Genomic DNA, 57671 nt, shown 5'->3' on the forward strand with positions numbered 1-57671 from the left:
AATTTGATTAAATGGTAGCGGATTAAATATTAATTATTTATAAAAAAAACAGGCTAATTCATTATTAAGCTGTTTGACTTTACTAAACTATTCAGTTAATACCCGTTAGCGGGAGAATCATTTTTTCCGTTGGATAGTTGAAATCGAACGTCTCATCACTGGAAACAAATCCTAATTTTAACAACCGTTTGCGATGTCCGATATCCAATTTATCAAACGCTCTAAAGGTCGTCGTCCTGAGCATGCGGGGGTGTTTATCCAAAATCAATTTCATCAACAGTTTTTTTTCGATCGCTAAATCCCAACAAAAGGGCAAGGCTGTGAGGTTTTCAATCGTTTGCTTTTGAGAATCGAAAAGGAGCAAACCGACGATCCGCCCTTTTGCCCAAGCAAGATAGCAGTTTTCTTCCTTGATAACTATTTTAAGTGATCGTAAGTAATCCTTCTTTTCTAAGTAAGGCAAAGCCCCCCGCATCAAGTGCGCAAAATGGAGGATTTTCTCTTGGTCTCTAGGCATCCCTCGTTGAATAATCACCTCCCGTTCCTCTGCCCACACTAAGCAGTCCGAAACAGCATAAGGTTCTTCAATAAAAAATTCTTTATTCTGTGATCGATAGCCATTAGGAGGAAGCTTAAAAAGCTCCTCGAAAGCTTTTGTAAAGGCTTGCTGGCTTTGATAGCCTATTTGAAAGGCCACCTCAATAATTCTTTGATCTGAATAGAGCAAAGCCTTGGCCGCTTCGTTTAAGCGCCGCCGTTTGATGTAATTGTAGAGTGATTGTTGTGTCGTTTCTTTAAATTCATGCAGTAAGTAATATTTTGAATAATTGAGCTGACTGGCCAGCTCCTCCAACGTTATCTTCTCCTGCAGGTGTTCTTCAATGTACTCTGTGATACTTGCGACCAATCGGAAATTATTCATGCTTTTCACTTCCTTTGGAGAAAATAGAGGGCGTGCATCGCTCGTGTCGCGGCAACAAATAACTGCTGCCTTCCTAATAGGCCAGGGTAATTTTCTTCATCAGCATCCACAATGATCACCGCATCAAACTCCAATCCCTTCGACTGTACAAGCGGACAAATGGACAGATGCTCCTGCAAGCTCGCTGCTTCATCCGTTAATACTTCGCAAATCATGCCTTGCTTTTCTAGTAAATCCAGCCATTCATTTGCTTGAGACAAGGTTTTCGTTATCAACGCAATCGTTGACAGTCCTTTTTCTCTTAACTGATTTACTATCTCTATTATACTTGAAATTTTCTCTGCTTGAGAAGGAACGATCCGTTTTTCAGGTTCCATTCCATGGCGCAAAACAGGTTCAATCGTCTGATCGTTAATTATTTTTTTCGCACAAGAAATGATTTCATAGGTTGACCGATAGCTCTTCGTAAGAAAAATCGACTGTGCTTTGGGATAGTAAGTCTGTAACTCCCCTAGCGTCATTTCATTGAGTGTGGTCAGAGATTGAGTAAAATCTCCTATTAATAATATCGGACAAGAAAATAATTTTTTGACTACCTCATATTGAATCGGTGTATAATCCTGCATCTCGTCGATGATCAGGTAGCGAATTTTCGAAAACTCATCAATGCCCTCAATAAATAAGCGAATATAGATAATAGGAAACAGATCAGAATAACTAGAAGCTTTTTTTGCTGAAAAATTATGTTCCGTTAAAAAATTATGATACAGCTTGGTACCAGTCGTATAGTGGAACTGCTTCTTCAAACGACTAAACAGCTGATTTTTCGTCGGCTTCCGTTTTGGTTGAAAAGGCCGAGTGCGCAGATCTTCCAGTATATCTTCCGCGATAAGCCGGAAACGTTCGAAAATTGGTTTCTTATGGTATGCCTTGTACCGCTTTAAAATGTATTCTGCATCATAAGCGTACTCGCCAATCGTTATCGTTTGCGGGGAAAATTTTTCAACTTCTTGGAGATAGTTTTGCAAGTCTTCTACCAACTGTTTCGTTGAGAGATAACTGATCCGTTCACTTAGCTGCGGCTGATCATTCAAATACAAAGATTCGATCTCTTGAAAACGCGAAGGTGCGTTTGTCTTTCCCGCAAGCTTCTGACCAAAGGCATCGATCGTCCATTCCGTTACGGGTTCTTCTCCCAACTCTGGCAGCACCTGTGCAATAAACTGGCTAAAGGTACGATTTGGTGAAAGGATCATTACCTGATCAGACGTGATCTGCTCGCGAAAATGATAAAGTAGAAAAGCAATACGATGCAAAGCAATCGACGTTTTACCTGATCCAGCAACACCCTGAATAATCATATCCTTTGAATGACTGTCGCGAATCACCTGATTTTGTTCTTTTTGGATCGTACTGATGATGGTAGACATTTGCCCGCCCTTTTGCTGATGCAGCTCCTTTTGCAGAACCTCATCGAAAACAGTCGTATCAGATTCTACAACATAATCGATCGTTCCATCCTTAAATTTGATTTGGCGTTTTCGCTTGATCTCACCAGAAGCCGTTCCTGCTGGTGTCTGAAAATGTGCTTCTCCCAAATCATAATCATAGAAAACACTTGCAATAGGCGCACGCCAATCATAAATCAATAAGCCTTGATCCTTCGTTGAAAAAGAAAAGGAACCTACATAGATTTTTTCTACTACATGCTCGCCTTCATAGACAAAATCAACGCGAGTAAAATAAGGATTTTTCTTTTGCTTTTCCAAACGAACCAATTGTTTCCCGCTGACTGATTCCGCCAATTGCTGCTGATCCAACAGCCGAGAATTGATAAACATTTCATGGGGATCGATCTCACCTTTATAATCGATCAAATATTGGTGAAATTGCTTTGATTCCTTCGTAAAATGAATCAGCTCCTCTTCAAGACCAGCCTCCTTCTTTTCAATCTCCCCGCGAATCGCCCGCCATTCTTTTTGTTCTTGCGCTAACACATCCATCAATGATCACCTCTCACAAACTTGGTCAAATAACTAGTATAAATGAGCGGCGAAAAAAATTTTTCATCAATGTTGCGGTCATTTACGAAAAAAAACGCTGGAGCACAGAGCTGCTCTAGCGTTTGATTCTCTCCTAATCTTTTAACTGGTAATGAAGTGCAGTCGCTCCCGCAAGCCCAATAATACCTAACGTGAACATAGCTTTACTAGATAGCAAGACACCACCTGCTAACAATCCCACACCTACCACAGCATTGCTTTTTGCACTAGCTTGAAGGCTTCTTTTGGTTGGTCTAGGAATCTTGATAGTCACGTTCATATCTTCCGCCATTTTTTCAAAATATTTTGCTGAATGATCAAACATTTCTCTTCCTCCATTTCTTTTATTCCTCAATAAATAATCGATCACTGATTGTTTCTAGCATAAAAGTAAACACTTCTTCTTGGTCATAGACTGTATTGGTCAGCGTTACTGTGTAAAGTAAACTGCTGAGCACACCAAATGCCTTTTCCTCTGGCACTGTTAATTTAAGCCTCGTACACTTTAGGACATATTCAAAAAAGGATAAGGAGCCGTTTGTAAATTCCTTACGCTCATCCTCACTCAATCGATTCAGCAAAGCAAAAAAATCTGGATTTGAAAAATCATATAGAAATGGTGAGGCCTGGTATTCACGATACAAAGCAGCCATCGCATGGATAAACCCTTCCCTATTAGGCCTTTTTTCCAAAATTCCCATCCAATCATTTCTTAAACGTTCCTGAACCGAAAGGAAGGTCTCAAGAAATAACTCTTCTTTATTCTCAAATAAAAGATAAAACGAGCCCGTAGCAATCCCCGTCTCTTTTGTAAGTTCACCGATCGTCGTTTTTCGATATCCGAATTTGGACCAGCTTTTCTCACAAGCCATACATAGTTTATTCCTCAAATTCTCTTTTTCTTCCTCAGAGAATCCTTTACTTCTTTTCACGAAATCCCACTCCCATCACCATGAATATATCCTTTTGCATATTCATGATACATTAAAAAGAAAGCAGGTACAAGATTGTACCTAAAAAAGCACAGGAAAACGATTCTTTCCTGTGCTCATATTTATTCTTCCACCCGCTTATCGATGATAGCTTTTAATGTTTTTTCTCTGATTTCTAAGCTCTTTGAAGCATGGTGTTCATTTTCATAAATATCAACTATCAATCCAGATATATACATTTGACTCATTCTGCCAGGTACTGGCGAACTAAAAAACTCATCATAAGAACTCTGAATGACCACATCGCTCAATTTCGCGATTGGTGAAAGTAAATAATTCGTTATTCCTACAACTACCACGTTATTTTCTTTAGCGATGTTGATTGTATCAATTAAATTTGCCGTTCGGCCAGACAATGAAAAGACAATAAGCAAATCATCGTGAGTCAGTACATTTGCAGCATTTACTTGAAAATCTGAATCTAATAAAGCCGTTGACTGCACACCATTTCTTAACAGTAATTTTTCCAAATCTATGGCGGCTAATCCACTTTGCCCTTTACCTAAGATATAAATATGGCGCTTTTCTTCAATTAGATCCACAACTTTTCTATAGTCATTTTCATCAATAAGGTCATGTGTCCGATCTAAAGTCTCTTTGATTTTATTCAATAAAGAGGTGTTGCTAAAATTGTCTTGTTCAATACGCACATTATTTTTAGCAATTGCGATTTTCAGTTCAGTAAATCCTGAGAACCCTACCTTCTTACATAGTCGATTGATCGTGGCATCCCCAACATTTAGTAATTGTTTCAAATCACTTATTGTATTGTGTACGACCTTATCCTTATTTGAGACTATATAATCCGCAACTTTTCGTTCTGATTTAGTCAATTGATCGTAATTATTACTTATCGTATCTATAGCATTCATTGAGTTCTGTCCTTTAGTATTAGTGAGTCAATCAAATATTCAACGTTTGATTCAAATTCATGATACCATCTTTTCCTACACTAATCATATCATTAAAATCAACATTTTCTGACCTTAATTGACTATATTCCAAAATTAACGGCAAGTTCATACCAGTAATGATTTGAAGCCTCTCCTTATACTGCGTATCTGTTAATAGCTTTGCTGCAATATTAGCAGGAGTACCAAAAGCTAAATCACAGAAAATGACTACCCCGTCTCCTGTATCAATCAAATCAACTTTGTCAGATAACGCAGCTCTAAAGTCCATGATATCTTCACCCGCTGATAGCGTCAGGGTATCAAGCTGCTCCAGCTGACCTGAAAAAAGCTCCAGCGTATCCCGCATTCCCTCTGCCAAATTCCCATGGCTGACAAGTAAAATTCCCTTCATGTTAATCTTTCCCTTTCCTTTTAAACGATTCCAAAGAATGATAAAGCGACTGATACGAGGATCGTACCGAAGATCACTTTTGAAATACTAACTTTTTTCTTTCCAATTAAATAATAGAACAAAAACAAAACTAATATTGAGAAAAGCCCCGGAATCAAATTGTCAAAATTATCTTGAATCTTCATTTTTGTTTCGCCGAATGTGACAGCCAGTGGTGTGACCAACGTTACCATAGATGCTGTCAAAGCCCCCATCATCATCATTCCTAAAATATTGGCACCCTCTAAAACATCGGTCATTAGTCTAGAAGATAAGACATCCTTTATCGCTTCGCGACCTTTTATATAAGTGAGATTCGTTGTCAAAACCAATTCGCACATCAAAATAAAATTCCCTAAAAAGAGCATTAACAAACCGAAGAACGAGCCGCCTGCAGCCAGAGTGCTGGCGGCTAGTATGCATAAAGTCTGCAATGTACCCGCGCTAAATGAATCTCCGAACGCCGCAACCGGCCCCATCAACCCTGTTTTAATACCAATAATTGCTTCGTCTGAAATCGTTCCTTCATTCGCTTTTTCTTCTTCCATAGCTAGTACCGTACCTAAAATCAAACCGCCAGCCGTACAGTTTGTATTATATAGTTCGAGATGCCGCTTTAAAGCCAGCTTCAAATCATCCGTCGTGTCGTATAGTTTTTCTAGCACAGGCATCAATGAATAAGTAAAAGAAATTGATTGCATTCTTTCATAGTTTAAAGATATTTCAGTGGAAAAATACCATCTGAACATCGTTTTATTGATATCTGAACGCGTCAGTTTTTTTTCATTTTTTTCCATTTTATTACCCTCCCATCGATTCAGAAAGCTGCTTGCGATTTAACACAGTAATGAAGGCGATCGAAATTGCAATGATCCCTGTAACTAAAGAGTTCATTCCCAATACTGAGACACAAACAAACCCAATGATAATATAGGGAATCAGCCTAGGTTTTCCAATAGAATTGATGATCAGGGCAAAACCAACCGCAGGTAAAACACCACCAGCAACTTCTAAGCCATGCATAATCCATTCTGGCACAATTTTTAAAAGATTCAGCATGACGTCCTGTCCAAATAGTACAACGATAAATACTGGTAAAAACAATAATAGAAAAGAAGTTGCCGCAGGATACCAGATAGCTGTTCGGGCAATTCCTTTAGTATCCGCTTTTTCAGCATATTCATCTGCCTTATGCACTAAAGGAACATTAATAATCTTACGTAAATTCAATAATTGCGCTCCTAAAAGCCCCAATGGAACAGCAAATGCGATTGCCTGCTCTACTGATAATCCCGTATTTAGAGCAATCGGTATCATCGTTGCCGCTGCCATTCCCTGATCAGTTGGCAAGTTTCCACCAGGAGCGATGATCCCAGCAAATACAGCAGCTATCCCTCCTCCAATCATTAGGCCAGACACCACATCCCCATAAATCAAACCGGAGATAATCCCTATAAAAATCGGATTTCCAATAAAAAATAAGGCAAAATATCCTCCGATCATTCCACGACTTAGCCAATACACCAATGCCATTGCGACAGCCATCATTACACTATTATCCATAGTATTTCCCCCTGACTATTTGATTTTATTAGCAATACTTTCTAACGTGATCTTCTCATTTTCAGGAATTGGTTGGATATAGACATTTAGTCCCTGAGTATCCAACTGCTTCAATGTTTCAAATTCTTCCATCGTCAATGCAACACCGGATGTCACAAATTGACTAGCTTTACCAGTTTGAACAGCCCCAACATTCAACTCAACTAGCTCCACACCATTCTCCAATGCCCGCTGAGCATTTCTAATATCTTTAAAAATAATCATGACATCATCATTTTTTTTATTCAGCGTTTCCTCCAGCTCTGCCACAGAAACAATCTCCACTTCGTTTCCCGGAGCGGCAAGCTTATAGATGTCACACATGAAATCATCATTTTTCAGCTCATCGTCTGCCACAATGATGCGATTCACTGGATGGTATTTGATCCATTTCGCAACAACTTGCCCATGTATCAATCTGTAATCCACTCTGACAATTCTTTGCTTTGCCATATTTGATTCCTCCCATTATTTGTTTTATTGAAGCTTAACCCGTTCTCCTGTTCTTAAACTTTCATGAATCGCATCGGTAACTTTAGCTGCTTGTAAGCCATCATATACATCTGCCACAAAATCAGAACCATCGATTAGACTATCGATAAAACTGTTAATCGGATCTGCCCCGAAGCCGACCACTTTATTATTGAAATCATTAAAGAAGAAGACATTTGGAGTGTGTGTTTTTTCTTTGTCTGCCATCTCAACACCACGATCTTGATTATTGATCCTAATGTACTTTTCTGAGGTCAGAACTGCCGTGCGACTGTCATTTACTTTGGCGAAGCCTGATGGTAAAATCCAAGAATTTTCCAACGTCCATGCGCAATCGTTTTCAAAAGTAATAATCGATTGGACACTGTCGTAAGTATCTACGCCCAGACTAGGCAGCAGCTTCTTTGAACCTACTGAATAGACCTCAGTGACTTCACAGTTCATATACCAGCGCATTAAATCGACGCAGTGTACTCCTAGAAAATCGATTGGATCAGAGGCATTTCCCCACTTGAACCACTTAGTAGGAACATCGATTGTGTCATCCATATTCATGTAGCCGCGAATTGGGTAGCCGTTCTCAGATTCTTTTAACTGATTGTAGGTGTAAATAGCCGCTGGGTCCCATCGCTTATGAAAATCAACCGCAACTCTGACCTGATTCTTTTCTGCAGCATCCAAAATAATTTGACAATCTCTCACCGTCGTAGCTAACGGTTTTTCTATCAATACATCAAGACCATGATTGATACAGGCAACAGCTGGCTCTACGTGTAAATGATCTGGCGTGGCAATAGAAACCGCATTCAATTTCTCATTAGCGAGCATTTCCTCCACCGTAGCATAAGTATTTACCTTGTACTTTTTTTCTATTCCCCCCCTAATTTCTGCATTGAAATCGCATACAGCCACCAACTCAACAAATGGATTTTGCTTATAGACATCGACATGATGGATGCCATAAATACCCGCACCAACAACAGCAACTTTCAAATTCTCCATAAAAATTATCCTCCATTATTACTATTTTGGGATATTTTATCCACAAACTCAGTTTATCAGGTTTTCTATCCTTGTCAATAGAATTCTGAAAATAAAATTAGATTTGTTGTCTATGTTTCACAGAATATTTTTAGTGAAACAACGTAAAAAGGCCATCAAAATTTCTTATCGTATTGAAAAGTTCAATCACTCCATACGATAAGAAACTTCGATGACACACTTAGTATATATTGAAAACCACTCCATGTTTAAAATCGGACGTATTACTTATGCTCAGTTAATTCCGCTGTAAACCGCGCCGTAATCTCTTTTGGTCGGGTAATCGCGCCGCCAACAACGATTCCGCATACTCCCATTGCTTGGATTTTTTTCGCTTGTTCAGGTGTATGAATCTGTCCTTCCGCAATAACAGGCAAACCAGCAGCAACTAACTTTTCAATCAATTCAAAATCTGGTCCTTGCCCTTTGCGATCGGCTGTTTCCGCAGTATAACCGCTTAAAGTCGTACCCACAAAATCAACACCTGCTTGATAAGCATTCACTCCTTCTTCAAAAGTGGCAATATCTGCCATCAATAATTGTTTAGGATATTTCTCTTTGATTTGTTGAATAAATTGATAGACCGTCCGTCCATCATGACGTTTACGCATCGTACAATCCAGTGCAATAACCTCTATTCCTGTTGCCGCCAACTCATCCACTTCCTGCATACTAGCAGTAATAAATGGCTCCTCCGGCGGATATTGTTTTTTGATCAAACCGATCATAGGCAGATCCACTGCCGCTTTAATTTCTTGAATATCCCTCACAGAATTGGCGCGAATTGCTGCGGCGCCGCCTTCTTTTGCAGCTGCTGCGAGCAATGGCATTATTCCTCCATTCTCAGTATATAAAGGTTCGCCAGGCAAGGCCTGACAAGAAACAATCAAGCCGCCTTTTATCTGGTTTAAAAATTCTTCCTTCGTCATTTGCTCCGCTCCATTTCACTCACTAAGTCTCATTCTAATGAAAGAGTAACACGTCATAAAAAATCTGTATAGACGACTGATTTATGTAGCGAAATGGGCATTAAAAAAAACTTGCCTAAAATATTAAGACAAGTTTCGATCTTCTTCTATTGAGACCAAGCTCCGCTTCAGACTCTCCACCTTTTCGGTATAAGTACCTGGTTTGGTATTGAAGAGTGCAGATGTTCCAACAACATAGATGGTCGCACCGATCTTACTAATGGCAGCTGCTGTTTTAGAATTGATGTTGCCATCAACTTCAATCAGAGGCCTTGTTTTTTGTGCTTCAAGCTGACGGTTCAAGCACTCAAGCTTATCTAAAACCGACCATTGAAATTTTTGACCGGCAAAGCCAGGATTAACCGTCATCACGAGGACTAATTCTATTGAAGCTAAATAAGGAAAGAGTGATTCAATTGGTGTTTCAGGATTTATTGCAATTCCTGCCTTCAGACCGTGGTCATGGATCTTTTTCACTAGTTCATCTGGCGCTTTGGTCGCTTCGAGATGAAAAGTCAAATAATCTGGAGCCAATGGCGCAAACATCTCGATGTATTTTTCTGGGTCCACACAAGCCAAATGAATATCAGTAGTAAATTTTCCGGTTCCAATAACTGGTTCCAGCACATAAGGCGCCATCGCCAAGTTATTTACATAGACACCGTCCATTACGTCACAATGCAGCCAATCAATCCCCGCCTCACACAGATCTTCCAATTCCTGTCCCAACGCCAATTGATCTCCACACATGATTGATGCCGCAATCTTCTCCATCTTTTCTCCTCCATCAAATTGACTTAATATGAATGGATCAAGGATTTTTAAAAATCTCCATCGCTGCTTTTACATTGCTCTTCATAGCCGCTGTTGCTTTGAGTGACAGCTCATCGAAGAACACTGAGCCTTCTGAAAAATTCTCCAACTCCTCCTGCATAGCTTTGCCGGCTGCTTTGTTCATATAGGTATAATAGTTGATCTTGCAAATGCCATTTTTTATTGCGGTTCGATAATTTTCTTCTGATACGCCTGAACCGCCATGCATTACAAAAGGCACATCGATTTTCTCTTTGATTTGAAGAATTCGATTTAGGTCAAGCTTTGGTTCTTTCAAATAAACGCCGTGGACGGTACCAAAACCGATTGCTAAACAATCAACGCCGGTTTCCTCCACGAATGACTTGGCCAAATCAGGATCTGTGTATACATCATCCAAATCTTCATAATCCTCGCTGGAATCTGACCCTCTTCCTTCTCCACCGCCTACTGCTGACGTAAAGATATGTCCTAATTCAGCCTCAACACTTACTCCCGCGGCATGAGCGATTTTTACGATCTCTTTGGATTCTGCCAAATTGACCTCATATTCCTTGCTGGACGCATCGTACATCACAGAAGTAAAGCCTAATCGAATCGCTTTGACACACATATCAAAAGACGCTCCATGATCCAAATGGACCGCAACAGGAACTTTCGCTGCTTTAGCATACTGAAGCATGATCGGTCCGATTTCCTCTAGTGGAATCAGATTTTCATGTACTTCTGCATGCTGTAAAATCACGGGTGAATCCAGTTCTTCCGCCGCTTGAATAACGGCTCGTATTGCTTCGAGATTGGGTACGTTAAATGCCCCAACTGCGTATTTCTTTTCTTTCGCATCCTTCAAAAGTTCACTTAATGTTACTAACATGAATCTTCCCCCTCGTTTTATTTACTAAAACGATATTCAAGATTTGTTGAAAATACATCCGTATAGACATAAGAAAGTTCAATCGGCTTCTCATTCCAATAGGCCATATTGTTAACGATCATGACCACCGCAGGATTTGAAATATTCAAGTATTCGATTTCTGAATAATTGGCCATCCGAGCACTTACTCGCTGACTGATAATCTCTGGATAGATACCGAATTGGTTCAACACCTTCCAAAGGGATTTATCCGTCAGATCAAAGGAACCAATCTCTGGGCAACGAGCAATCGGAATAAAACTTTCCGATAAAGAATAAACTGTTCCATCGACACTCCGTAAACGTAAAAGGTAGAAAACGTAATCATTTTCCGCGATTTGAAGTTCTTTACTCAATTTTTGATCGGCTTGAATGACGTTTTTTTTCAACACCTTGGAGCTGATTTTCTTTTTACGTGAAACAATATCTTCATAAAACCCGGAAATATGCATACTTGAAACGATCTTTACATCCCGATCTGGAATAATAAAGCCTTTGCCTTCAATATAGGTAACGATGCCTTGCCTTTCCAGTGATTCCAGCGCACGTTTTATCGTCGTTCTGCTTACGTTAAATGTTTCCGACAGCTTGCGTTCGCTGGGCAGCGGTTTTCCTTGACCACTCAACACTTTGGCTAAATTTTGAATATCATCGCTGATTCTTTTATACTTTGGAATAAACTCTTCCACTTCGATAATCCTCCCTTCACTCGCCTTGTCTTGGATAGGGAGTTCATAAAGACTTCTATCAAAACAGACAGGCAGCTGCATAATTATTATTATTAAATCAAACAAATTTTCACTCTTGATTATAACCGATTTTTTATACAACTACCCACCATACTAGCATTGCCTTATTGATTTATTGCTTTGTGACTTAAAATCTCACAACCACTCGGTATTTATCTCCTTCGATTGCCGATTCGAATCCTGCCTTCACATCATCAAAGGACACAATCTCACTAATAAACGGCCGCATATCGATTATTCGTTCGCTGATCATTTTAGAAGCTCGAACAAAATCCCGACTGTTCGAGTTTGCTGTACCCGCGATCGAGTAGCTGCCTTTATGCAGCTTATCCGGACTAAAGCTTACTGGCTCATCTGGATAAAATGACGAATAAAGGATCACTTTGCCCGTATTTGAAACCAGCTCGATCGCTTCTTCCACAACACTATGGATCGGTGTCGTATCAAAAACCACATTGGCCCCAAGATTTCGACTGATTTCTTTGACTTTAGCTGGGAGCGCCTCTTTCGAAGAATCAACAACATAATGTGCTCCGATTTTTTTTGCCAATTCCAAGCGTTCTGAATTTAAGTCGCAGGCAATCACTCTTGCCCCACTTTTTACGGCCAATGCAACATGCAGTAATCCCATGATGCCGCAGCCGATGACCACTACTAAGTCGCCATACTGGATATCCGCCGTCTCGCAGCTGTGAACGACACAAGATAACGGTTCTGTTAAAGCCGCTTCCTCAGGGGCTACACCAAAATAATGGAAGAGATGCTTCGGCTCAACTAACATATATTCCGACAAACCACCCATTCCTTTGTGGGGAAGTCCCTCTAAATGTTTACTGTGATTGAAGTCTATGCAGTTCTGCTCCTCACCGCTTTTACAAAAATCACAATCGCCGCAAGCAAGGTTCGTTCCGAAAACCACCTTATTTCCTACCTGCCATTTTGTTTTATCGATGCTGCTTCCCAAAGCAACGATCTCTGCTGCGATCTCATGACCGCCGATAAAAGGATATTCAACTTTTTTAACCCCTGTATATACCCTCTGCTCCCAGGTACAAAGAGCACAAGCCTCGATTTTAATTAGAATTTTATTTTCCGAAACCTCCGGCATGTCACACTCTTCGATCCTTAAATCCTTGATTCCATAAAAAACTGCTGTCTTCATCTTCTGTCTCCCTTCTCAGCAATTGACTAAAATAGTTTAAGTACTTCGAAAAAATCCTTCGGTTCTAAAAAAGAGCCAATGGTTCTATTCGCAAATTAAATATATAACCATCCTCCCTCTTTGTCAACGACTATTTGAAAACGATTTACAGAGAAACTCTATCGCATCTGCATTAACAACCATATAAGTTAGAATGTATTTTACGTGTACTATTAGTTATCCATATCCGAATACTTAATTTTCTAAATTCACGCACTTCTTTTTACACAAAAAATCGGCTCTGCTTTAGCTCTCTAAAGCAAAACCGATTTTCTTTTTTCTAACTTATTGATAAATTTTTGTCGCAGCCAAAGTAAATTCGCCGATAGCCCCTCGAATCCCTTCCACACTCTTAAAATTTTGCGACAGCACAACGATCGCAAAAGGATTCTCTTCGGATAAAACCAAACCAATATCGTTTTCTGCATTATCCAGTTCCCCTGTTTTATTCGCTACTAGGACATTTTCGGGTAGTTTACTCGGAATTTTCGTACGAAGCGCCTGACCTTTCATTATATCTAGCATCGCTGATTGAGGATATGCAGCTTGCTGCTGATAGAGCTTCTTCAAAAAGGACATACAATCATTCAACGACGTATAGTTTTCTCTTCCTTGACTACGTGCTTCATTATCCAGCATCAGTCGCTCCACACGTGTATCGTGATAGCCTTGTGTCTGGAAATACTCATTCAGATTCGCCATACCGAAATGAGAGATCAGTACATTTGCAGCCTCGTTATCGCTTTGCTGAATCATCGGTACGATCCAATCACTAAGGGGCTTTTCTTCAATCCGTTCATTTGGATCAGCTTTTGTAAAAGCGTACTCCATAATAAAGACTTTAATCACACTCGCAGAGATAGTCGGCGCTGAATTATCACTGGAAATATCTCTATTCTGATTGAAATAATGAATCCCATAGTAAACTTGATCCGCACTTGCCATTAACGAGGCCGTATCTAATTGTGGTTCAGGAGCACTTGATTGTTGTGTACTTCTGGTACTCGCAGTCTTTGCCTCACTAGTTTCAAGCTTTGGTTTTGAACTTATTTTTTCCGAACGGCTTTCCTTAACTTTTTGCGGCACATTTTCCTGCTGCTGGGCGAAAAAGGTATTCACCACTAGGTAAGAGGAGCCTGCTAGTATAAGAAAAAGCATCCCCATCAAAAGGTATTTAGCGTTTCCCGTTTTTTTCTGACTGGAGTGTCTTCCCAAAAGGTTTCATCTTCTTTCTTTCCGTTTTTAAGAGATCCAGACCTCATTGACCCCATCATTTTTCGAAACGCCATCGGTCAATGCCAAACGTGAAGAATAGGAGATGTAGCCGTAATAGATCTGGGTACCTCCACCGTCCCAAGTCACCGTGATTTGGACGTTCGGATTGATCAGTTTAGTATCCGGCATTTCTGTTGGATACTGCTCGTTCGTCTCATAACTCAAAACATCGCCGCTAGCACTTGTAATCGTTGCCTTCCCAAAATATTGTGTGCCGTTAACATTTTTCTGGGTTACACTACCATTCGCACCAATCGTCAAAGCAGTTTGCCTTTGGCTAGTTTGCGAGTAATAAAAATAATAGGTATTCGCCCATTTCGCGTAATCGCCGCTAAAGCCGCTCGTGCTCCCAGAAGTCCTTACTGCTGGACGATCCTTTTCCTGTGCTTTTTGAGTAGCTTCTTTGTCCTCTTCTTGCTTCAATCCTTCTTCATTCTTCTCAGTTAGATCGTCTACCTCATCAGCAATGGCTGAAAATTCACTCTTGCCTAAATCACTAGCGGGAATACGGCTCAGCTTGAGGTTTGATTTTTTATAGTCGCCATTGATTGTTAATTCCTTGGCCTCAGCGATGATTTCATCGTATTTACTAGTATCAATTGTGCTGGAGGTCGAAGATGTTGCTGGCAACTGTGCCTCATTATTATTACGCCCAGCCATAGCAAAACCGACACCCACAACAACTGCCAACAACGCTAACCCAGCGATCATGAAGGCCCATTTGGGAACACTGGATTTTTGAGGGTTCGGTGTATAATTTGATATAGGCGCCGTTTCCTGCAGATTTGCTCCCTGACTCCTCTTTGGCGATGTTTCTGATTTTGCAAATTCATAGCCGCAATGCTCACAAAATAGTGATCGATCGCTATTTTCCTCTCCACATCTTGGACATAGTTTCATTTTAAAATCGCTCCTTTTTCCCTTTGTTAAAATCCATTAAAATAATGATAGCCGCTGTTTCATGTGTTTATTTTATCATAATAATATCGAAAAAAATCACAATTCTTTCGATAACCCCCTTCTTCTGGCTTATTATTATAGCTATTTTTTCCTGCAGAGCTAAAAAAAGAACCTACCGAATTTTCTTCAGTAAGCTCCTCTAAGTCTATTTCAATTTTGTTGCGGCTAAACTAAAATCAGCGATCGCTGTTCTAGTTTTCACGATATCTGAAACTTCTTTTGTCAACACAACAATCGCGAATGGGTTGTCCTCTGTTAAAACGAGTCCGATGTCATTTTCGACATTCTGTTGTTCTCCAGTAATATTGGCGACTGCGGTATTTTCTGGTAACTTCTGTGGAATCTTTGTACGGATAACCTGCCCCTTCAATATTTCCATCATCGTTTTCTGCGGTCCCTTTTCACGATCATCGTAGATCTTTTTCAACAGCTTCATGCAATCATTCAATGACGTGTAATTATCATTGTCAGTTATGCGAACATTGATATCCACCATTCGACGTTCGATCCGCGTATCTGGATATCCCTGTGTCTTGAAATAGTCATTCAGTTTGTCCATTCCATAATGATCAATCAATACGTTGGTTGCATTAATATCATTTTGTTGGATCATCGGAACCAGCCATTCCGTCAGCTTCTTCTCTTGGATCATCTGATCACCACCGTCTTTTTGAGCAAGGGCATAATCCATGATAAACAACTCAATGACGTTGGCAGCGATCGTTGGTTCAGAATTGTCACTAGAAAAATCTTGTTTGTCCTTAAAATAATGAACACCATAATACACTTTTCCAGCACTCTGGGTTAAAGCTCCCGCGTCTAAACTAGCCGGTTTCTTTTTCGCTTTTGTTGAAGTCTTTTTCTTAGCCGCCTTTTTTTCAGAGCTTTCCTGTTTCTTACTTGTACTAGACTCTTTTGTCTTTTTCTTAGATGATTTTGTCTTCTTCTTCTCAGAGCTCTTCTCTGTTTTTTTCTTAGCCGGTTTCTTCTTGCTGCTGGCAGCAGGTTTTTCCTTTGACGAAGATGGGCTGTCCTTAGCGGTGACTGCCTCTTTTGGTTTTTCTGCTGAATAATTCAATACGCGTGTCACACCAAAATAAGCACCACCCGCCAATAGAAGTGCCGCCATGCCGATCACGATATATTTGCCTTTCGATTTTTCATTTGGATCAGTATGTTTACCCAAACTCTTCACCTTCTCTCTTTCGTATACTTGAGTTTTATATTCAACAATAAGTTTATCACATTTCATTATTAAAATAATTTCTTTCGGAAAAGAATATATAATTTATAAACATTAATTATTACTGTTCTCCACTGTGTATAGTAAGGATTTTTCTTATACATATCATTCTGACTAATCCGCCTTCTTATTAATCTGTGAAAACCAGCGCTCGCAACCATTAATAAAGCAATAATAATGGTTTTACGCCTAATCTTTCACTTAATCGTCCTAACATAAAAAATGAACGGGCGAAAAAAGCCTGCCTCATGTGGTTCATGAGACAGACTTCTATCAATTTATTTATTTTTGATTTTTGGATCGAGATAGTCACGCAGGCCGTCACCAACAAAGTTCGCGCCGATCGACATAGAGAAGATCGCGATACCTGGAAAGGTGGAAATCCACCAATAGTTCATATTATTGACCCCATCGGATACCATTGATCCCCACTCAGGAGTTGGCGGTTGCGTACCCAATCCTAAGAAGCTCAGCCCTGAAAAGGTAACAATCGCATTCCCAATATCCAGTGTTGCCATAACTAATAATGAGCCTAAGGCATTCGGAACGATCTCTTTAACTAAGATTCGCAAATGACTCGCACCTAAAACTTTGGAAGCAACGATGTATTCATTTTCCTTCAAAGTAATCACGAGACTTCGCATCAATCGTGCATAATTGGGCCACCAAATGATTGTCATCGCCAAAACCGAGTTAAAAATACTTGGTCCTAGTGCAGCAGCGATTACCATCGCCAAGATCAGCGGTGGAAATGCTGCAATCAATTCTGCGAAACGCATCATTACATCATCGACGATACCGCCGACATATCCGGCGATACCACCATAGATTGTCCCAATAACGATCGTGATACAGACTGTTACTAATCCAGCGGTAATTGATACACGACTTCCCATTAATACCCGAGAGAAAACATCTCGACCTAATTCATCCGTTCCAAGTAAATGACCGGATGAGCCAGGGGCTAAAAAGCGCCCCATCATATCCTGCGCTAATGGATTTTTCGGAACAATCAGCGGTGCAAATACCGCCACGATCACCCATAGCGCACAGATAATCAATCCTAGTTTGAACAAGAAATTCTTTTGCTTCAATAGTCGTTTCATTAGCTGTACCTCACTCTCGGGTCGATGACTCCATAAAGGATATCAATCAAGAGATTCAGTATCACATTGACCATCGCGATCAATAATGAAACGCCGCAGATCGCCGGAAAGTCCAACGTTGTTGCCGAAAGATACGCATACTGTCCAATCCCCGGCCATGAAAAGATTTTTTCAACGAAGACCATACCGCCTAACAAGTTGCTAAAGCCCATACCCATGACGGTGATTACAGGAATCAAGGCATTTCCTAACGCGTGTCGCAAAACGATTTGACGTTGGGACAGCCCTTTAGCTTTTGCGGTGCGGATATAATCCAATGAAGAAACCTCCAACAGATTCGAACGCGTCTGCCGTGAGATCAATCCCATAGTAAAGAACCCTAAAACAATCGCCGGCAGGATCAGATGGGAGAGCGCGTCATTTAGCAATGCCCAGTTCCCGCTGGTTAAGGCGTCCCAAACATAAAGTCCTGTTCCTCCTGTCGGTGCGGAGATACGCGAACTGACTCGCCCGCCGCCTGGAAACAACCGCCATTTAGAATAGAAAAGCAGCAGCATGACTAGTGCGAACCAGAAATTTGGGATCGAGACCCCGCTGATTGAGATAGTACGAACTAGATAATCAAACGGCTTGTTGCGATAAACCGCAGAGATGATCCCAAACGTGATCCCGAATAAAACGGCGATCAGCATAGCCATGATGGATAGTTCCAAAGTCGCAGGGAAAAACTGTTTTAAATCACTGATAACAGGATTACCGGTGCGAATCGAAGTCCCTAGATCTCCCCGCAACAAGTTGCTCAGATAGATAAAGTATTGCTCCATTAGCGGTTTGTCTAATCCCCAGCGGGCCTTATAAGCCGCTACCGCTGCAGGATCGCTCATCGCATTTGGACTCATATTCGATGCAATTGGATCACTGGGAACGAGATGCGAGATCATGAATACTAAAAACGTCACCCCAATGATCAAAAAGCAAACAAATAATAAGCGCCGTAATAAAAACCTAGCCATATTCCTCATACACTTTTGCCCCTTGCCCTTTGGTTAGTTGATACTGACATCTTGGAAATTGATTTTTTGTACTTCAAAGTAGCTGACACCCTTCAAGTTATCGCGGTAAGCCAATACTTTCGGATGTTGAACTAAGAACGCATATGGCATGTCGTTTGCCAATAGCTTTTGCAATTCTTCTGAAGCCGCTGAACGTTTTTCTTCATCTGATTCTGTTTGAATCGTTTTCTTCAGTTCAGCCATCTTCTCGTTTGAAGTGTCTGCCCATTTCGCACGTTCCCCAACGGTGTCGCCTGGTAAGAAGACTAGCTGGTTATTGATATCCATGTAATCTGGATGCCAGTGCATCATTAAGAAGGCTTCTTTGCCTTCACGGTAAGAATCGATTACGACACCAATCTCAGATGTTTCGATCTTCGCATTGATCCCGATTTTTTCCAAATCGTCTTTGATTTTTTGGCCTAAGGTGGTCCATGACATTCCTTCTGTATCAAAGTTTGCTACAGTGAATTTCACGTCAAAGCCGTCTTTGTAGCCAGCTTCTTCCATCAGCTTCTTCGCTTCATCCAAATCTTGGTAATCTTTTTCTTTTTCTAAAGCACCGACAAAGCCTTTTGGCACGATATCTAGCGGCAACACTGCTTCGTCACCTGAAATCTTCAATAGTTCCTTGTAATTGATCGCTTTACGAACCGCTTCTTGCACTTTCGGATTCGCCATTGGTCCGCCAATTTTTTCATCTTGGTTCATTAATAGGAAGGTCGTTGTTGAGCCAACATAGTTTTTGATCTTCACGCCTTCTTGATCCTTCAATTGCGATACATTGTCCACACCGATACCTAACGCGATATCAATGTCGCCTTGTTTCAACATTTGGATCTGAGTATTTACATCTGGAATTTCTTTACAAATGACCTTATCGTTTTTCACTTTGCCCCAGTATTTGTCATTTTTGACCAGACTTAGCTCTTCGTTTTGTTTCCATTTGTCCAAAACATACGCGCCAGATCCAGCTGAGTTAGCATTCAACCATTTTTCAGCAGTATCTTTAGACGATGCATCCTCCGCATCCGTCCCGCCATGTTCCTTAACGACCTCTGAATCCACGATCGCGAAAGAGTTGTTCGCTAATTTAACAAGGAACGCTGCGTCTGGTTCTTTCAACGTGAATTTCACCGTATAATCATCTGGTGTTTCGATGCTTTCAACGTTTTCAGTATGATGACTCGTATTACTTTTCAGGTTTTTTGTTCGCATGACACTGAACTTCACATCTTTAGAAGTCAGCTCATTGCCGCTGGAGAATTTCACGCCTTCTTTGATTTTAAATGTATGAACCTTTTGCGAATCATCCAATTCATGTGATTCTGCTAATGAAGGCTCTGGTGTTGATGAATCAAACGTGCGATACAAATAATCGTAAAGCGCATAATACACCATGTTTCCATAAACTTCATAGCCATGGTGAGGATCCAAAGTCTTCAAATCAGATGCCATCCCGACTACCAATGTCTTGCCGCCATCACCGCTGCCACCATCGTTTGATCCGTCAGTACTGCCGCCCCCGCCGCCACAACCGGCAAGTGTCAACATCACTAAACAAATGACGCTCCACAACATCTTTCTTTTTTTCATACCCTTGTACTCCTCCTTATTTTTGCTAAATGTAATTTAATTTTTCAAAAGAAAAATTAATTCTGATTTTTATGGTGCTTCTGTTTCCTCTTTCTTATCGTGCAAATGACAGGCCACAAAATGGTTGTCCTTTACCTCCATCAGTTCGGGCACGACTGTTTTGCATTTTTCCATCGCAAATGGACAGCGGGTATGGAATTTGCAGCCTTTAGGCGGATTCGCAGGACTTGGAACATCTCCAGTCAATACGATTCGTTCCGTCTTTTCTTTATCGATCGTCGGTGCTGCCGAGATCAACGCTTTCGTATAAGGATGCAGTGTATCTTTGTATAGAGCATCCCGATCTGCCAGCTCTACTACATTTCCTAGATACATTACAGCGATTCGATCGCATAAATGATAAACAACTCCTAAATCATGGGAAATAAAGAAATAAGTCAGATTCATTTGTTCCTGCAGCTCTACTAGCAGGTTGATGACTTGTGCCTGAATCGACACATCCAACGCGGAAACAGGCTCATCACAAATGATGATGTCTGGTTTTAAAGCCAGTGCTCTAGCGATCCCGATCCGCTGCTTCTGCCCGCCTGACATTTCATGGGGGTATCGCTTCTTGTAATCTGGTGCTAAACCAACCATTGTCAATAAGCGGTCGATTTCTGCCTCAATCTCTACCTTGGTCATATCTTTTTTGTGATGGATTTGAAAAGGCTCCGCCAATATATCTCTGATTTTATTTCGAGGATTTAAACAGGCGGATGGATCCTGGAAAACGAGCTGAACCTTTGATCCAAAGGCTATTTTTTCTTTGCGATTCTTGAAGGCGCTGACATCCTGCCCATCGATGATGATCGTGCCGTCGGTCACTGCACCAAGGTTCAACATGGTTTTCCCCAAGGTACTTTTCCCACAGCCGCTCTCGCCTACAATGCCGAAGGTCTCACCCTTATTTACGGTTAGCGAAACATCGTCCACTGCCTTCAGTGTTCCTTTTTTTCCTTTGCCATCACGAATTTCAAAATACTGTTTGACGTGCTCCATCGTAATAATCGGTTCTTGTGTCATCATTTTACGTCGTCACCTCGGTCTCTTCTTCCGTCGAATACTTAAAGCAGCGAACCTTGCGGCCGTCTTCTCCCGTCGTCAACGCTGGCCGCTTCTCTTTACAGATAGCCATCGCATAAGGACAGCGAGGGTGGAAGCTGCATCCTTTCGGCATGTTATCCAGCTGAGGAACCATTCCCTCAATACTGTTCAGCTTTCCTTTTTCATCTAGAATATTTGGAATCGCAGCAATCAATCCTTCTGTATAAGGATGCTTAGGATTGTCTAGGATTTCACGAATCAATCCCTGCTCCACGACTTTTCCGGTATACATCACAATCACGCGATCGCAGACTTCCGATACCACCCCTAAATCATGAGTAATCAGAATAATCCCCATTTTGAGACGATCTCTTAATTCCTTTAATACTTCTAATATTTGCGCTTGAATCGTTACATCCAATGCCGTTGTCGGTTCATCCGCAATCAAAAGCTGAGGATCACAGGCAAGTGCCATTGCGATCATCACTCGTTGCCGCATCCCGCCAGACATCTGATGAGGATATTCATTGAAGCGCTGTTCAGGAGCTGGGATTCCTACAAGCTTTAACAGCTCAATCGCCTTTTCCTTTGCATCTGCTTTTGAGATATCCGTGTGAATCCGCATAGATTCAATAATTTGACTTCCGCATTTATGAAGCGGATTCAAAGAGGTCATCGGTTCCTGAAAGATCATCGCCAACTGATTGCCGCGATACTGCTGCTTTTCCTTCTCTTTCATAGCTATCAAGTCGGTGCCTTTAAACAAGGCTTTTCCGCTGACCCGACTTGTTGCTTCCTCTAATAGCCCCATAATACTTAATGAAGTCACGCTTTTTCCACTGCCGCTTTCGCCAACAATCCCTAATGTCTCGTTTTCATTTAATAGAAGATCTAAATTATTTACGGCAGTTACTTCTCCGTTATAGGTTCGAAATTTGACTGTGAGCTCTTCGACCCGTAGCAGTTCTTTCTCCATAAAATAATTAACTCCCCGTCTCTGTATTTTTAGAATAAGATTAAAAAATAACTATCTAATCTAATGAATCTCATTGTCGCTAATCGTTATTTTATTTGGAATATTCAGAAAATATTTTATTTTTTTGATTATACCAGTTGCCAAAAGATTGTCAATATAAAGTTTTAAGGACTGTTTTTAAAAATCCAGCGTTAGCAACTCTAATCTTCTATAACCCAAAAATATTATACGCATTATGAATTTATCATGAGTCAATCTAATTAAACAATTGCTCATTTTAAGACCATTGATTTTATGATCATTCTAGAAGTCATAAAATAACCAAAATAAAAACCTTAAACAGTTTTAAAAAGAAAACTGCCTAAGGCTCTTTTCACTATTCGATTGCATACTACATCAATTTTTCAAACCGGCTTTCGATGACTCCCAAGTGCAGCTGATTGAAATCTCTAAAAGATTGGCAGGGCACGGTTTCTTTATCACAGTCTTCCGCAATATAAATTGGTTTGAAGCCTAACGCTTCAGCTTCAGCCAATTGTTCTAGAGAATTCGAGATGAAAGTCACTTTTCGATGACTCAGTTCTACCTTCAAAAAGTCGACTAACCCAGGTGAAATGACTTCAGCGTCTTCACCATTGATTGAAAAATCTAAATAATCCGCTAAGTGATGCTCTAGCAGAACGTGATTCATCATCGCTTGATCATAGAAGACTATGCCGATCTGCTGCTTACGACTTTTCAAATAATCCAACAGCTGCTGGACATTTGCTTGATCTTCCTCCCGTAAAAATATACTCTCACTTGAAAATACAAAAGTTTCAATCATTTCGTTTCCTCCTACTCTATTATTTTGTGCAATGATTCACGAGATAAACTAAAAAAATTTGACCATCTATCTCGTCATGTTGTCTCTTAACTTACATCATTTTTAAAGCGCTGTCAATCGACGGCAAACTGATTTATTCCCCACAAAGAAGAGCATGGAGGCAATCCCATGCTCTTTCATATACTTATACGATTTCTTTTACCATCGCTAATAGTGCTGCGACATCCTCTGGTCGGGTATCCCCTGTTGCTGGATCGATAATCGAACTGTAAACATGCGGGATTACTTTTTCGACACCAGCATCTAGTGCGATCTTTACGATTTCTTGGAAGTTCGCTAAATCAATACCGCCAGTCGGTTCCAAATAGAAATCATTTTCAGCGCAGGCCTTCGCTACTGCTTGGTATTCTTCTTTACATGCCAAGCCTTTCATTGGAAAGTACTTAACAGAACTGCCGCCCATATCTTTTAATAGAGCTATTGCTGTTTCAATTGGCACAATGGCTTCTGTTGTTTGGGAACTCAACGGACCGGTCGCAATATTGACATAACCGACTTTGCCGCAGGGGGAGACCAAGCCATTGATCACTGTATCTTTTTGTCCCAGTAATGCTCGTGATGCTCCGACTCCTGTGAAAACTTGATTTACATGCTGCGGCTGCAGCTTGCCGGAAATTCGTGTGACCATCTGACTTTGGTTAGGATCACCAGCACCCAGTCCAACGGATAACGCGTTCTCAGTGGCCGCTTGATATTTTTCCATATCTTCAATAGCAGCAGCATCGCTATCATAATTTTTCGATAGCACACCTAAAACAACATGTCCTTCTGCTGCTGTATAGCAGTCGCGAGCGTTTTCGACTGAGTTCGCTAAAACATTCAGACACACTCGATCGTTATAATACTTTGGGGTTAATGACATTCTATATACGCACCTCGTTTATTAGTTTTATTTTGTTTACATGATTTCTTTTAGTCGTGTGATGATTTTTTCCATTTCTCTTTCATTTACCGCACGAATATCGAACTCGATGATTCCATTATTGGCTTGGTATTCCCTGGTATAAATCGCCGGGTCCTCCGCCTTCAAAGCAGCGATTACTGCTTTTGCGGATTGGTCTAAAACCTTCACGCTTGCGCGATAAATGTCCCGTCCAGCACCATCTTGAACCATTGTTGCTTTCAGTCCGTCAATTTGATTGAGCGCTTCGATAAATGGTGTCAATCGTTCTTTCATTGAATCACCCGTTTCACTTCCGTGCTCTAAGCGATCCTCCACCGCTTGTGTCAGACCTAAAATATTCTCTTTACCGATCTTCATCGCACGACCGATTCCCTTACCTTGCAGACGAACCCATTCGATATACTTTTTTCTACCGATGACTAGACCGCTGCTCGGTCCTTCGATCGCCTTAGCTCCTGAGTAAATCACTAAATCTGCTCCGGCTTTACTATAACGATAAAGGTCTTCTTCTGCTGCCGCATCTACGATCAGAGGTACTTGATACTTTTCAGCAACCGCCGCAGCCTCTGCTACCGTCAGCATGCTCTTTTGTACAGTATGATGACTCTTGATATAGAGAATGGCTGCGGTATTTTCCGTAATCATCATTTCCATTTGCTCAGCGGAACAGCCATTCGCATACCCAGCTTCCACCACTTGTCCGCCGCCAAGATTCACCATCACTTCAACCGGAGTGCCGTAATCAACGTTATGCCCTTTAGGTAAAAGGATTTCTCGTTTTTTGATGCGATCTGTGTAAGGATGATATGCATGATAGACACTGCCTTCTCCAATAATCGCAGCGACAGATTGAGCGATCCCTGCGGATGCCGAGGAAACGATCTGAGCGTCTTCTACTTCCAAAAGCTTGGCTAAGTAGGCGCCGGTTTGGCTAGAAAGCTCGCTCATCTCAAAAAAATGCTCGCCTCCGAAGCGTTGCGCCGTCAGAACGTTCTCTGCTACTTTTGATACACCTAAAATCGTCATCTTTCCTGAAGCATTGATAACTTCCTTTAAACCAAATTTATCATAACTAATTGTCATAGATGGTGCCCCCAATAATTGTTTTCACTGGCTTGATCAATTCTTTGGCTGTTCGCGTGAACCCATTTGAATCAGTCAACGTTTTCTCGCCGACCTCCAAATCAAAAATCGTCAGATCTGCATCATAGCCCTTCACTAATTGACCCTTTTTCTCTAAATAGAAATATTTTGCGGGTACCACTGTTACCTTGTCTAAAATTTCTTCCCACGAATACCCCACGACTCTCAACTTTTCCATCGTGGTTGCCAAGTCATACACAGGGCCATTCTCACGATTACGATGATAAATGTCTGTACTGATCGATGTTGCTTTGATTCCTTCTTTTAACGCCCTTTCAGCTACATGAAAGTTGAAACTGTCCGTCCCATGTCCGATATCAAAAACGATGCCTTTTTCATAAGCTGCCTTCGCAAAGTCCTTGATCTGATCCGTTTCTCTATCCAGAATCCCGTTAGGCTTGCCATTAAAGCAATGAGTCAATACATCGCCTTCATCTAATAATTCCAGAACTTCCTGCAGCTCTGGCGGTGCCGAGCCAATATGGATCATTAATGGAAGGTTTTGATTTTTCTGTTGAATATCTTTAGCCAGTTCTAGTGGTGTGATGCCATTTTCACCAACGACTGTTTTACTCATCCGTGCCTTGATCCCGACGATGAATTGCGGAAGCTCCGTTAGACGATTCCGTACAAGGTCAGCCTGAATCTTCGTCAGATCAGCCAACTCATCCTGTTCGACAATTCCCCATTTAGAGATATTTACTAGTGCATAGACATTGGTTTTTACCGCTTTCGTCAACTCGTAAAAATCACCAATATTTTCGGCCCCGGTTGTTCCGGCATCGATCACCGTCGTAACACCTTTTGTAACTCCGATTTCATCTGGATAATCATAATAAAGCGTCATTTTTTCATAGCAATGGACATGGTCGTCTATCCAACCGGCAGACAGATAATGTTTGCCTTCAAGATCGAGAATTTCTTTAGCCGATGACTCGATCTCAGTCTCTGCTGCCAGAATCACCCCATCCTTAACAGCGACCTCTATTTTTTCCCCACTGATTAACTTTCCATTTTTGATTAATAAATCAAACATTCTTTGGCCTTCTTTCTATTGAAGTGCTACTGGGAAGATTGTTCCAAGTACCATTGCACCTAGGATCGCTCCACCAGCAATTGGTTTTTTCCACGCATAGAAGCCCAATGCTCCCAAGGTCGCGCCGATACCGATCGGAATAGAAGCGCCGCAAGCACTTAAAATAATCAACGGGCCTAAGAATCGGCCAGAAGAATTTCCGGCTCCCATCATCACATCAGCGCCAAAGGTTGAATTTGCTTGATTGATCGTAAATTTACGAATCAAAATAATGACACCGCCGACTAACAAACCTAAGACAGCACCAGTGATCAGCGACAGAGCAAAATTATCGATTGGTGCGCGAATTCCCATACTCAAGAAAATCGCGGGAATACCGATACCAATCCCTGTTAAAATCGATCCGCCTAAATCAAGAATCCCCACCAATGAGCCCTCTAAAATACGAGCAAACAAGAAACTTGCTCCAAAGGCTGCGGCAGCCCCGTAAGAACCACCATCTAATCCGGCCTTCAACATTGCCACAATTGATACTTCATTAAACGCGCCAACACCATGGGTCACGTACATATGCGTTCCAGCAAATACTGCCGCGGCCATAATCCCTACTGTGATAGGAAATGCCCAGTCCGCATACCAGAAACTCTTCGCCTTCTTTTCTTCAGAAAGCGCTAATTGTTCCTTTTCCAATTCCTCTGTGTTATCCATCAAGATACCCCCTGTTTTGAATTATTTACATTTAGCTATAACTCTTGTTTCGTACTACTATCTTTCACTATGCTCAACAGACGATTCCTATTATTTAGTTCAAGCCTAACATTTTATGGATGTCTTCCAACCAGTTTGGTGCTTGCAGCTTGAAGCTTTCCAACATTTGCAGATCGAAGCCGCGGAAGAAGCCGCTTAAAACGAATAGCAAAATAATTGCACCCATCATCATCTTCGTTACTTTAGACCAGCCGATCTCATCGACACCTTTACCGATCAAGATTCCTAATACCACTCCCGGCACAGCATTTCCCATAATCAATTGCGCGATTCCACCGAATAATGTGCCCCAGAATCCCGTCCGTTTCCCTGCATCCAAAGCGGCCAACCAGAAAATGACTGGCATTACGATATTGATCAAGGTTGTTGCTGCTGGAACCAATACGGCTACTGCTGTTACCTGTAACGCTGATGGAATTGCTGCTGCGGTTGAATTTAAGAAAGCAACAACGATGGCACCAACGACCGCACCCACAAACCCCATTTTTCTAGGATCGTGCATGGTTTCTGAAACATTTTTATTTTTAGCTAATAAGACCGATGCTGCCCAGTTCGGAATGATTCGATGGGTGACATCCTGTGTAAAAGCTCCCGCTCCAACTGTTGAAGCCCAAGCATTGAAGAAAAAGCCCAGTCCGAATGAAAAATGCGATGCCGGATCTCCCATACATGCATTCATTTCGCCTAAAGTACGAAATGCACCCAAGCCTTGTGTACTCGGCGCGTGGAACATTCGCGCCGCACCCATCGAAGCAGAAAAGCCAAGCAACCCGCCGATGATGATTGATTTAATTAAGATAACTGTAAACTCCACTATCTATATCCTCCTTATTCGTTAGTCGGTATTCATTTTTCTCATACCGCATACCCTTTTACGAACCTACTAAAATAGAAAGTAAAACGGATATTTCTACGCTTATATCTTTTTGGAAATAATGGGAATTTGAACCCCATCAGGATCGTCCGTCACTTTTTTCGTAAACGTCACGTCATTCACTTGAAGCGTCGTCACATTAACTGTTACTTCCAGCTTTACATGATAGCTCGTCCTTTTTCTTGGAAAGAAGAAAAAGAGAAAACGTTCTTTATACGTTTCTTCAGTGGCTTCAATGATCTCGACTTCGACTGGTTCAATGCGTAAAATCACTTCGGATTCCTGCATCATTTTCTTCTGGATATCTCCCAGTGCACTAGCAAACGCATGCTGCTTGGAATCGCCCTTGCCTTCGACTACTACGATGACTTGTTGGCAATCTTGGATACTCATTTACTCATCTCCCTAGTTGTGTTTCTTTTCAAAAGCTTCTACTAGACGTTTGCCCAATTCTTCCTGATCCATAAAGCCGAACCCTAGAACTGTTTTTCCATCATTGATTGCCGTTATTCCTTCTTCAATCGAACGCATCCCGTGGCGTTCTGGGTATCCGTATTTTGTAGCCGCAGTCAGCGCACCTGCTCCGCCGCTTCCGCAAAATGAAATCCCCATATCCGCATTTTCCTGCTGCATTACATCACCTAAACGCATATCTGCGCCCATTCCCGGTACCACGACTGCTTTTCCGCCTGCTGCTTCTACACCTTTTGCTACATTTTGTCCTTTACCCATACGGTCTGCAATTACTACTGTGATCATTTACTTTTCCCCCTAAATTAATTTTGCTTAGCTGTTTCAAAATGGATCGATAAAACATACATTTCGTCTTGTGTTAAATTACTGATTTTTTGAACGACACCATCAGCTAATCGCAGCGCCTCCTGCGAAACTTCGCTGAACATTTCTGGATCAACCTCTGGAATTCGTTCTTGCTCTTTCGAACGCTTCAGCATCTCATTTAAATGATTGATTAAAATCGTCCATTGTAATTCCGTTGGTGCAATGTTTACTGCTGAAAGCTCTTCTTTCAGCCAGTTGATTAAACTTTCTAATTCTTCTTGATACTTACTCGTCGAAATAATCTGTAGTGCTTCTTCAGTCACGATCATTCATTTCCTCCTTTAACATATATGCGAAAAGCAGAACAATTTAACTTTTGATATAAGCAAATAATGCATTGATTTCTGATTGATTAATCGCTAGATTGTGTTCAGAAAATAATTGCTCTATTTGCTGGTTGTACGTTGAGACTGTTTTTTCTGTCTCATCCGTTTTATTTCCTTCCATCATATATTGCTGATCGAAGGTGATTCGATGGACCATCAAGAATACATGCAGCAAAAAGGCTTCGCGGTATTCTTGATTGAGCTCCTCCTTAAATAGACTCAAAAGCTTTTCATAAATCGTATACGCTTGTAAAATCAGCTCTTTGCTGAAGTCCTCTAGCGATGTTCTATTTCCTGGTGTTTCTAATCTCAGCTTCCTCGTCCCTTTTTGCGGTGATTGGCTCAAGATTTTTTTAACTGCCTGCTGAATCTTTTCCAAATCTTGCTTCGTCGGCAGCGGATGAACCTTGATGAATTCGCAATCCATTCCTTCGATCGGAAAGATACTAATGACCAACTCTGGTTCCTTCTGCTTAATGACCTCTTGGGCATTCAGTACCGAAGCAAAAGCCGCAATCTCAATATTTGAAAGCTCCTCTGAGATTTTTTGCTTGATCAAACTGGTCACTCCTAAACCAGTGGAACAAACATATACCGCTCGAACACTTCGTAAATCCACTTCCTTCTCATAAGAAACGAGAAAGTGCAATGCGATATAAGCGATAAAGGAATCATTAATCAGCAAGCTTTTCCCTCGAATCTCTCTTCGCACCACTATCTCGATGGCATCAAAGAGTTCTGGGTACTTAGCTTTGATATCATCCTTGAAGGGATTGTACTCATTGACAAACTTCTGTTTGCGCGATAGCCGCATGGACAAATGCGCATAAAGATTGGTCAGCAGCTGTGGATCATTAAAGAAGGAGTAGTTGATTTTTTTACTCACCTTTTGGATCAAGTTTTCCGTCAACGCCATCACGTCCTGCTGCAAATCATTTTCGAAGGTATCGCTGTAAACATAGCGGTACTCATCTTCAAACAAGGGCAACTGATAATGGGCGAAAACTTGCTGCATCAATAAGTAAGAGAGTTCCCGCTGCTCTTTCGGATCATTCAGCAATTGATAGCGGCCGATCGTATACTCATTTTGCAAACGAACGGTCGCAATTGCCACTCGAATCAGCATATTCAGTAACTCCGAATAATTTAGCTCCGCCGTATCGATCTGCTTTAATAGCTGCCGCATATCCGCAAGCACCTGATTGAAGACCTCTTGAAAGGCCGTTCCCTTGGCTGAATACAATTCGTATCCATCCTGCTTTTCACTTTGCAGAAGCAGATCCATGATTTTGTAAATATCATAATCAGTCAAATCCTTTTGAAAAACCTCTTCAATTAATAAACGGACCTGATGCTCTGAACCAGTGATCAAAAAGCCTTTGCGAGGCAATCGTTCTAGCTTTAACCCTAACGAACTCAGCTGCTTTTCTAAACTATCCAAATCATTGAGGATCGTATCTTTACTGACTGTCAAACGCTCCGCCAATTCATAAGAGGTAATGGCTTGATTTGTCAGCATAAGCTGGATACTCAAGCGATCCAGTCGCAACGTTTGATCAGCAAATAATTCCAGCCGGTCAACCTCCATTAATTCGCTTTTCAGCTTGATCCGCTCGGAATCACTCAGCTCCAGCCAAACACCCTGACTTCTTTTACTCGTTAAGTCGTGGTTCCTTTCTTGAAGCCACAAACGAATATCGTCTAGATCATATTTGATTGTGCGCACGCTTACATTTCGCTGACTTGCTAATTCCTTAGTAGTGATCGGCTCTGGATTCTCAAGAAATTGCAGCAAGACTTGAATCTGTCTTTTCGTAATTTGTTGCATCATGCTCTCTCCTTACACACTTAACTATAGTGATTTGTCTTCCCTGGAACAATATGAAATGATTGCACTTACTCTAGTGCAAAGAATCCAAATTTTACAAGGAATTTGGCAACTTATCATATGTATAGAAGATAATTTGTGGTTGATCTTCCATTTCTATCAAAAAAACATTGCACTAATACCTTCTTTAAAATAGCATTTCTCGTACCCTTTGTATCTTCTTTTTTTTAAATTTTCGTAAGAAAAAAGGCGTGACTTCAACTTTTCTTGAAATCATGCCTTCGTTTTTTTTTATAGATTAGGAATGAGAGTACTCATAATACTTTTTGATCTGTTCCGGTAATTCTTCTGGAACTTTTGCCTTAACACTCTCTTCATTATCCGCTTTGATCGCCTCTACATAGTACCAGCACTTATATTGCAGCATGTTGAGTACCCGATTCAGCTTTGCTATTTCTTCTTCAACAACGACCTTTTGCTTTTCAAAAAGCTCTTTTCGAATTTGGAAGGTTTGACTGCCTTGTTTGCTCCACTCCATGAATTGCTTGATATCTTTGATTTCTAATCCTGATTTCTTTAAGCATTCAATGACTCTCAATGCTTCTATCTCATTTTCAGAGAACTTGCGAATTCCAGATACCCGTTGAATCTCCGGAAACAGTCCTTCTTTATCATAATAACGCAACGTAGATATTGGCAATCCAAACATTTCAGAAACTTGTCCAATTGTATACATCGAATTCCTCCATCTTTTTCATTATCTCTTGACCTAAAGTCAGGTTTAGGTATTAACATATTAGTATAGGCAAGCATGACTTGTCAAATTCAAACCAAAAAAGGAGCCAATATCATGGAAAAAGAATTAACGATCACTCAAGAATGGGATAAGGTATTTCCAAAAAGTGAAAAAGTCACTCATCGCAAGGTCACTTTTCATAACCGCTATGGCATCACATTAGCAGCTGATCTCTATGAGCCAAAAGAATACAAAGGAAAATTACCTGCGATCGCCGTGAGCGGACCTTTTGGTGCAGTCAAAGAACAGTCCTCTGGCTTGTATGCTCAAACAATGGCCGAAAGAGGCTTCTTGACGATCGCTTTCGATCCGTCCTTCACTGGAGAAAGCGGCGGAGTCCCTCGTTATGTCGCTTCACCTGATATCAATACAGAAGATTTCCAAGCAGCTGTCGATTTCCTATCGGTTCAAGACAATGTGGAACCAGAAGCGATTGGAATTATCGGAATTTGTGGCTGGAGCGGAATGGCACTCAATGCTGCCGCTATCGATACACGTATCAAGGCCACTGTTACTTCGACAATGTATGACATGTCGCGCGTAAATGCCAAAGGATACTTTGATGAAATGGACGAAGATGCTCGTTACAAACTAAAAGAAACCTTGAATGCCCAACGAATTGATGATTATAGAAATGAAGACTATGTTCTTGCTGGTGGAGTCATCGATCCGCTCCCTGATGACGCTCCCCAATTTGTGAAAGATTATCACGCGTATTACAAAACAAATCGAGGCTATCATCCACGATCACTAAACTCTAATAACGGTTGGAATGTTACCTCATCACTGTCCTTTATAAACATGCCGATCCTACAATACAGCAATGAAATTCGCAATGCCGTATTGATGATCCATGGGGAAAAGGCGCATTCCTTGTATTTTAGCCAAGATGCCTATAAACAATTAGTCGGAGAAAATAAGGAATTAATGATTATCCCTGGCGCTTCACATACCGATCTGTATGATCAAACATCCATTATCCCATTTGATCAAATGACAGAATTCTTTCAAACAAACTTGAAAGAATAGTTAGCGGCGAAAAAGCCCCCGACAACACTTTTATCCGTGTTGTCGGGGGCTTTTCTACTTAATATAAAGAAAGATATCATTGTCCTTCAGCAATAAAAGAGTCAAATTTTTGCATGAAATCTTCATTTACAGAAAACAATCGCAATAAGACTACTTCTTGCTTTTGCTCGTCAATTAGATAGAACAACACATTTTTTTCTAATGGCAAATATCTATATCCACTAAAAACAAACATAAGATTCGTAGCATCTTTCCCTTTTTTAGGAAAATCTTTTAATGAATCAAAGGTTTCAAAAATTTGTTTGATCACTTCATTCGAAACACTATCAGAAAATTGGATAATCTTTCAATCCTTCTATATCTACCATCAAATCATTTGTTAATCGGATGATATAACTCATACACCAAACCTCTGCTTAGCTTCAGAAAGAGAAATGGTGCCACTCTCTTCTGCTTTTTTTAACTTCTCAACGATTTCAAGACTCTTTTTCAAACGATCATACTCTTCAATAGTTACAACAACATACTTTCCATGCCCATTCTTCGTCAAAAAAACAGGCTCATCCGTAGTTACTTGCTCTAATACTTTATTGTAGTTACGCAAATCAGAAACTGGCTTTATGTTTAATATATTAGTCACCTCAATTGTAATGTACCCTATTTTACAGCATCTAAATCATAAGTTTCTTAAGACCCATTTTACTTCATTAACCTCCGCAAGACATAAGACAATCCAAACCACAGAAAAAGACTGACCACAATCGTAATAATCCAACCTGAAGCATTATGCTCCAGCGGCAACGGCATATTCATCCCGAAAAAGCCCGAAACAATCGTCGGAATCGTTAGCAACACCGATAACACTGTTAAAATCCGCATCGTATCATTCAAATTATTGTTTAAGACATTATTGTAGGTTCCGGATAGCTGCTGCAAAATCTGTGATGACAGCTGCGTCATTTCCACTAGCTGCTGAGCCTCGATCAAGACATCATCCAACCGCTCCTTCTCCTGCTCACTTAAACGCCGATAAATTCCATGGCTCTTAATTTGCTGCACCAACAGTACATTTTGCCGTGAAGCCGTTACGAAATAGACGATCCCCGTTTCTAAATCCGATAACAGTAGTAGATTCTGCTTTGTCGTCTTCTCCTTCAGCAATTGACTGATCCGTTTGCGGTCACGATCCATTCCTTCCACAAAAGGAAAATACTGATCAGAAATAGTGAAGAGACTGCCAAAAAGCAGTTCAAACAACGTACTATCAGGATTTTTCTCTAAGTAATTTTTGATCTCAAAATACAAATAGTTGGTCTGCTGATTCGTAACAGTGATCAAGGTTCGATTCACAACAATAAATGTCATCGGCACCGTTTCATAATGATTATCGATCTTCCGGCGATTGGGGGCGTTGAAAATCAACAGCAACACATCTGTCGTTTTATCATAGTCTAAATGCGCCCGCTCGTTGCGGTCCAGAGAATAATCGACAAATTCCCTATCGATTCCAAAGTCACGATAAAGATTCTTCAACTCATCCACATTTTCCGCGTCAATATTGATCCAGCTGTTCATCTTATTGTTGAACACTTCTTTTGTATACATCTATCATTCACCTCATCCACATTCAATCCGTCTGAATTCTATCACAAAACGGACAGCTGAGACTATTAGACATTTTCCTTTCCATTCATTTTTTTCCCTTCTATTAAAATGGGGTCTATTATAATCAACAGTCTACTATCGCAACTTTTTTCCGTTTGCGAAGAATGAGCTACCGTTCGCGGTTGACTAGCATAAGCTTTTTGATAAAATCGACTTGTCTAGCGGAAACTAGGCATTGATCAATGTTTAAAGGCAGCTGTTCGACCAGCTGCCTTTTGAAAATGTTACACTGTCCCTATTTATCTGGCAGATTATTTAGAATCGAGGTCATGTTCCTTTGAGTATTGAAGAAGCTATTTTACTTGATACCTTACGTTGCAGACTTGATTTCCTGCGAACGAAAAACAATTACACGAAAAAAGAGGTGGCTGAGCGTTTGAATCTTCCATTCGACCAATACGAGTCTTATGAAAGCGGAGAATCATTGCCCCATATTTTGGAATTGATTGATATCGTAGATCTGTATCAGGTAACCTTAGATTATCTGGTGGGAAGAACCGAAAATTAATTTATTTTTATATAAAAAGGGCGTTGCTTCGCAGAATAAACGAAGCATGCTTTTTTTTAAGCCTGCTTTCTAACTTTCTTCATACTTTGGTGTTAGATTGCTGTTGTGTCAAAAAGGCCGCGATGATTATTCTCTCATTGACACATCTTGACGGAAAACAAAACTTCTAACACAGTGCAGCGTGCGGTCCGCTGCATTTTTCCGTTGTCCCTGCCTTTTTGCCTTACAAAAATGTTAGGTCAACTTCCGTCTTTAGTTTGATTCTTTAACAGCCATTTTTATTTATCCTTATTTTATGAAAGGACTGATTGCTTTGAGAAAATTGCTGGGCATTTTTTTACCCTTTTTTATAGTCATAAGCGGAGGCTATATCTGGTATCATCAAAATTATGGAACAAAAGACTACTATACTAAAATTACGACCGATGGAACGCGCATAATCACTGAAGAAGGCGGCAGATACAAGCCCCAATTTCGGTACAAATACACCTTGACAGCTTACGATCAAAAACGGCACGCAAAGAAAGTATCCTTTAATTCAACGAGCGACACTCCTTTAAGAAAACAAGCCTTTCTGATCATTCATGTAAACACTAAAAAGGGTGTATTAGGCTGGGAAGAAATTTCTGCCTCAAAAGTCCCGCCACAAATAAAAAAAGACCTAAACTAACATTTAAGAATAGCTACACGCAATGAGCACAAAAAAGAGGAGAGATTTTTTCTCTCCTCTTATGTATGATTCTCTACATGCATAAAGCCCCAGTTGGTCGGCATGTAATAGCCGTCCACCGACATGTCCTTTAAATCACTAGAGACTAGCTGCCCCGTGATATAGTAAATTCGTTTCGCCTTGCGTTCAGCGTCGCCAAGCTTTGCCAAAAGACCATTCAAATCATATTCCGGCATCAAAAAATAATGGAAATTAAAGCCCTTCAATCGTTCATGAGTGATCGCTCCTTCAAAGGTCAATAACTTTTGTAATTCGTCATCGTTAAATGCTAAGTCCGTTGGTGTCAAGGTCAAGCCTTTGTAATCAAATGAGTCTGTCATCACGCCACCCCTTCGATTCATTTTACCATATCCCAAAAGCGTGTCACTAGTCTTTCAGCCATTCCCGAGCATTTTGAACTTCATCCATTGAAACTTGATGACCATAAGCTGTTTCTACTACTGTGACCTCTGCGCTTCGATCGCGGAAGGCCGCGACTAATTCAGCAAAAGATGCTTGACTGACAATTGGATCTTGGCTCCCGCCATAAGAAACCCAAATTTTTTTATCTGATAAATTAAATGATTGGGTATGAATTTCTAATGACATCGGATGGAAAAAGATTCCCTGTGTTAAAGTTGTTTCACGCTCCAACAATAGATGTGCCGCAATATTTGCGCCATTCGAATAACCAACTAAAATCCATTCCTCTAAGGCGATCCCTTTCTCTTTGCTAATCCTTTTAATCTCTTCTAATAGATGATCCGTTTCCTTTTCCAGGCTCGCAAAATCAAATTGATTCAAGCCATTCCGTTTAAAGAAGCGATTCATGCCCTCTTCTTCAATTTTTCCGCGAAACGATAAAACTGTGCTGTCCGCATCTAAAAACTTCGCCATTTCTAGCAATGATCGTTCATCGCCGCCCGTTCCATGCAGCAAAATAAATTTTTTGCCATTGGGCTTTCCTGCTTGATAAAGATATTCCATCCTCATGCACCTCACTTACTAATTGTAAGTTAACATGAACAAGCATTAAGAACAAACTTTTTGTTTATACTTTAGCTGCTTTCCGTTTATTCCGCCAATAATTCAATAGAATCAAAAGCAGCATAATTCCGCTGGTGATCAGCACTGCCTTCAATAATAAGTGATTTTCTTTGGTTAGTTTTTTCTGCGGTACTTTTTTCTGCGGCTGATAAGGAACTCGTTTTCCGCGAACTAAGAGGCGATGAGAGTTCACGCCATAAGGTGTACAAGTCAATAAGGTCGCATAGTCTTTGCCATCGACCGCCTTCAATAAATCCGTCTGCTCCGGCTTAATGACTGAAATCTTGTCCACCTCATAAGCCAGTGTTCGATCCAACACACGAATGAAAAATTGATCCCCTTTTTCCAGTTCAGTCAAATCCGTGAACAATTTCGCCTGCGTCAAACCAGTGTGAGAAGTCAGTACCGTATGCGTTCCTGCTCCTCCGATCGGCAGAGCCGAACCCTCAAGATGTCCCACTGCCCTTCGCAAAACAGCATCCTTTGTCCCATGATAAATTGGAAGCTTCACATCAATACTGGGAATCTCTACCTGCCCCATCGTACCACCGACATTCAATACACGATAATAATTATCCGGCATTACAATTCCAGAGCCAGGCAGAAAGGGATCGTGCGCCGGCTGCCCCAACAGATTCTCATTGTAGACCTGAGCCTGTTGAAAAATATTGGCGATTTGTTCAGGTGTCAGCTCCTCTGTATCCTTTTGATACTTTTCCATCACCTGTGTCGCATTTTTTTGATTTAAATAATTTCCGATAAAAGGAAAGGCAATGATGCCAATTCCAGCCATCAATAAAAGAAGGATCAAAATCGTCCGCTTCATCGCCCGCTCCCCTTTCTATGTATAATAAAAGCCGAGCGCAAACTCGGCTTTTCCTGAAGACTCATTTAAGCAGTCTTTTTCTTTTTATTCATTGTTAGAATGATCGCTAATCCGATCAGGACGATCCCGAAGACAACTAGCAAGATCGTTCCTACGCCCCCGGTGTTAGGGAGAGTGAACCCTTTTTTGTTTTCGATAGCTTCAGTGTGAATGTATTTAGTACCAAGATCTGTTTCAGTAAATGTCACTTCAACAGGTTCGTCTAACAAATTGTAATCTTCTGGCGCTTTTGTTTCGACTAGATAATAAGAATCGAACACTTTATTATCATCCGGTCCAGTATACGTTCTTAATCCTTCAAAAGACGTAACATAGAAAATATCTCCAACAAGTCCCACCGTTTCGCCAGTAGCTGCTTGAGAGGGTAGTGCAACCCATTTTTTGGCGGTATCATAGCCTGTTTCACCAGGTGCAACTATATCTGTTATATAGGAGTTTGAACTATCTAAAACTACTCTGTAATAATTTCCGGCTTCCGCATCCACCGACGTTTTAGCCAATTGGAATTGGGCACTTTCAGTTACCGTTCCGCCAGAATAGGTTTTATTGATTTTGATTTCTCCTGTGTGAACTGTCGTAACAGGTGTTTCATCAACATCAACTATCGTACCATTATCAAATTCTATAGAGGCATCGTTCTCAATTGCATTTTCATCATCTGATTTAATGTTCCCGTTAACAATCGTTTCAAATGAGATTGCTACTTTTACGACACCGCTTGTACCAAGCTTCGCAATTCCAGTATCCTTCAGTTCAATTTTGATTGATTCTTTAGCCGAATCTGTGGCTGGTGTATGGACAACTTCAAAATCAATTGGAGTAAGGGTGATTACTTCTGTATCACCAGAATCTAATCCAACAATTTTCACACTATTTGTTACATAATTCAATCGTTTATCCAACTCATCGATTACATCAAACTTTTTGTAACCGGCAATATCAGAAGGAACATTTGCCGTAATGGTCCACTTTACCTTATCTCCAACATTGACAGAGGGCACTTCAGGTTCCTTTTCAGGACTTAACCCTTGGTTTTTCGGATAGACGTGAACATCTGAATTCCAGCCATCACCCGCTGGATTCGTCATAGGTACTGCTGTGATAAATGGTTTTGCAGTAGAAGTAATCGTTTTACCTGCATTTCCCGTTCCTTGCACTTCATAACCGGTCGATGCGGTCAAATTCTCTTCTACAAAATAATACCCTGCGGCTAGTCCTGAATATTTTAATTCACCATTTGCATCTGTTTTACCATCAGTATATTTAGCATCAGCAACTTTTTTGACCAAATTGTAAGTCATAGATGTTTCTCCAGACTTGCTGACGGTTAACACATTATCTGTTCTAGAATATGTCCAGCCATCTTTCTCTGATGGTGGTATCTCTGTTGCAGGAGCTACTGGTGTCATACTATATACATCAAATTGAATACCTTTTACCGCGGGATTGGTTATAGCACCGTCTGGCAGCTTTTCCCCGCTTCCTTCATTCCCGATATCCCCTGATGTTTCCGCCCAATGCTTATGAATCGTTAAATCTCCATTCGCCGGTCGTGAACCTGGAGCAGCATATCCGGAAATCGCTCCTCCTAATGTTGTTAATAAAATAAAGGCTATTGCTATTAGCTTACTTAGCTTTGTTCTCATCTTTTTTCCCCTTTTCATCGTTTACTTTCTTTTTTCGATTCTGCAAAACAATTCCCGCTGAACCAAGTAATACAATTCCTAATACAACCAAGAACACTCTCAGATAACCACCTGCTCTAGGCAGCGAGTTCTTTAAATAGTTTGGTAAATAATACTTGCCGTTATTTACCCGGAAAGCTGGTGGTAATGGATCACCTCGCCCACGAATCGTTTCGATTTCTCCGTAGAAATCTACGGTGACAATCCAATAGCCCAGCGGTAATTGATAGTCCGGAAGCGTCTTAGTCTCTACTAATAAATAATCGCCTCTCGCTAATGCATCGAAGGTGACTTTCCCCTTATCAGCAGCATCATCACTACTGACTTTTTCAATGGGATTCGTCATATCCCATTTAGTATCCGCAGCTTCTGGATATTCACTACCGTTAGCACCAGCTTCGCCATCTTTCGCTTTATAAAGAGAGAAGTGAACTCCCCCTAATGGATTTTTCTTTTCATCTTCTTTGTAAAAGCTGATCGGCTTGCTCTTATTTGTTAAATAAAGATTCGTTTTGTCATCGCTGATTTTGTGTCCGGGATCTTCAGCATCAACCGCTGTACCATTTTGAATAATTTTATATTTCACTTCAAAGATTTCAAATTTTTGCGTAGAAGGATTCCATGCGGTAGAAACTAACCAATAACCATTAGCCAATTGATATCCGCTATACGTGTCTGTCTCACGAATGATATACCAGTCAAACTCTTTTGGTTCCGCCCCTTCCGAACCTGTTTGTCCGATTGTGGCGAAGTAGCCTTGATTGTCTGTTGCAGCATTTGATTTTATCTTTGTCCACGTTCCATCTGTGTAAGGAGTGTTTTCATCAAAATACCAAAAAACATTCCACCGATAAATATCGAATCGGACTTTCTGACCTTCAGAAGATGGCATCGCATCACCCTGTTCATTGACCTTAAATAATGAAATCTCAGGTTTCTTATTTTTTAAGATGTACCGTTGGCCATTTCCTTCACTGGGCGCTTCATAATCAGGTTTGTGTACTTGACTCCCACCGACCCAGTTTGGCATGGAAAAAATTTCCTTAGTACTCATTTTGATCACCCAATAGACCTCATTATCTGGTTGAACATAATCTGGATAAGTTGCTACTTCAACGATAGCGTAATACTTTGTCAAATCAGTAATACTTGGGGCTCGAACCCTGCCTAATGCATCTGTAGCAATGGGAGTATTATTTATCTTTGTCCAAACTTCCGGCTTCGAGATAGGTCCATTTCCATCAGCATAAGGATTACTTACTCCCCAATCCTCATCCCACTCATAAATATCAAAAGCAACTTTCTTTTCTCGTCCCTGCTCATCTAGCAATGGATTACCACTCGAATCAACAGAAGGCATCAACTCACCATTCATTCCTTGCTTATAAAGGGTAAAGGGTACATTCGCTGCAATCGTATAATATAGCTCTATGGTCAAGTTGCCATCCGCAGTAACAGTTCCAGTGATTTTCCCGTAAGCAATTGACAGCGTCTCGCTATACTCATAGGACTTCAATAAGTCCATCAATGGCTCACCAATGATCTCTTGTCCTAAATAGCCGGACTTTTCTTCTGTCTCTCTCAGTTCAAAATTATCTTTCGCTGTATTTCCTTCACTCTTCTGCACATAGTGTTTAACAGTGTATTTAGCCTGCGGAAGCTTCTTATTCCAAACAGTTACAGTCGGCCCTCTGCTAGTAGTTGACGGTATAACAAACTCATCAGATACTTTAGTTTCTTCAACATAACCTGCTGCCGCTTTGGTCTCAACAAATCGATAGGTACCATCAGCTAATCCTAATGTGCCAAAATCCACTTTGACCAATCCATTGGCTGTCTTTTCAACGGTCACACCATTTTCCACTTCGTAGTACTGAATGCCATCAGTAATAAAGGTTAATATAGTGCCATCTTTTTTTACGTCTGACCAAGTACTTCCATCTTTTACTTGCAGCTTGAACTTTGCGCCATTAATCGGGATATACTCATCATTCTCATCACGTTCAACGTCGAATTTTTGCAGTAAAGCTTGATTCGCGTTTAAAGTGATACTACCGTATGAATTCTTGAGATTGGCAGTATATCCATCTATCTTTGGCATTGTTTCTGGAGGCTTTCGCTTTAGTGTCAACGCACTATGAGTATAGATAGCCGATTCATTTCTAATGGGTCCAGATGGCGTACTTGGCGGGTAACGAACCATCAAGGAAATATTGTATGACGCGATTTTCCCACCTATGACATTGGTGTCCCCAAAAGTGATTGAATAGTAATTTTCCAAAAGCTCGCGATCTTCTTCAGCATAATAGCCTTTTCTGATTGTAAAATCAGCCGCTTGTGCCGCAAACTGAGTGATATTTACTGTCTGATTCGTTTTTTGGTTTATGATTGTTCTTCCCGTGTATGCTGTATCTGTTAAATCACTAAGCTTTTGCTGCTCATTAGCTGCTTTTTTCATTGCTCCATAATGCAGCATCACAGTCGAAATACCCGTAGTTTTTTCTTTGTAAACGCCATATTGATAAGGAGCTGCTTGAATTCGAACCTTAAACTGTGTCTTTGTTTCATTCTCCAATTGCGTTAATCGGGTGAATCCAGTACCAGCTTTTGGGCTTTGTACCTCACTAGTATCCGAGCCTGTTCGATAAGTTGGACCATCTCCATAATCTGCTAAAACAAACGATTGAAAAGAAACCTCTGAAGAAGGATAGACACCTTCTTGTTTCTCGTAATTCTCTTGGCTCAAACCAATTGGAACTTGAATATATGCAGCGATGGTTAGAGTTGTTACCTCAGAACCTGCAGGTAACTCATCTTCTACGTATCCACCTAACTCACCGCCTCCTTGTTTCCCAGCAGGAGCGTAAATATCTGTATAATTGGTCCCCCATGGATACCAAACATCTCGACCAGGTTTATCCGTATAAAAGCCTTGATACGCACTTCCTGCTCCACCATTTACATCGTAATCTACTTCATCTCCACCTAGTTCAATATTGGATGCTCCATTAAATTGAATATCCCACTTTATCGAATTGCTAGAACCTGGTGTACCATGTTTAAAAGAAAAGCCATTCGAAGCACTCAAATCAATTTTGTTAAACGTAATACTTTTTGAAAGTGCCGCTCCATTCGCATCTCGACCAAAAACAACATTTTGAACACTAGCTTTGGTAACGTAGTTCATGAAGCCAGGAAATTCCAAATCAGAGTTAATGCTATTAGTACTAGGTTCAGCAACTCCTTCCAGAAACTCAATTCGAATCATTTGGGTATTTTCAGTAGTTGAATTTTCAATTCGATAACGATAAATCGATTCCCCCTCATCCGTCGCTATTGTACGCCAATCACCCGGCAACGCGTACCAGTTACCTGTGTTTGGATCATCATTTTGCGGGATGTTCAGAACAAAGTAATCTCCGGGGAGGATATTTCTGCCTAACTTTCCATCTGGAATACTCCAAGAAAAACTGAAATTATATGCTTGATTGGGTACCGCATTACTTTTTGGTGCTGTCGTTAGTGATTCACGACTTTGACCGTTTAACCGATATAACTCCCAATCATTCACCACAACCGAATGAATAATGTTTGTTGTAGAAGCTTTAGCCTCTTCCTCAATCAGTGCATCTTGAAGCTCATTTTCAGATTCTCCCGCTTTCGTTTTAGTCATATCCTCCGTAGTGGATTCCGTGGTATCAAGCTCATTTGGTTCATTAAAAGAGGTACTACTCAATTGAGAGTCCAAGTTTGGCATCAGCTCACTTGAATCAAAGGTCTCATTTGCTTGATTACTAGAGGTTGTCTCAATGTTTGTTGCTCCTATAGAAAGAGTCGGAATCAGGACAGATAAAAGAATAAAAAAGGCAGCTAGCAATTTGACTAACTTTCCTATAAAGCCTCTCTTTTTTTGCACTATTTCTCACCTTCCCCCCTTCTACAATTGCTCTAAGTCATCAATAACCAAAAATAAATAAGTTATAAAAATATCTAAATTCATAAAAATCTAAATTATTATTTTAAATATCAGTTTCTATATATCATATTTTACTATTATGCTATTAATATTTCAAATACCATTTGTATTTTTTATGATTTTGAATTAAAAAAGAGTTATTGTTAAATATATTGTTAAAACACTTTAACAGAAAGATATTATTTATATTAAAGGAATTTTTGTTAACTTAAAAAAACAGCTAGGATTTTTATCCTAGCTGCCGTAGTCACTGATATTATAGAGAGATTAAGCCATCCGACTTTTTATTATTCTATAAAACTGATAGCCAATAACTCATCTAATAAAACCGGAAATAATATCCTAGATGTCTAATATTCTCAGATAAAAGACATATTGGACCGTTTCAATGCCTATAATAGTTGTCAGCGTAATCACAGCCACTTCTAATTTACCGGCTCGTATTCTATACAAACATCCTAATCTATTAAAATATCTTGTATTCAAGATCAACTCAATAATTTGTTGTTTATTATTCAAATACATGACGGATTTCATAACGAACTTAGCCTCCTAGCTCTATAAAAAAAGCGACCAAAAAGAAAATAGACTTAAGTCAATCTCTCATACACGATTTTATGCGAGTCTGTTTCGAAATTCTAATGCGCGATGTTTCAGTCAGCTATCATTCAACTGGCAATTTTTCTAAACTTTTAACATCCGCAATTTTATCACTCGTTTCTTTAATTAACGGCCATTTATCCTTATCCTTTGCTTGTTGAGGATTAAACCTTTGAGCTCCTTTTTTACGGTTATACATATATAGACTTTTTCCTATATTAGAATCAAACTCCTCATTCAACAATTTATCCCTATTGCTATAGACAACTGCTTTACTTTCCTTCTTCGCGCCAAACAATTTATGGTGTCCCCATATTTGAATTTCAACGCCCTCCGCATCAGAGGTCACATTAGTCCCGGATATCTTTGCTAAATCAATTAGCCACTTATTCGTTTTAAAATGAACTGTATATTCAACATCCTGTGGCAAAGTAATTTCCTCGCCGGTTTGTTCGACGACGACTACTTCTTCTGGCAATATCTGTTTCGTAATTTTCGTAATCTCAATATCGTCTTTTTCTAAATAAGTTAAATCAACCCACCAGAAAAAACTAAAAATAGAAATCACTCCGACGGAAATTACTGCTAAAAACAGAATTAATCCTTTAAATAATCGCTTCTGTTTGATATCAAAACTCAAATCCTTGACCATGCCGGTATCTTCCTTCAGAAGTCCTTCTAAAGAAATATCAAAGAGTTCACTTAGTTGAACTACTTGTTTTAAATCAGGATAGCTTTTTCCATTCTCCCATTTAGAAATCAACTGACGCGTGACAAAAAATTGCTGTGCCAAATCTTCCTGTGTCAAATTTCTTTCGGTTCTTTTCTCTTTGATAATTTTTCCAATATCCATCTTTCGCTCCCTCCTTATCCCTTTATCTAATTTAACGGAAATTACTCTAAATAGAAATTCCATCTAGCGAAATTAGGCTTGCAACAAATGATAACATCTTGATTTATCAACCTTTCTAGCATGTTCATTTTGATTGCGATAATTCCCCCCGATGTTTGCTTTTGTTTCTAGGCGACAATTTCATCCTACTTTACTGTGAAAGAAAGAGAATATTTCTATCTCTCAGGAGTGCCAAAAATTGTAGAAAACAAGCATGCCTTCCATGAGAGTAATGTTCTTTTTGCTTTAGCAAACTCACTAACAAATTTACTAGTTTAAGTCTTCACTAATGAAGATTTTTCGCTACAAAAAGGAATGAAGTTTATGGAAACCAGTCAAACAATAAAAAATAATTTTCCCTTACTTGATCTCACACAATATGCCGCTTCACTATTTGTCATTTTGGCTCATTGTGATCGTTTAGCTGAGAATGATTTTATTCATTTTTTCTTGAAAGTTTGCTGCGCGCGTTTAGCCGTACCTATTTTCCTTATAGGTTCTAGTTACTTCTTCCGCTCAAAGCAAAAGAAAAATACAACATATCCAAGTAATTTTTTTAAACGTCAATGGAAAACATACCTATTTTGGAGCTTGATCTATCTTCCATATGGGATTTTATTTATTCAGGATCTAGGTATACCTTCTAATTTATACTTAGCTGCACTTCCTGTCGGCTTAGCTTATTTAGGGGTTTGTTATCATTTGTGGTATTTTCCCGCATTGTTTTTGGGTCTTTGGCTAGTTAGAAAATGGTTGCGCCATTTCAATTACCCTATTGCTTTCAGTATTTGTCTTCTATTGTTTGCATTGGGAGCGACAGAAACATACTCAGGATATCTTCAAGGGACTTTAATTTACGACCTATATGCTTTTTACAATCAACTCTTTATGACAACTCGCAATGGTCTTTTCTATACACCTGTTTTCATTCTTATTGGCTTTTTTTTAGCAGATTATCTGGAAGGAAATCATACTTTCCTGCAACGGCATATTCCAGTAAAATTCGGAATCAGTCTGATTCTTTTAGGGATCGAAACGTTAATTATTTGTTTAAGACAGGGAGATGACAAGAATTTTCTCTTTTCCTTGATTCCTGCCTCATTCTTTTTAATGATTTTGCTTTTGCGTTCCAAAGCCTTGCAAAACAGGAATTTTTCACACCTACGAAAATCAGCTCAATATTTATTCTTTTTACATCCTGCTTTTCTTGAAACGACAAAGTGGTTTCTAGCCCAGTTAGGCATTCAGAAATTCCAAGGAATTCCATTGTTTTTAATCACTTTCGTATTGACTACTTTGAGTATAGAAATCTTATTTTTTATTAAAAAACGTTTGGCAGGCCGGACCATTTTGCCTCAAATCATTCAACCCGGAAATAAATTTCTGACCTCAAGGAGGAAATTATGATGGCTAAATTTTTGCAAAATCGTTTTTTTCCATTTTTTTTAATTTTCAGTATTGCTCTTCTCTTCACATTACCACAAATTATCAGTGGAGGAATGATTATTGGCTCTGATGCTATTTTTCATTTTAATCGCTTTTACGATACGGCTATGCAAATCAAAACTGGCAATATCCACTACTTCTTAACAACTTTTGGGTTTCAGCAAACAGGTCGTATTATCAATCCTTTTTATGGACCACTGATGGCCTATATTCAAGGCTTATTGGTAATAATTAGTGGTTCCTGGTTTCGTTACCAAATATTGGCCAATTTTATTCTCTATTTTATTTCAGGCGTTTCAATGTTCAGCCTCTTGAAATGCAATAAAGTAACTTTGAAAATCAATTTATTTACGTCTATTCTTTTCATGACTACGTACAGTGTCCATTATTGGACGATTGGTCAGTGTTTTAGTGGTTGGGGGGCCGCTTTTTTACCATTTGCTTTAATTCCTCTACGCAAAATGGTACTGGAAGGAAAAATAGCCATTGTGCAGATCGGCTTCTCAGTGGCATTGATGATGCAAATTCACCTTTTTTCTTGCCTGCTGTTGATTCTAATCTATTTTATTTTTTTCATTTACAGTTGGTGGAAAAACCAGCATAAAATTCAAATGATCCGTGATATCACTTTGTCAGTTTTATTATTTTCTCTACTAACAGCGAATATATGGGTGAACATGCTGCATCTATATTTGACAAATGAAATTTTACCTCCGTTTATTAATCAAAGCTTGGACAGCAACACCATTGATCGCAGTAGTTGGTACTGGTTAGCAAATCCAATTTTCTTAGTTCCAATCATTATTTGTCAGTTTAAATGTTTATTTAGTCGACAACAAAAGCTTTCTCAGGTCAATAAGATGGCTTCTATGACTGCGATATTTTTTCTAGTTCTTTCTTCTAGTTTAATTCCTTGGAAGTTTCTAATGAGTCAAAAAATCAAAATTGTCGAATTGATTCAATTTCCGTTCCGCTTTTTTATTCCCTTTACGGTTCTCATTTTATTTTCCTTTGCATTATCTCTTGAAGAAAACAGTCTTCAGCGAAAAGCTTATTCAAAATATCGACAGCCAGTCATTTTACTTAGTCTAGTTCAAGTTTTGTTAACTATCAGTTATGCCTTGGGTCTCTGGCTGCTAAATGATATTCATTATTTCGAAAGTTTACATACGCATATTCAACCGATAGACAGCCAAGTCATCAAAGATTCTTTCCATCAAAATGACCTCGCTAAAGGACTAAGTTATTGGGAGAAATCGACGCCTGACTATTTGCCTCTTTATCAAAAGACAGAGCAAAATAAATATCAGCTATACGAAAAGTTGATTCTCGAGCAACATCGGCAATTCGAAAAGAAATCATGCAAAGAAGGGGTGCGGATCGAGTGGACATCTCAAGGAAAAGAAACGACAAATTTACCAATCATTCTCTACCAAAACAGTCAATTAATAGTGAATGGTCAAGAAATTTCTCCCCAAAAGACAACTCTTAGCGAGATTGGAACACCCACAATCAAACAAGTTTCTGGTAAGAATTATGCGATTTTAACTTATAAAGCACCGTCTTATTTCACTGGCAGTCTACGACTCACTCTTATCAGTTGGCTAATCCTATGCCTATATGCAGTGTTTAGCATAATAAAAAGATCAAGTGGCGGTCATTTCTTTTGACCCCACTTGATCTTTTTAATTATAGTCAATAATCGCCATTCCCCGAGCAAATTCTTCTTTCAAATGCTTGAAGCGATGAGCTTGAAAGTCCTCTTGATGATCCTTCGATAAATTACGTAACTTCATTGGATTAAACTCTGACATCAATTCCCAGTTGCAATCGAATACTACCATCTATTAATTATGACGCTATTTCTCTGATTTCTATTTATTCCACATCCAAAATTGTAAAGCCGAGTGTTTGGATATCTCGATTAAACATTTTTACTGTCTCCAACGAAAGTTCATTTAGATCCATATGATACATAGACAGTTTAGATAGTATTGCTGGAGTAGCCGTAATAATATCTACGCCGATTTTTTCAGCTTGAATGATATTATAAGCCTCTCTTGAACTCGCCCAAAGTAATTTTGTTCCTGCTTTTTTATGACACACTTTCAACGAGTCTTCCATCAAAGGTAATGGATCAACGCCAGTATCAGCAACACGTCCAGCAAAAACTGAAACAATATTTTCAGTGCCTTCAGATAATGCCTCGACTGTATCTGAAACTTGCTTGAGCGTCATGATTGCAGTGATGTTGAGCCTTAAACCTTTTTCTGATAATTTACGGATCAACTCCGTAGAGGATTCTCCCTTTGTGTTTGTAATAGGAATTTTAACATACACATTCTCTCCCAAAGAAGCCAGCTTCAATGCTTCTTTCTCCATTGTGTCAAAATCATCAGCAAAAACCTCAAAACTAATGGGCATGCCTTCAACCTTATCCAAGACTTCCTTTGCAAATGCTACGTAATTTGTGATACCTGCCTGTTTCATCAAACTAGGATTCGTTGTAAAACCAGTAACGATTCCTGATGCTTTCATTTTCAGCATATCCTCAATAACTGCTCCATCTGAATAAATATCTATATCAAAATTCATATTAATCAAGCTCCATTCCTTCATTATTAATTGCTGTCTTAGACGGTTTGATAATACTTGGTACAAAAAGAATTGCTAACACTGCTGCAATGATTACATAAATGCCCATTTGACCAAATTGACCGCCAACTTTTCCTAATAAAATACCGATCCAGCCAAAGTCAAAATCGCCGAAAGTCGCATTAGAGAAACCTAATTGACCTAATACCGGTAAGAGCAATGCTGGCAGGAAGGCTAAAAATAATCCATTAACAAAAGATCCCACTACTGCTCCACGACGTCCACCTGTTGCGTTGCCGTATACACCGGCCGTCGCACCGCAGAAGAAATGTGGAACTAATCCAGGAATAATCAATACTCCACCAAAAGCGCCGAGAACAAACATTCCGATCAAGCCACCTATAAAGCTTGAAATAAAACCAATAATTACTGCAGTTTGTGCATATGGAAAGAAGACTGCACAGTCTACTGCTGGCACTGCGTTTGGTATGACTTTATCCGCAATTCCTTGGAAAGCTGGCAATAAATCTGCAAGTATCATTCGAACACCTGAATAGACAACTGTTACACCTACAGCAAATTTCAATCCGCAAAGGATAGCAAACAGGTAAGGAGATTTTCCATCTGATAAAGTAGATACAAACTCAGGACCGGCTGCAATTGCAGATACTAAATAAAAGATCACCATTGTTAACGCTGTAGAGATGGTTGTGTTTCTCAAAAAGCCAAATTTTTCTGGAACTTGAATATCCTCAGTTGATTTAGACCCTTTTCCTACAAGATTTCCAATAAATGCTGAAAGATAATAACCTACTGAACCAAAATGCCCCATTGCTATTTCGTCACCATCAGTCACTTGAAGAGTATATTTCTGACCGATCGCTGGTGAGATCGCACTCCAAGTTCCTAAAAAGAATCCGCCAATTAAGATAAGCGGTGTTCCTGAAAATCCAATTGCTCCTAAAACTGCTGAAAGTAAGCACGCCATAAAGAATGAATGATGTCCTGTCAAAAATACGTATTTATAGCGAGTAAAACGAGCAACTATCAGATTAATAATCAGTCCTGCAATCAAAATGGACATGGTTTCGACACCTAAGACTTTTTGTGCAACTGAAGTAACTGCCTCATTATTTGGTACTACTCCTGTAATATGAAATCCCTTCTCAATCATTTGAGATAACGGGTCCAAATTTCCACTAATCACATCAGCTCCTGCCGCAAGCATCAAATATCCTAATATCGGCCCTAGCGTCCCTGTCAGTACCTTATGCCCTGGGGCTTTCATAGCAACTAAACCAACAAAAGCAACTAATCCCATCAAGATTGCTGGTTCACTCAGTAAATCCTTGAGAAATTCTAAAAAATCCATTATGAATCCTCCTAATGTTATATAGTTAATCTTCTCATGTGGCCACATAAGATAAATGATTACTCTTTACTTAATTCCTCTAGTACTGGCAATATATCCTCTGAAATCTTCTTCTTGTCAGCATAACTGCGAACAACCGCTACTCTTTTCGAATCTGGAAACTGCTTCGCAAATTCGTCTACCGTAACAAAAAGATCCGGTTCTTCTCCCAATGCCGCATTGAAATCACTCGATTTAGCATCTACTTCGAATCCATTCTTTTTAGCAATTTGATTGATCTTCATAGCCAATAAGTTACTGCTTCCGATCCCATTGCCACATACTGTAATTATTTTGATCATCAGTACTCCTCCTCATTAATGAATCTCTCTGAAAGTTTTATAAATTCTGTTTTAGTCGTAGTCTTTAGCAACGCATCCACCTTCTCCTCTTCATCTATCAGTGATGATATTTTTTGGAGCATCGTCAAATGCGCTTCGTTATCATTTGTTGCCAAACAAATAATTAAGTATACAGGCTGTGTCTCTCCAAACACCACCGGCTCCTCTAGTTTTAAGATACTAAAGCCAGTTTTAAGTGCACCCGATTCTGGACGTGCATGAGGCATCGCTACTCTTGGTACTAGTACCATATAATCCCCTAAATTCAAGACGTTCTCAATCATTGCCGATATATATTTTTTTTCGATAATTTGGTCAATCAATAATGGTTGCGCAGCTAATGCAATGGCCTCTTTCCAATCCGTTACTTTAGACCTGAACTCAAGGTGTTCTTCACATAAATAGTTTTTCTCATTTTCATCCACTTGATAACCTCCTTGCTAAACATACTATAAACAAAATCAACACTAATCGATACCGCTTTCATTTCCAGTTTGAAACGGAAGCAGTTGAACTTCTCAGTTCAGTCATTTCCATTTCAAATTGGAAATCATTTGACTCCTTCTCTACAAATCAGATTTAAACCTATACCTCAGCACTTTTGTTGGCAAAAGTCTCTTTCAAATAAAATTCTATTCATTGCAATCCAACGGAATACTTTATATGATAGCGATAAAAAGGGGGAGGAACTTGCATGTTCGCTTATAAAAGACTAGCCCAGTTATTTCAGCGCTTATACATAGAAAAAAATTGTTCAAGTGAAAAACTTGCTTCTGATTTTTCTGTCTCAAAGCGGACAATCAGAAATGATATCCACGAACTCAATGAATCACTGGAAACCTATCATTCCAAAGTCATTCTAAAACGAGGCGTGGGCTATGAATTGTTAGGAAAAGAAAATGTTCAAGCGCTGTTCAATGAACTCAACGAACAGCTCCCCCCTGTCGAGCAGCAGTTGGAATCTTCAGAAGATCGAATCAAACAACTTTTATTGTTGCTTTTATTGTCTGAGCAAGAACTATCCATTGATGAGATGTGCAATCAAATATTTGTTGGCCGTACAACAGTTTTAGGTTATATAAGACAGCTTCGTCTTTTGCTAGCCTCCTACAATCTAAAGATCACCTCAAAAATAAACATAGGTTACAAAGTTGTTGGTGACGAGTCCGCCATTCGCGAAGTTATTTCCGATCAACTTGTCGAAAAAAATTTTGAAAGCTATATTTCTCAATTTTCTAAAAATGAGAGTGAACTATTCAAAGATATTGATCTCGAGGAGTTAGCAGGATCTGTGACAGAATATTTCCCCCCTGACAAATATAAGATTTCCGACTACAATCGGAAAAATTTCGTGATCCATCTTGCGATCGCCATTTTACGAGTGAAAAATGATCATCACTTGGATGTCATCGCAAATCATTTTATGATCGACGACGGCATTCAATCTGCTACAACAACGTTATTAACTGCTATTGAAAAGAAATATCAACTCTCATTCGATCAACAGGACAGAACCTGGCTATACAATCACTTATTCTCTGATTTGCAGCATAAATCTTATTCCAGTCATCAGATAGAAAAAATCTACACGTTTATTGACCAGATGTTGGGTGAAATTTATGAAATTATCGGCGAGGACTTGAAGCACGATGAGATCCTGCGAAATGATCTTTTCACTCATTTCTCCAGCTATTTGACATTGAAGGAGCTGTTAAAAAATAAAAAAAATCCCTTGCTGCCAGAGATTAAGAAAAATTTTTCTTATGCATTTGAGTTAGCTATTTTAGCGACTAATAATAGTAAATGGTTAAACGATTTTGAATTTACCGAAGATGATATTGGCTATCTAGCACTTCATATTGCTGCTGCGATCGAACGAAAAAAGGATCAGCAGCAAAATAAAAAGAGGATTTTAGTCGTTTGCGGTCAAGGTGTTTCAACAAGCCGCCTCATTGAAGCAATGCTTAAAAAACGTTTCGCTGAAAGATTTGAAATAGTCGATACGATTTCTTACACCGCTTATCAAACAAAAGAATTAGAAAATGTCGACCTTCTAATCTCTACCGTTCCACTTAAAGATAAAACAATCCCTGTTGTTCAAATTGATTTTTTAGATATAAAACAAGGAATGGAAAAAATTGATAGGCTATTAGCCGCCGAAGATGAAAAACAAACTTTTTTCAGTTTGTTCGACCCAACCTTGTTTGCCGTCAACAATCAAAAAATCTCGCGAGACCATTTGATCACATCGCTTGGTGCTATCTTGCTTGAACAAGGGATCGTCTCTAACGATTTCACTAAAAAAGTAATTGAAAGAGAACAAATCGCACCAACAAACATTACCAAACTAATCGCGATCCCTCATGCAATTGACTCGACAATAAATGAGACGAAGATTTTTGTTTACATTTCGACCGAACCTATTACTTGGCGAGAAAATGCGACGGTTAAAATCATTTTCCTGCTAGCTGTTGCAGAGGACGATAAAGAAAAGCTTCAAACCTTTTTTGAATTCTTATCTGATCTTGTTGAAGACGAAAAGCTTCAGCAAAAAATCGCTGCAACCACCAATTTTGATTCCTTCTTAGCTGCCATGGTCTAAATGCGTTTCCTTACCACACTGAATGGCACTCAATAGAAAATAATACTCAACGTCTAGCATTCGCTAGGCGTTTTTTATAAATGCTTATACATCAGACTTTCATCTATTCTTTCAAGAGAGTTCAAATCAAAAAATTTGGCAAGCAGCGATTACCGTTTTCAGGAGACGTTTACGGACCCATTTTCTAGACATTGCTAATTTCACCATGCAATATGTCACATAGTATCCTTTTTATAAGGAGGCGATATTATGCTTACAACTAAATCTAGATTACAGGGAAGCTCTGTAGTTGTTGCTTTACCATCAGATAATGGAAAAAGACCTTCAGAAAATCAAGAATACATCGTCGTCTATTCTGATGATGGAACAATTACATTGATTCCTAAAATCAAAGATCCGTTTAGTGGTGGAGAAGTAGCGGAGTATTATGAAAAAGATGAGTGGGAAGATTTATCTCCTGAGGGGAAAGAACTTTTGTAATGAATGAAGAAAAGAAATATATCCCCAAAAAAGGCGATATCGTCTGAATTAATTTTGATCCATCTGCTGGATGAAAAATCTAAAAAAGACGCCCAGGGTTGATTGTATCTAGATACGACTTTAATCGAAAAACAATGTTCGCAGTGATTTGTCCAATTACTTCTACTATAAAAAATCTGCCTATGCACTATTCGCTGCCAGAGGAATTAGACACAACTGGACAGGTGCTTCCGGTTATTTAATTTTTAGCCTGTTTAGTGCTTGCTTGACAAATTGAGTTGAGGCATGGTATTCACTGGGCAGCCAATCTTAGAGCTGCTCAAGCCTCACCATGCCTCAAGTGTACGTTGTCAAGTAGGCGCAGCCGACACCTGTTTCAACTCCTCTAGTAATCTCTCCCGAGGTGTTCTGTAGCCAAAGATTTTTCTCGTTAAATTGTTCATTCAGTCCTGTACTCGACGAACGGTTCTCACTGAAACATCCAATAAACGCGTACTTTTAGGAAGAAAGCGTCGAATAATCTTGTTATGATTCTCATTTCCCCCGTTTGATGGATGAAGTGAGCGGCTCTACGTCTACTACAATCTATTTTTTTTGAAAGGTTCCTAAATATGCAATTTCATTCCTTTTGATTAAGAGCGCCAGTCAACCGAAAGGCCCAGTGGTATGTTCTTCTAACGGAGCCGCCTCTTGATCATCCTGCACAGAGCATACCCAATCATACAGCCTATGAAATTTGTCATAATATCCCAGATATCAAACGTCCCCAGATAAAAGACATATTGGATTGTTTCAATCCCCAGGATAGTGATCAACGCGATTACAGCCGCTTCTATTTTACCGGCTCGTATGCCATACAGGCACCCTAATGGAATAAAGTAGCCTGTATTCAAGATCAGCTCTATAATCTGCTGATTATTATTTAGGTACAATTCAAACGGGTCTAGATTGAAGGAATGGTAGGCCCTAGCCTTCGTAAACAGCATGATGAACAATAATAAAAAGTAGCTGCTATAAAAAAGGTAGAGATAAATATTCCAAATCCTTCGCTGCTCCCACTGCCAATAAAAGAGCCATAAGCTTAAGAAAATAAAAAGCCACAACGCTTCATCCGTATATTCAAAGCGTTGCGTCATACTATCCAGACGCGGATAATTCTGCAATGTCGGCAGGACCAAATAATAGACCATCCCATAGCTTAATATAGCAGATAGAATTCCTGCAATGATTTTCTTCATTCGATCCCCTCCTTCATTCATATTATAAAGAAAGTCTCCTATATTTTAATCATTATCCCTACTTTTGAAAAAAGATTAACAATTTCTCTATATTTGAGGAGTGGGTAACCAAATTCCTAGCTTTGATAATTAATGATAAATTCCAAGTTTATTTCACCGAGACCACTACTAGGTAATTTGGATTGGATTGGGTAAGTGAGGATCTTTCAAACATTAACAAAGAGAGTGTAGGACAATCCTACTAGCATTTGATACACTAATCTGTTATTTGATTTATTAGTAGAACAATTGTCTTTTTATATGAAACCAACTAACTACTTTGATATAATTAATTAAAAGGAGTGAAGTTCAGTGAAAAAAATTGGACGCATTGTCTGGCGCATGATTGCTGTTACTTTCCTGTTTATGTCAATTGACTGGTTGTTAACTGATGAAGAAAAAAGTAAAAAATCCAACTAGCAGTCGTTTCTCGACTGCTCTTTTTATCTTTCATCCTATTGCTAAACAAAAAAGAGGCCCTAAGACCTCTTACTGCTGCCCAATCATCACTTCATCGACAATATCGACCGTTACCTGATCATTCACCGATTCATCTAATCGATACCCTCGTCCCCAACAGGTTTCGATGATCGGTCCAGAGATATTCCTACTAGCAAGCTTATCCTTTAGATGTTTTATCATCACTGACAGCTGAGACATGGTGGAATTGTTTTTACTTCTATTCCACATTTTTTGAGAAATTTCCTCGCGTGAAATGGTTTGGTTCTGCTGTCTATATAGAATTAAGAAGAGCTTTAGTTCACTGCCGCTTAAAGGTATGTTAGACAAAGCGATCTTTTCATCTGATCTAGGCAGAAAAACAATCTTTCGTTCGTTTCGTGTTTTATAGCTGCTGAGTTTTTCTCTTAGCTCTTCGATACTTGGATGAGCTTCGATCCAATCAGTGATCCCCAGCTTTTTCCATTCCTTCAGTTGGTCTTCTTCTATTGGCTCGTCCGATTTACGGAAGATTGGGATTTTGTATTTGCTTAAGCTTAATACGAGTTCTTTTACTTCCGCATTGGCGATCGTTTCACTTAGGATAATGTAGTGGAAGACTTGAATAAACGAATGATTCATGTTTTCAAGCAAGCAACGATCGATCAATTCCTTTGTGGTAAACACTTCATGCCCTAACTGTCGCAAACGTTCTTCAAATAATTCTTCGTTTAAAGGATTTTTCGTAAATAACAAAATCTGGCTCATTTTTACTTCCTGCTTTCTGGTTTTTTGGTTCGAATAGTTGCAAGCTATTCGCTCTGAAATTCTCTATTCCATAAATATTTATATGTACGAGCCGCCCGAAAGTTTTCGAGCGGCTTTTTGTTACGCTGTTAACTGATTCTGGATCAGGATGTATAGACTGATACTTAATCCAATCCAAACAACTGCCAGTAGGAACATGCCCCAATTTGCGATCAAATAGATGGCTTTTCTTTGGTTCGTCTGTTCACTATAGGTCAGGTCTTTAACGAGGAAAAAGATCGCCAGTCCTAATGCGAGTATCCCCATCCCCGCAGACAGCCAGACATAATTGTACATCGTTCCTCCCCCTTCTTTGGTTACCTTTTTCTTATATCGACGTGGTCAATGTCCAATCCATCTCTGCCTCGTAATTCAAGCCAGCGATTCCAGAATGCGCCATTAATTCTAGTTCCACATCATTGTTAATATCGTAACTCAATTCATGGACACCTCGTGCGATGTCACTAGTTAACGAAACAGTGGTCCCGTCAGAAGGTATGTTTTTTGTCCCTTCCAGCTTTTCAAAACTATAAGATTCGTTGTGTTTATTATAGTTTTGAACTTCCAATAGAGTGCCATTTCTTAGATTGATCGCAGTAGTGGTTGGTAAGGTTTTGGTTCCGCTAGTAAATTGACTAAGCTTCACTGTTAAATCCCAACCAAAATTACTTTCATTATCCATGAAACGAATATAAGGATTGTAGCCTGGTCGATATGCGGACACATCTAACCCTTTCTTTTGAGCAGAAGGTTTAACCTCTACTTCGCCAAATTTGAAATTCGGAATGTTAATCAGCCCCGCATTTCCAGTCGGTTTCAAATTCGGCTCATCTGGATCATCGATACGGACAAAGTTCTCCGCAGTCAATGGCGTCGCGATATTCCCATCAATCTCAATCTCCGCAGGGAGCACTTGATTCACCGCTCCAGCGGCAGTGTCTGTAAAGGTGATGTCTGCGTAATTATTCGGTCCAGCACTTGGAATACTAATGCCTGTTAGATTAAAACCACCAACCCAATCCGCTGGTGAGATCGTAAAGTTCTGAGGTGCACCACCTGCAGGAGTCACTGTAACTTGCGTAGGAGTAGACAAACCAGACGCCCAATTACTCGTTGCTTTGAGTGTGAGATTATTCAATGCAGAAGTCCCTGTATTGGTTAATCGTGAACTCCAAGCAACCGAACCATTATTTGCGACAATTTGCGGAGTCGGTGTTAAATCAAGACTCGCTGTGGTGCTTCGTGCTTGATAATGGAACCGAACTTCTTTAGGTCCTTTAATATTATTAATGGCTATAGGTGTACTTTTAGGATGGACCGTCCCTGGTGCATCAGTCACATTTTCCCAGCCTGCATAATCCCATAAGTCTCCAGAAGTATCTGTGATCGTTTGAAGAACAGTTGCAGTGTACGTATCGTTGTCAAGTTTACCTAAAGAGTTTGGATTGCTAGACATTTGTATCAGAGTTGTTCCATCAGCAGAATCCACAAATTTTTGAGTGA

Annotated in this window: 58 protein-coding genes and 1 pseudogene (1 of these 59 running past the window's edge); 8 read left to right on the top strand and 51 right to left on the bottom strand. The window is 39.8% G+C overall.

From position 1 onward, the window contains the following. Positions 1 to 91: 91 nt before the first annotated feature. The 34 genes from JZO85_RS06770 to JZO85_RS06935 form a co-directional block, all read right to left on the bottom strand. Positions 92 to 922, bottom strand: a complete 831-nt coding sequence (locus JZO85_RS06770; protein WP_207107749.1) for a helix-turn-helix transcriptional regulator — start codon at positions 920 to 922, stop codon at positions 92 to 94. 5 nt (positions 923 to 927) lie between these two features. Beyond that, positions 928 to 2925 carry a HelD family protein gene (locus JZO85_RS06775; RefSeq protein ID WP_207107750.1) on the bottom strand — a complete coding sequence of 666 codons (1998 nt, stop codon included), beginning with the start codon at positions 2923 to 2925 and terminating at the stop codon, positions 928 to 930. Positions 2926 to 3058: 133 nt separating this feature from the next. Next, positions 3059 to 3289: a hypothetical protein gene (locus tag JZO85_RS06780; protein ID WP_207107751.1), complete on the bottom strand. Its 231-nt coding sequence runs from the start codon at positions 3287 to 3289 to the stop codon at positions 3059 to 3061. A 19-nt stretch (positions 3290 to 3308) separates the two neighbouring features. Then, a complete protein-coding gene (locus JZO85_RS06785; protein ID WP_207107752.1) occupies positions 3309 to 3896 on the bottom strand; it encodes a TetR family transcriptional regulator in 588 nt (195 codons plus the stop codon). A gap of 122 nt (positions 3897 to 4018) precedes the next feature. Then, complete coding sequence (locus JZO85_RS06790; RefSeq protein ID WP_207107753.1) at positions 4019 to 4828, bottom strand: MurR/RpiR family transcriptional regulator; 810 nt, start codon at positions 4826 to 4828, stop codon at positions 4019 to 4021. A 31-nt stretch (positions 4829 to 4859) separates the two neighbouring features. Next, positions 4860 to 5261, bottom strand: coding sequence for a PTS sugar transporter subunit IIA (locus JZO85_RS06795; protein ID WP_207107754.1), 402 nt, complete (start codon positions 5259 to 5261; stop codon positions 4860 to 4862). A gap of 20 nt (positions 5262 to 5281) precedes the next feature. Next, the gene (locus JZO85_RS06800; RefSeq protein WP_207107755.1) at positions 5282 to 6097 is read right to left on the bottom strand and encodes a PTS system mannose/fructose/sorbose family transporter subunit IID; all 816 of its coding nucleotides are present in this window, start codon (positions 6095 to 6097) and stop codon (positions 5282 to 5284) included. A 4-nt stretch (positions 6098 to 6101) separates the two neighbouring features. Next, complete coding sequence (locus JZO85_RS06805; RefSeq protein WP_207107756.1) at positions 6102 to 6863, bottom strand: PTS mannose/fructose/sorbose/N-acetylgalactosamine transporter subunit IIC; 762 nt, start codon at positions 6861 to 6863, stop codon at positions 6102 to 6104. A 15-nt stretch (positions 6864 to 6878) separates the two neighbouring features. Then, the gene (locus tag JZO85_RS06810) at positions 6879 to 7355 is read right to left on the bottom strand and encodes a PTS sugar transporter subunit IIB (RefSeq protein ID WP_207107757.1); all 477 of its coding nucleotides are present in this window, start codon (positions 7353 to 7355) and stop codon (positions 6879 to 6881) included. Between the two features lie 24 nt (positions 7356 to 7379). Next, a complete protein-coding gene (locus tag JZO85_RS06815) occupies positions 7380 to 8396 on the bottom strand; it encodes a Gfo/Idh/MocA family protein (RefSeq protein ID WP_207107758.1) in 1017 nt (338 codons plus the stop codon). A gap of 263 nt (positions 8397 to 8659) precedes the next feature. After that, positions 8660 to 9364 carry an N-acetylmannosamine-6-phosphate 2-epimerase gene (locus tag JZO85_RS06820; RefSeq protein WP_207107759.1) on the bottom strand — a complete coding sequence of 235 codons (705 nt, stop codon included), beginning with the start codon at positions 9362 to 9364 and terminating at the stop codon, positions 8660 to 8662. A gap of 123 nt (positions 9365 to 9487) precedes the next feature. After that, a complete protein-coding gene (locus JZO85_RS06825; RefSeq protein WP_207107760.1) occupies positions 9488 to 10177 on the bottom strand; it encodes a ribulose-phosphate 3-epimerase in 690 nt (229 codons plus the stop codon). A gap of 37 nt (positions 10178 to 10214) precedes the next feature. Beyond that, the gene (locus JZO85_RS06830) at positions 10215 to 11090 is read right to left on the bottom strand and encodes a class II fructose-bisphosphate aldolase (protein ID WP_207107761.1); all 876 of its coding nucleotides are present in this window, start codon (positions 11088 to 11090) and stop codon (positions 10215 to 10217) included. Positions 11091 to 11107: 17 nt separating this feature from the next. Beyond that, a complete protein-coding gene (locus JZO85_RS06835; protein ID WP_207107762.1) occupies positions 11108 to 11818 on the bottom strand; it encodes a UTRA domain-containing protein in 711 nt (236 codons plus the stop codon). Between the two features lie 187 nt (positions 11819 to 12005). Then, positions 12006 to 13040, bottom strand: a complete 1035-nt coding sequence (locus JZO85_RS06840) for a zinc-dependent alcohol dehydrogenase (protein ID WP_207107763.1) — start codon at positions 13038 to 13040, stop codon at positions 12006 to 12008. 324 nt (positions 13041 to 13364) lie between these two features. Continuing rightward, the gene (locus JZO85_RS06845) at positions 13365 to 14201 is read right to left on the bottom strand and encodes a serine hydrolase (protein ID WP_347401789.1); all 837 of its coding nucleotides are present in this window, start codon (positions 14199 to 14201) and stop codon (positions 13365 to 13367) included. A gap of 120 nt (positions 14202 to 14321) precedes the next feature. After that, positions 14322 to 15254, bottom strand: coding sequence for a zinc-ribbon domain-containing protein (locus JZO85_RS06850; protein ID WP_207107764.1), 933 nt, complete (start codon positions 15252 to 15254; stop codon positions 14322 to 14324). Between the two features lie 205 nt (positions 15255 to 15459). Continuing rightward, positions 15460 to 16500, bottom strand: a complete 1041-nt coding sequence (locus JZO85_RS06855) for a serine hydrolase (protein WP_207107765.1) — start codon at positions 16498 to 16500, stop codon at positions 15460 to 15462. Positions 16501 to 16835: 335 nt separating this feature from the next. Beyond that, positions 16836 to 17663, bottom strand: a complete 828-nt coding sequence (locus JZO85_RS06860) for an ABC transporter permease (protein WP_207107766.1) — start codon at positions 17661 to 17663, stop codon at positions 16836 to 16838. Further along, the gene (locus tag JZO85_RS06865; RefSeq protein WP_207107767.1) at positions 17663 to 18685 is read right to left on the bottom strand and encodes an ABC transporter permease; all 1023 of its coding nucleotides are present in this window, start codon (positions 18683 to 18685) and stop codon (positions 17663 to 17665) included. The genes JZO85_RS06860 and JZO85_RS06865 overlap by 1 nt, the downstream gene beginning before the upstream one ends. Before the next feature lie 24 nt (positions 18686 to 18709). Continuing rightward, positions 18710 to 20311: an ABC transporter substrate-binding protein gene (locus JZO85_RS06870; RefSeq protein WP_207107768.1), complete on the bottom strand. Its 1602-nt coding sequence runs from the start codon at positions 20309 to 20311 to the stop codon at positions 18710 to 18712. Between the two features lie 69 nt (positions 20312 to 20380). Then, the gene (locus JZO85_RS06875) at positions 20381 to 21379 is read right to left on the bottom strand and encodes an ABC transporter ATP-binding protein (protein WP_430732912.1); all 999 of its coding nucleotides are present in this window, start codon (positions 21377 to 21379) and stop codon (positions 20381 to 20383) included. A 1-nt stretch (position 21380) separates the two neighbouring features. After that, positions 21381 to 22373 carry an ABC transporter ATP-binding protein gene (locus JZO85_RS06880; protein WP_207107769.1) on the bottom strand — a complete coding sequence of 331 codons (993 nt, stop codon included), beginning with the start codon at positions 22371 to 22373 and terminating at the stop codon, positions 21381 to 21383. A gap of 391 nt (positions 22374 to 22764) precedes the next feature. Continuing rightward, positions 22765 to 23199 carry a hypothetical protein gene (locus JZO85_RS06885; RefSeq protein WP_207107770.1) on the bottom strand — a complete coding sequence of 145 codons (435 nt, stop codon included), beginning with the start codon at positions 23197 to 23199 and terminating at the stop codon, positions 22765 to 22767. 184 nt (positions 23200 to 23383) lie between these two features. Continuing rightward, entirely contained in the window at positions 23384 to 24121 is a 738-nt protein-coding gene (gene dagF, locus JZO85_RS06890) for a 2-dehydro-3-deoxy-phosphogluconate aldolase (protein WP_207107771.1), read from the bottom strand. A gap of 36 nt (positions 24122 to 24157) precedes the next feature. Continuing rightward, complete coding sequence (locus tag JZO85_RS06895; protein ID WP_207107772.1) at positions 24158 to 25246, bottom strand: DgaE family pyridoxal phosphate-dependent ammonia lyase; 1089 nt, start codon at positions 25244 to 25246, stop codon at positions 24158 to 24160. Continuing rightward, a complete protein-coding gene (locus tag JZO85_RS06900) occupies positions 25236 to 26342 on the bottom strand; it encodes an amidohydrolase/deacetylase family metallohydrolase (RefSeq protein WP_207107773.1) in 1107 nt (368 codons plus the stop codon). Before JZO85_RS06900 ends, JZO85_RS06895 begins: the two co-directional genes overlap by 11 nt. A gap of 15 nt (positions 26343 to 26357) precedes the next feature. Then, the gene (locus tag JZO85_RS06905; protein ID WP_207107774.1) at positions 26358 to 27050 is read right to left on the bottom strand and encodes a DUF4310 family protein; all 693 of its coding nucleotides are present in this window, start codon (positions 27048 to 27050) and stop codon (positions 26358 to 26360) included. Between the two features lie 94 nt (positions 27051 to 27144). After that, positions 27145 to 27924 (bottom strand): DUF4311 domain-containing protein, encoded by a 780-nt coding sequence (locus JZO85_RS06910; protein ID WP_207107775.1) that lies wholly within the window; start codon positions 27922 to 27924, stop codon positions 27145 to 27147. Positions 27925 to 28026: 102 nt separating this feature from the next. Continuing rightward, positions 28027 to 28377 (bottom strand): DUF4312 family protein, encoded by a 351-nt coding sequence (locus JZO85_RS06915; RefSeq protein WP_207107776.1) that lies wholly within the window; start codon positions 28375 to 28377, stop codon positions 28027 to 28029. Positions 28378 to 28389: 12 nt separating this feature from the next. Continuing rightward, positions 28390 to 28743 (bottom strand): glycine-rich SFCGS family protein, encoded by a 354-nt coding sequence (locus JZO85_RS06920; protein WP_207107777.1) that lies wholly within the window; start codon positions 28741 to 28743, stop codon positions 28390 to 28392. Between the two features lie 17 nt (positions 28744 to 28760). Further along, the gene (locus JZO85_RS06925) at positions 28761 to 29093 is read right to left on the bottom strand and encodes a PRD domain-containing protein (RefSeq protein ID WP_207107778.1); all 333 of its coding nucleotides are present in this window, start codon (positions 29091 to 29093) and stop codon (positions 28761 to 28763) included. Between the two features lie 40 nt (positions 29094 to 29133). After that, positions 29134 to 30978, bottom strand: a complete 1845-nt coding sequence (locus JZO85_RS06930; RefSeq protein WP_207107828.1) for a BglG family transcription antiterminator — start codon at positions 30976 to 30978, stop codon at positions 29134 to 29136. A gap of 298 nt (positions 30979 to 31276) precedes the next feature. Further along, the gene (locus JZO85_RS06935; protein WP_207107779.1) at positions 31277 to 31714 is read right to left on the bottom strand and encodes a MerR family transcriptional regulator; all 438 of its coding nucleotides are present in this window, start codon (positions 31712 to 31714) and stop codon (positions 31277 to 31279) included. A gap of 114 nt (positions 31715 to 31828) precedes the next feature. Between JZO85_RS06935 and JZO85_RS06940 the strand changes: the two genes are divergently transcribed. After that, the gene (locus JZO85_RS06940) at positions 31829 to 32803 is read left to right on the top strand and encodes an alpha/beta hydrolase (protein WP_207107780.1); all 975 of its coding nucleotides are present in this window, start codon (positions 31829 to 31831) and stop codon (positions 32801 to 32803) included. A 76-nt stretch (positions 32804 to 32879) separates the two neighbouring features. On the opposite strand, the gene JZO85_RS06945 is transcribed toward JZO85_RS06940, so the two are convergent. The 3 genes from JZO85_RS06945 to JZO85_RS06955 form a co-directional block, all read right to left on the bottom strand. After that, positions 32880 to 33146: a type II toxin-antitoxin system RelE/ParE family toxin gene (locus JZO85_RS06945; RefSeq protein ID WP_347401791.1), complete on the bottom strand. Its 267-nt coding sequence runs from the start codon at positions 33144 to 33146 to the stop codon at positions 32880 to 32882. 54 nt (positions 33147 to 33200) lie between these two features. After that, positions 33201 to 33434 (bottom strand): type II toxin-antitoxin system prevent-host-death family antitoxin, encoded by a 234-nt coding sequence (locus JZO85_RS06950; protein WP_207107829.1) that lies wholly within the window; start codon positions 33432 to 33434, stop codon positions 33201 to 33203. 68 nt (positions 33435 to 33502) lie between these two features. Continuing rightward, positions 33503 to 34408 (bottom strand): magnesium transporter CorA family protein, encoded by a 906-nt coding sequence (locus JZO85_RS06955; protein WP_207107782.1) that lies wholly within the window; start codon positions 34406 to 34408, stop codon positions 33503 to 33505. Between the two features lie 337 nt (positions 34409 to 34745). Between JZO85_RS06955 and JZO85_RS06960 the strand changes: the two genes are divergently transcribed. Together JZO85_RS06960 and JZO85_RS06965 are read left to right on the top strand one after the other, a co-directional pair. After that, positions 34746 to 34976 carry a helix-turn-helix domain-containing protein gene (locus JZO85_RS06960; protein WP_207107783.1) on the top strand — a complete coding sequence of 77 codons (231 nt, stop codon included), beginning with the start codon at positions 34746 to 34748 and terminating at the stop codon, positions 34974 to 34976. A gap of 313 nt (positions 34977 to 35289) precedes the next feature. Then, on the top strand, positions 35290 to 35646 hold the full coding sequence (locus tag JZO85_RS06965) for a YxeA family protein (protein WP_242550252.1): 357 nt from the start codon (positions 35290 to 35292) through the stop codon (positions 35644 to 35646). 59 nt (positions 35647 to 35705) lie between these two features. Here JZO85_RS06965 and JZO85_RS06970 read toward each other — a convergent pair whose 3' ends face one another. The 6 genes from JZO85_RS06970 to JZO85_RS06995 form a co-directional block, all read right to left on the bottom strand. Next, on the bottom strand, positions 35706 to 36026 hold the full coding sequence (locus JZO85_RS06970; protein ID WP_242550253.1) for a hypothetical protein: 321 nt from the start codon (positions 36024 to 36026) through the stop codon (positions 35706 to 35708). 46 nt (positions 36027 to 36072) lie between these two features. Further along, on the bottom strand, positions 36073 to 36672 hold the full coding sequence (locus JZO85_RS06975) for an alpha/beta hydrolase (protein ID WP_207107786.1): 600 nt from the start codon (positions 36670 to 36672) through the stop codon (positions 36073 to 36075). Positions 36673 to 36736: 64 nt separating this feature from the next. After that, positions 36737 to 37558: a class C sortase gene (locus JZO85_RS06980; protein WP_207107787.1), complete on the bottom strand. Its 822-nt coding sequence runs from the start codon at positions 37556 to 37558 to the stop codon at positions 36737 to 36739. 65 nt (positions 37559 to 37623) lie between these two features. After that, the gene (locus tag JZO85_RS06985; RefSeq protein ID WP_207107788.1) at positions 37624 to 39264 is read right to left on the bottom strand and encodes a SpaH/EbpB family LPXTG-anchored major pilin; all 1641 of its coding nucleotides are present in this window, start codon (positions 39262 to 39264) and stop codon (positions 37624 to 37626) included. Then, positions 39245 to 43219 carry a SpaA isopeptide-forming pilin-related protein gene (locus JZO85_RS06990; protein ID WP_207107789.1) on the bottom strand — a complete coding sequence of 1325 codons (3975 nt, stop codon included), beginning with the start codon at positions 43217 to 43219 and terminating at the stop codon, positions 39245 to 39247. The genes JZO85_RS06985 and JZO85_RS06990 overlap by 20 nt, the downstream gene beginning before the upstream one ends. Before the next feature lie 724 nt (positions 43220 to 43943). Next, positions 43944 to 44732, bottom strand: coding sequence for a helix-turn-helix domain-containing protein (locus JZO85_RS06995; protein WP_207107790.1), 789 nt, complete (start codon positions 44730 to 44732; stop codon positions 43944 to 43946). Between the two features lie 363 nt (positions 44733 to 45095). Between JZO85_RS06995 and JZO85_RS07000 the strand changes: the two genes are divergently transcribed. Then, positions 45096 to 46178, top strand: a complete 1083-nt coding sequence (locus JZO85_RS07000) for an acyltransferase family protein (RefSeq protein WP_207107791.1) — start codon at positions 45096 to 45098, stop codon at positions 46176 to 46178. Continuing rightward, entirely contained in the window at positions 46175 to 47887 is a 1713-nt protein-coding gene (locus JZO85_RS07005; protein WP_207107792.1) for a hypothetical protein, read from the top strand. Before JZO85_RS07000 ends, JZO85_RS07005 begins: the two co-directional genes overlap by 4 nt. A 208-nt stretch (positions 47888 to 48095) precedes the next feature. Here JZO85_RS07005 and JZO85_RS07010 read toward each other — a convergent pair whose 3' ends face one another. The 4 genes from JZO85_RS07010 to JZO85_RS07025 are packed head-to-tail and all read right to left on the bottom strand — an operon-like array spanning position 48096 to position 50989. Further along, positions 48096 to 48812 carry a transaldolase gene (locus JZO85_RS07010; RefSeq protein ID WP_207107793.1) on the bottom strand — a complete coding sequence of 239 codons (717 nt, stop codon included), beginning with the start codon at positions 48810 to 48812 and terminating at the stop codon, positions 48096 to 48098. 1 nt (position 48813) lies between these two features. Continuing rightward, positions 48814 to 50184: a PTS ascorbate transporter subunit IIC gene (gene ulaA, locus JZO85_RS07015; protein ID WP_207107794.1), complete on the bottom strand. Its 1371-nt coding sequence runs from the start codon at positions 50182 to 50184 to the stop codon at positions 48814 to 48816. Positions 50185 to 50243: 59 nt separating this feature from the next. After that, positions 50244 to 50525 (bottom strand): PTS sugar transporter subunit IIB, encoded by a 282-nt coding sequence (locus JZO85_RS07020; RefSeq protein ID WP_207107795.1) that lies wholly within the window; start codon positions 50523 to 50525, stop codon positions 50244 to 50246. Next, positions 50525 to 50989: a PTS sugar transporter subunit IIA gene (locus JZO85_RS07025; RefSeq protein WP_207107796.1), complete on the bottom strand. Its 465-nt coding sequence runs from the start codon at positions 50987 to 50989 to the stop codon at positions 50525 to 50527. Before JZO85_RS07025 ends, JZO85_RS07020 begins: the two co-directional genes overlap by 1 nt. Before the next feature lie 269 nt (positions 50990 to 51258). Here JZO85_RS07025 and JZO85_RS07030 point away from each other — a divergent pair, with 269 nt between their 5' ends. The 3 genes and pseudogenes from JZO85_RS07030 to JZO85_RS07040 all read left to right on the top strand — a co-directional run. After that, a complete protein-coding gene (locus tag JZO85_RS07030; RefSeq protein ID WP_207107797.1) occupies positions 51259 to 53166 on the top strand; it encodes a BglG family transcription antiterminator in 1908 nt (635 codons plus the stop codon). Positions 53167 to 53415: 249 nt separating this feature from the next. Further along, a complete protein-coding gene (gene mazE, locus JZO85_RS07035) occupies positions 53416 to 53646 on the top strand; it encodes a type II toxin-antitoxin system PemI/MazE family antitoxin (protein ID WP_207107798.1) in 231 nt (76 codons plus the stop codon). A gap of 47 nt (positions 53647 to 53693) precedes the next feature. Further along, positions 53694 to 53876: pseudogene (locus JZO85_RS07040) on the top strand (type II toxin-antitoxin system PemK/MazF family toxin); the annotation flags it as partial. A 444-nt stretch (positions 53877 to 54320) separates the two neighbouring features. Here the strand turns inward: JZO85_RS07040 and JZO85_RS07045 are convergent. From JZO85_RS07045 to JZO85_RS07060, 4 genes are all read right to left on the bottom strand, one after another. Continuing rightward, the gene (locus JZO85_RS07045) at positions 54321 to 54884 is read right to left on the bottom strand and encodes a VanZ family protein (RefSeq protein ID WP_207107799.1); all 564 of its coding nucleotides are present in this window, start codon (positions 54882 to 54884) and stop codon (positions 54321 to 54323) included. A gap of 528 nt (positions 54885 to 55412) precedes the next feature. After that, a complete protein-coding gene (locus JZO85_RS07050) occupies positions 55413 to 56129 on the bottom strand; it encodes a helix-turn-helix domain-containing protein (protein ID WP_207107800.1) in 717 nt (238 codons plus the stop codon). A 120-nt stretch (positions 56130 to 56249) separates the two neighbouring features. Further along, positions 56250 to 56465, bottom strand: coding sequence for a hypothetical protein (locus JZO85_RS07055; protein WP_207107801.1), 216 nt, complete (start codon positions 56463 to 56465; stop codon positions 56250 to 56252). 31 nt (positions 56466 to 56496) lie between these two features. Beyond that, on the bottom strand, positions 56497 to 57671 hold the final stretch of the coding sequence (locus tag JZO85_RS07060; protein WP_207107802.1) for a WxL domain-containing protein. Its footprint extends 1378 nt past the window's final position; the window shows 1175 of its 2553 coding nt (coding positions 1379-2553); the start codon falls outside the window, past its right edge — the gene reads right to left on this strand; its stop codon occupies positions 56497 to 56499.

This window comes from Candidatus Enterococcus murrayae (assembly GCF_017315985.1).
In the GTDB taxonomy this organism is placed as follows: domain Bacteria; phylum Bacillota; class Bacilli; order Lactobacillales; family Enterococcaceae; genus Enterococcus_A; species Enterococcus_A murrayae.

Bases quoted from the DNA above. Each gene is read 5' to 3' on its own strand.
- JZO85_RS06875 (WP_430732912.1), bottom strand. From the start codon at position 21,379: ATGATGACACAAGAACCGATTATTACGATGGAGCACGTCAAACAGTAT.
- JZO85_RS06790 (WP_207107753.1), bottom strand. From the start codon at position 4,828: ATGAATGCTATAGATACGATAAGTAATAATTACGATCAATTGACTAAA.
- JZO85_RS06955 (WP_207107782.1), bottom strand. From the start codon at position 34,408: ATGTATACAAAAGAAGTGTTCAACAATAAGATGAACAGCTGGATCAAT.
- JZO85_RS06940 (WP_207107780.1), top strand. From the start codon at position 31,829: ATGGAAAAAGAATTAACGATCACTCAAGAATGGGATAAGGTATTTCCA.
- JZO85_RS06775 (WP_207107750.1), bottom strand. From the start codon at position 2,925: ATGGATGTGTTAGCGCAAGAACAAAAAGAATGGCGGGCGATTCGCGGG.
- JZO85_RS07030 (WP_207107797.1), top strand. From the start codon at position 51,259: ATGTTCGCTTATAAAAGACTAGCCCAGTTATTTCAGCGCTTATACATA.
- JZO85_RS06820 (WP_207107759.1), bottom strand. From the start codon at position 9,364: ATGACGAAGGAAGAATTTTTAAACCAGATAAAAGGCGGCTTGATTGTT.
- JZO85_RS06800 (WP_207107755.1), bottom strand. From the start codon at position 6,097: ATGGAAAAAAATGAAAAAAAACTGACGCGTTCAGATATCAATAAAACG.
- JZO85_RS06975 (WP_207107786.1), bottom strand. From the start codon at position 36,672: ATGGAATATCTTTATCAAGCAGGAAAGCCCAATGGCAAAAAATTTATT.
- JZO85_RS06980 (WP_207107787.1), bottom strand. From the start codon at position 37,558: ATGAAGCGGACGATTTTGATCCTTCTTTTATTGATGGCTGGAATTGGC.
- JZO85_RS06885 (WP_207107770.1), bottom strand. From the start codon at position 23,199: ATGATTGAAACTTTTGTATTTTCAAGTGAGAGTATATTTTTACGGGAG.
- JZO85_RS06970 (WP_242550253.1), bottom strand. From the start codon at position 36,026: ATGACAGACTCATTTGATTACAAAGGCTTGACCTTGACACCAACGGAC.
- JZO85_RS06895 (WP_207107772.1), bottom strand. From the start codon at position 25,246: ATGACAATTAGTTATGATAAATTTGGTTTAAAGGAAGTTATCAATGCT.
- JZO85_RS06915 (WP_207107776.1), bottom strand. From the start codon at position 28,377: ATGAGTATCCAAGATTGCCAACAAGTCATCGTAGTAGTCGAAGGCAAG.
- JZO85_RS06985 (WP_207107788.1), bottom strand. From the start codon at position 39,264: ATGAGAACAAAGCTAAGTAAGCTAATAGCAATAGCCTTTATTTTATTA.
- JZO85_RS06795 (WP_207107754.1), bottom strand. From the start codon at position 5,261: ATGAAGGGAATTTTACTTGTCAGCCATGGGAATTTGGCAGAGGGAATG.
- JZO85_RS06805 (WP_207107756.1), bottom strand. From the start codon at position 6,863: ATGGATAATAGTGTAATGATGGCTGTCGCAATGGCATTGGTGTATTGG.
- ulaA (WP_207107794.1), bottom strand. From the start codon at position 50,184: ATGGATTTTTTAGAATTTCTCAAGGATTTACTGAGTGAACCAGCAATC.
- JZO85_RS06935 (WP_207107779.1), bottom strand. From the start codon at position 31,714: ATGTATACAATTGGACAAGTTTCTGAAATGTTTGGATTGCCAATATCT.
- JZO85_RS06905 (WP_207107774.1), bottom strand. From the start codon at position 27,050: ATGGATAACACAGAGGAATTGGAAAAGGAACAATTAGCGCTTTCTGAA.
- JZO85_RS06995 (WP_207107790.1), bottom strand. From the start codon at position 44,732: ATGGATATTGGAAAAATTATCAAAGAGAAAAGAACCGAAAGAAATTTG.
- JZO85_RS07000 (WP_207107791.1), top strand. From the start codon at position 45,096: ATGGAAACCAGTCAAACAATAAAAAATAATTTTCCCTTACTTGATCTC.
- mazE (WP_207107798.1), top strand. From the start codon at position 53,416: ATGCTTACAACTAAATCTAGATTACAGGGAAGCTCTGTAGTTGTTGCT.
- JZO85_RS06825 (WP_207107760.1), bottom strand. From the start codon at position 10,177: ATGGAGAAGATTGCGGCATCAATCATGTGTGGAGATCAATTGGCGTTG.
- JZO85_RS07010 (WP_207107793.1), bottom strand. From the start codon at position 48,812: ATGAATTTTGATATAGATATTTATTCAGATGGAGCAGTTATTGAGGAT.
- JZO85_RS06850 (WP_207107764.1), bottom strand. From the start codon at position 15,254: ATGAAACTATGTCCAAGATGTGGAGAGGAAAATAGCGATCGATCACTA.
- dagF (WP_207107771.1), bottom strand. From the start codon at position 24,121: ATGTCATTAACCCCAAAGTATTATAACGATCGAGTGTGTCTGAATGTT.
- JZO85_RS06770 (WP_207107749.1), bottom strand. From the start codon at position 922: ATGAATAATTTCCGATTGGTCGCAAGTATCACAGAGTACATTGAAGAA.
- JZO85_RS07055 (WP_207107801.1), bottom strand. From the start codon at position 56,465: ATGTACAATTATGTCTGGCTGTCTGCGGGGATGGGGATACTCGCATTA.
- JZO85_RS06880 (WP_207107769.1), bottom strand. From the start codon at position 22,373: ATGGAGAAAGAACTGCTACGGGTCGAAGAGCTCACAGTCAAATTTCGA.
- JZO85_RS06900 (WP_207107773.1), bottom strand. From the start codon at position 26,342: ATGTTTGATTTATTAATCAAAAATGGAAAGTTAATCAGTGGGGAAAAA.
- JZO85_RS06925 (WP_207107778.1), bottom strand. From the start codon at position 29,093: ATGATCGTGACTGAAGAAGCACTACAGATTATTTCGACGAGTAAGTAT.
- JZO85_RS06865 (WP_207107767.1), bottom strand. From the start codon at position 18,685: ATGAGGAATATGGCTAGGTTTTTATTACGGCGCTTATTATTTGTTTGC.
- JZO85_RS07020 (WP_207107795.1), bottom strand. From the start codon at position 50,525: ATGATCAAAATAATTACAGTATGTGGCAATGGGATCGGAAGCAGTAAC.
- JZO85_RS06930 (WP_207107828.1), bottom strand. From the start codon at position 30,978: ATGCAACAAATTACGAAAAGACAGATTCAAGTCTTGCTGCAATTTCTT.
- JZO85_RS06815 (WP_207107758.1), bottom strand. From the start codon at position 8,396: ATGGAGAATTTGAAAGTTGCTGTTGTTGGTGCGGGTATTTATGGCATC.
- JZO85_RS07050 (WP_207107800.1), bottom strand. From the start codon at position 56,129: ATGAGCCAGATTTTGTTATTTACGAAAAATCCTTTAAACGAAGAATTA.
- JZO85_RS07005 (WP_207107792.1), top strand. From the start codon at position 46,175: ATGATGGCTAAATTTTTGCAAAATCGTTTTTTTCCATTTTTTTTAATT.
- JZO85_RS06920 (WP_207107777.1), bottom strand. From the start codon at position 28,743: ATGATCACAGTAGTAATTGCAGACCGTATGGGTAAAGGACAAAATGTA.
- JZO85_RS06840 (WP_207107763.1), bottom strand. From the start codon at position 13,040: ATGAAGACAGCAGTTTTTTATGGAATCAAGGATTTAAGGATCGAAGAG.
- JZO85_RS06870 (WP_207107768.1), bottom strand. From the start codon at position 20,311: ATGAAAAAAAGAAAGATGTTGTGGAGCGTCATTTGTTTAGTGATGTTG.
- JZO85_RS06810 (WP_207107757.1), bottom strand. From the start codon at position 7,355: ATGGCAAAGCAAAGAATTGTCAGAGTGGATTACAGATTGATACATGGG.
- JZO85_RS06780 (WP_207107751.1), bottom strand. From the start codon at position 3,289: ATGTTTGATCATTCAGCAAAATATTTTGAAAAAATGGCGGAAGATATG.
- JZO85_RS07045 (WP_207107799.1), bottom strand. From the start codon at position 54,884: ATGAAGAAAATCATTGCAGGAATTCTATCTGCTATATTAAGCTATGGG.
- JZO85_RS06860 (WP_207107766.1), bottom strand. From the start codon at position 17,663: ATGAAACGACTATTGAAGCAAAAGAATTTCTTGTTCAAACTAGGATTG.
- JZO85_RS06830 (WP_207107761.1), bottom strand. From the start codon at position 11,090: ATGTTAGTAACATTAAGTGAACTTTTGAAGGATGCGAAAGAAAAGAAA.